The sequence below is a fragment of the Pseudomonas sp. MS15a(2019) genome, assembly GCF_013277805.1.
GTDB lineage: Bacteria > Pseudomonadota > Gammaproteobacteria > Pseudomonadales > Pseudomonadaceae > Chryseomonas > Chryseomonas benzopyrenica.
Genome location: NZ_VBTN01000017.1, coordinates 1 through 55,692, shown reverse-complemented (window position 1 = coordinate 55,692; position 55,692 = coordinate 1). Strand labels below are relative to the sequence as shown.

Here is a 55,692-nt window from a genome sequence, read left to right as displayed (position 1 = left end):
GTCGATGGTGATGCCCTGCTCGCGCTCGGCCTGCAGACCGTCCACCAGCAGCGCCAGATCGACCTCTTCGCCGGTGGTGCCGACCTTCTTGGAATCGCGGGTGATGGCTTCCAGGTGATCCTCGTAGATCATCTTGGAATCGTGCAGCAGGCGCCCGATCAGGGTGCTCTTGCCGTCGTCGACGTTGCCGCAGGTAAGGAAGCGCAGCAGCTCCTTGCGTTCGTGCTGTGCGAGGTAGGCCAGGATGTCCTGGCCGATCAGATCGGATTGGTGCGACATCTTAGAAATACCCCTGACGTTTCTTCTCTTCCATGGACCCGGCGCCATCGTGGTCGATGACCCGGCCCTGGCGTTCGGAGGTGCGGGTGAGCAGCATCTCCTGGATGATGTCCGTCAGCGTGGTCGCCTGGGACTCCACCGCGCCGGTCAGGGGGTAGCAGCCAAGGGTACGGAAGCGCACCTGGCGCTTGTGGATGCGGGCCTTCTCCTCGGACGAGAGGTGCTCGAGGATACGGTCGTCGTCGATCATGAGCAGGGTGCCGTTCTTCTCGATCACCTCGCGCTCGGCGGCGAAGTACAGCGGCACGATCGGGATGCCTTCGAGGTAGATGTACTGCCAGATGTCCAGCTCGGTCCAGTTCGACAGCGGGAAGACGCGAATCGACTCGCCCTTGTTGGTCTTGCCGTTGTAGATGTTCCACAACTCGGGACGCTGGTTCTTGGGATCCCAGCGGTGCTTGCTGTCCCGGAAGGAGTAGACGCGCTCCTTGGCGCGGGACTTCTCCTCGTCGCGGCGGGCACCGCCGAAGGCGGCGTCGAAGCCGTACTTGTCCAGCGCCTGCTTGAGGCCCTGGGTCTTCATGATGTCGGTGTGCTTGGCACTGCCATGGGTGAAGGGATTGATGCCCTGGGCGACCCCTTCCGGATTCTTGTGCACCAGCAGATCGAGGCCCATGTCGGCGACCATGCGATCGCGGAATTCGTACATGGCCTGGAATTTCCAGCCGGTGTCCACGTGGAGTACCGGGAACGGCAGCTTGCCGGGAAAGAAGGCCTTGCGGGCCAGGTGCAGCATCACGGCCGAATCCTTGCCGATGGAATACAGCATGACCGGATTGTCGAACTCGGCGGCCACTTCACGGATGATGTGGATGCTTTCCGCCTCAAGCTGTTTGAGGTGCGTCTGTTTGTCGAGCATGGCTACTCACGATTGCAGAAAGGTGGCCTAGGAGAGGTCCGTTGCGGCATCCAGTCGACTGGACACACCGGACAGAGCGGGCCGTGGACGAACCTCAACCTTACCATAGGCAACGGTTATGGCCCGCCAGGCCATCTAGATCCAGAAGTTATATGCTTATGACGCTCAGGCGGGATTGTCGCAGTCGATGAAGAGGTGCTGGATACCCAGCTGCGCGGCCAGATAATCACCCAGCGCCTGCACGCCATAGCGCTCGGTGGCATGGTGGCCGGCGGCGAAGAAACTCACGTCGTTCTCGCGAGCGCTGTGCACCGTCTGCTCGGATACCTCGCCGGTCAGGTAGGCATCCACTCCGGCGGCGATGGCCTGGTCGATGTAGCCTTGGGCGCCCCCGGTGCACCAGGCCAGGCGCCGGATCGAGCGCCCGCCGTCGACCACCAGCGGCTCGCGCTGCAGCACGTCCGCCACCTGCCGACCGAAGTCCGCGGCGGATTGCGCCTGCGGCAACTCGCCCTGCCAGATCAGTCCCTTGGTATCCCCGGGCAGCGGCCGGATATCCTGCAGCCCCAGGCGGCGTCCCAGCTGGACGTTGTTGCCCACCTCGGGATGGACATCCAGGGGCAGGTGGTAGGCCAGCAGGCTGATATCGTGGCTCAGCAGCGTCTTGATTCGGCGCTGCTTCATGCCGATGAGGCGGGCATTCTCGTTCTTCCAGAAGTAGCCATGGTGCACCAGGATGGCATCGGCGCCGGCGGCGACGGCGGCGTCCAGCAGCTGCTGGGAAGCGGTGACGCCACTGACCAGCAGGCGCACCTGCTCACGACCCTGGACCTGCAGGCCGTTGGGGCAATAATCCTGGATCCGGGCCGACTCCAGGTAACGGTCGGCGGTCTCCACCAGTTGCTCAAGGGACAGGGTCACGTGCGGCTTACCTCCTCGTTGGCGGCGCCAGCGTGTCTTCGGCTGGCGTCGCTCCTTATAATGCCCGCCAGCTTATCCGGCGCACCCCGGGTGGACAAATTCAAGGATGTGATCGATGTACAAGGCTTTGCGTTATCTCGGCTGGCCCGTGCTGTGCGGTCTGCTCGTTGCAGCCCTGATCATGCAGCGCTATCCCCAGTGGCTCGGCCTGCCCGCCCAGCCGCCGCTGTTCGAGGCCGCCCAGGCGCCCGCCAGTTCGCGCCAGGAGGGACCGGTTTCCTACGCCGACGCGGCCAGTCGCGCCGCACCGGCGGTGGTGTCGCTGCGTTCGACCAAGGCCGCCAAGCCGGGCAAGGCCGGAGATACGGCCAGCGATCGCAAAGGCGCGACCAAGCCGGTGGAAGAACTCAGCCTGGGTTCCGCCGTGCTGATGAGCCATGACGGCTATCTGCTGACCAACAACCACGTGACCCTGGACGCCGAGTCCATCGTGGTGGCGCTGGCCGACGGCCGCCAGACCCTGGCCAAGCTGATCGGCAGCGATCCCGCCACGGACCTCGCCGTACTGAAGATCGACCTGCCCAATCTGCCGGCCATCTCGGTGGGCGATTCGAGCGCCATCCGCATCGGTGACGTGGTGCTGGCCATCGGCAACCCCTTTGGCGTCGGCCAGACGGTGACCATGGGCATCATCAGCGCCACCGGTCGCAACCAGCTGGGTCTCAATACCTACGAGGACTTCATCCAGACCGATGCGGCGATCAACCTGGGCAATTCCGGCGGGGCGCTGGTGGACGCCAGCGGCAATCTGATCGGCATCAACACCGCCATCCTTTCCGGCGGCTCCCAGGGCATCGGCTTCGCCATCCCGATCAAGCTGGCCATGGAGGTCATGCGCTCGATCATCCAGCACGGCCAGGTCATCCGTGGCTGGCTGGGCGTGGCGGTGGAGGTGATCACCCCGGAGCTGGTCAAGACCTATGGCCTCAAGGTCGACCAGGGCATCGTGGTGACCGACATCGATCCCGATGGACCGGCGCACAAGGGCGGTCTGCGCGCAGGCGACGTGCTGGTCAAGCTGGCTGGCCAACCGATCAGGGACGGCCGGCTGGCGATGAACCAGATCGCCCGCAAGCAGCCCGGCGACAGCATCCCCATCGAGGTGCTGCGCCAGGACAAGACCGTGCAGGTCAAGGTGACCGTCGGGATGCGCCCTCTGATGGAGAAGGCGCGCTAGCCGCGAACGAGACTCAGAGGATGTCGAGGGCCGTGATCAGCGCCTGATTCTGCGCCGGCGTGCCGATGGTGATGCGCAGGAAGTCGGCGATGCGTTCGGGGCGGCTGAAGTGGCGCACGATGACGCCGTGCTCGCGCAAGCTCGCGGCCAGCGCCGCCCCACCCTTCTGCACATGCCGGGCGAAGATGAAGTTGGCGGCCGAGGGCAGGACCTCGAAGCCGCGCTCCAGCAACTCGCCCATCAGCGCTTCGCGACTCTCGATCACCTGCCGGCAGGTCTCGTCGAAATAGGCGCGATCCTCGAAGGCCGCGGTCGCGCCGGCCAGGGCCAGGCGATCCAGCGGATAGGAGTTGAAGCTGTTCTTGATCCGCTCCAGGGCTTCCATCAGCGGCGCCTGTCCCAGGGCCAGCCCTACCCGCAGACCGGCCAGCGAACGGGACTTGGACAGCGTCTGGGTCACCACCAGGTTGGGATGGCGCTCGATCAGGGCGACCGCGGACTCGGCCCCGAAGTCGACATAGGCCTCGTCCACCACCACCACCGAGGTCGGGTTGCCGGCGACGATGCGCTCGATGGCGTCCAGCGCCAGGGCGCTGCCGGTCGGCGCATTGGGGTTGGGGAAGATGATCCCGCCATTGGGGCGCAGATAGTCCTCGGGGACGATCTGGAAATCCTCGTCCAGCGCCGGCGTCTCGAAGGCGATGTCGTAGAGGCCGCAATAGACCGGATAGAAGCTGTAGCTGATGTCCGGAAACAGGATCGGGCGGCCATGGCCGAACAGACCCAGGAAGATGTGCGCCAGCACCTCGTCCGAGCCGTTGCCGACAAACACCTGGTCGCTCTGGAGGCCGTAGTAGCGGGCGACGGCATCCTTCAGCGCCTGACCGTTGGGGTCGGGATAGAGGCGCAGGTCGTCGGTGGCCGCGGCGCGAATGGCGTCCAGCGCCCGCGGTGACGGACCGTAGGGATTCTCGTTGGTGTTGAGCTTGACCAGGTTGGTCAGCTTGGGTTGCTCACCCGGCACATAGGGCACCAGGTTCTTGACGAAGGGACTCCAGAGCTCGCTCATGCCTGCTCCTCCTGAATACGGTATTCGGCGCTGCGGGCGTGGGCGGTCAGGGACTCGCCACGCGCCAGCACCGAGGCGACCCGGCCCAGCGCGGAAGCGCCCGTGGCCGAGCAGTGGATGATCGAGGAACGCTTCTGGAAGTCGTACACGCCCAGCGGCGAGGAGAACCGTGCGGTGCCCGAGGTCGGCAGCACATGGTTGGGACCGGCGCAGTAGTCGCCCAGGGCCTCGGCGGTGTAGCGACCCATGAAGATGGCACCGGCGTGGCGGATGCTGGGTAGCCACTGCTCGGGTTCGGCGACCGACAGCTCGAGGTGTTCGGGGGCGATGCGGTTGGCCACCTCGATGGCCTGGGCCATGTCGGCGACCTGGATCAGGGCGCCACGGCCTTCCAGGGAGGCGCGGATGATCTCGGCGCGCTCCATCTCCGGCAGCAGGCGGGCGATGCTTTCCGCCACGGCGTCGAGGAAGGCGGCGTCCGGACTGACCAGGATGGCCTGGGCGTCCTCGTCGTGCTCGGCCTGGGAGAACAGGTCCATGGCGATCCAGTCGGGATCGGTCTGGCCGTCGCAGACCACCAGGATCTCCGACGGGCCGGCGATCATGTCGATGCCTACCTTGCCGAACACGTGGCGCTTGGCGGTGGCGACATAGATGTTGCCGGGGCCGACGATCTTGTCCACCGGCGGCACGCTTTCGGTGCCATAGGCCAGGGCGGCCACGGCCTGGGCGCCGCCGATGGTGAAGACGCGATCGACACCGGCCAGGGCGGCGGCGGCCAGCACCAGTTCGTTGACCTCGCCGCGGGGCGTGGGCACCACCATGACCACTTCCTTTACGCCGGCGACCTTGGCGGGGATGGCGTTCATCAGCACCGAGGAGGGATAGGAGGCCTTGCCCCCCGGCACATAGAGCCCGGCACGATCCAGCGGGGTGACCTGCTGGCCGAGCACGGTGCCGTCGGCCTCCTGGTACTGCCAGGAATCCTGGCGCTGCTTTTCGTGATAACGACGAACGCGCTCGGCGGCGGCTTCCAGCGCGGTGCGCTGCTCCGGCGTGATGCGGGTCAGGGCTTCTTCCAGACGCGCGCGCGGCAGGATGAGATCGCTCATGGCGGTCGCCTCGACGGCATCGAAGCGCCGGGTGTATTCGAGCAGCGCGGCGTCGCCCTGGTGGCGCACGTCGGCGATGATCGCCAGGACCCGCTGGTTGATGTCGGCGTCGGACACCCCTTCCCAGCTCAGCAGATGATCCAGATGCTCGGCGAAATCCGGAGCGGCGGCGGCAAGTCGGCGGATGGCGAGCGGAGCGGTCATGGCGGATCCTCTTCAGGAGAGCGAAAGGGGCGCCCGAGAGTAACAGCCGGTTCCGTGTGGGCGCCCGACAATTTGGCTATGGCACGGATAGGCGAAGCTGGAGGGATGAAAGCAGCCTTGACCGGCATTCGGCATGCCGGCCAGGACGTAGAGCCTGTTCAAAGTCTCGCGAGCTAGAGACAAACAAGGCAAAAATGGCTGAGGAAGCGGAGTTTACGAGTGGTAAATGAGCATTCCGAAGCCATTTTTAACGCAGTTTGGCCGACGCGCAGCAGGCTTTGAACAGGTTCTCAGGCGCCGCGCGCCTCGACGGCGTGTCTCAGGGTCTCGATGAGGGCCTGGATACGGCCATGCTGCATCTTCATCGAGGCCTTGTTGACGATCAAGCGGGAGCTGATATGGGCGATCAGCTCCTGGGGTTCGAGTCCGTTGGCCTTGAGGGTATTGCCGGTGTCGACCACGTCGATGATCTTGTCGGCCAGCCCCACCAGCGGTGCCAGCTCCATGGAGCCGTACAGCTTGATGATGTCGACCTGACGACCCTGCTCGGCATAGTAGCGCTTGGCGACATTGACAAACTTGGTCGCCACCCGCAGCCGGCCACGCGGCGCCGGAGCGCCCACGGCGCCCGCGGTCATCAGTTTGCAGCGGGCGATGCGCAGGTCCAGCGGCTCATAGAGACCATCGCCGCCGTATTCCATCAGCACGTCCTTGCCGGCCACGCCCAGGTCCGCGGCGCCATGCTCCACATAGGTGGGCACGTCGGTGGCGCGGACGATGAGCAGGCGCACATCGTCCTGGGTGGTCGGGATGATGAGCTTGCGGCTCTTGTCCGGATTCTCGGTCGGGGCGATCCCCGCCGCCGCCAGCAGCGGCAGGGTATCGTCGAGGATACGGCCCTTGGACAGGGCGATGGTCAGCATCGGAGGTCCTTACTTGGGCGTGCGACGGATCTTGGCGCCGAGCAGCTGGAATTTCTCCTCGATGCATTCGTAGCCGCGGTCGATGTGGTAGATGCGATCGATCAGGGTATCGCCTTCGGCTACCAGGGCGGCGATGACCAGGCTCGCCGAGGCGCGCAGGTCGGTCGCCATGACCGGGGCGGCCTTGAGGCTGGGCACGCCGGTGACGATGGCGGCATTGCCTTCGATGGCGATGTTGGCGCCCATGCGTACCATCTCGTGAACGTGCATGAAGCGGTTCTCGAAGATGGTCTCGACCACGGTACCGGTGCCTTCGGCGACGGCGTTCATGGAGATGAACTGCGCCTGCATGTCGGTGGGGAACGCCGGATAGGGCGCCGTGCGGATGTTGACCGCGCGGGGGCGATTGCCCTTCATGTCCAGCTCGATCCAGTTGCTGCCGGTGGCGATGTGGGCACCGGCCTCTTCCAGCTTGGCCAGCACGGCCTCGAGGATGGTCGGATCGGTATCCTTGAGCTTGACGCGGCCGCGGGTGGCAGCGGCGGCAACCAGGTAGCTGCCAGTCTCGATGCGGTCCGGCAGCACCGAATAGGTGGCCCCACCGAGGCGCTCGACGCCTTCCACGGTGATGGTGTCGGTACCGGCGCCCTGGACGTTGGCACCCATGGCGATCAGGCAGTTGGCCAGATCGACGACTTCGGGTTCGCGAGCGGCGTTCTGGATCACGCTGCGGCCCTTGGCCAGGGTGGCGGCCATCAGCACGTTCTCGGTACCGGTCACGCTGACGGTATCGAAATAGTAGTGGGCACCGCGCAGGCCGCCGGCCGGCGCCTTGGCCTTGATGTAGCCGCCTTCGACGGTGATCTTGGCGCCCATGGCCTCCAGGCCACGCAGGTGCAGATCGACCGGACGCGAACCGATGGCGCAACCGCCGGGCAGTGCGACTTCCGCCTCGCCGAAGCGGGCGACCATCGGGCCCAGCACCAGGATCGAGGCGCGCATGGTCTTGACCAGCTCATAGGGCGCGACCAAGGTCTTGATGCTGGAGGCATCCACCTCGACGTTGAGCTTTTCACCGATCACCGGCTGGACGCCCATACGACCGAACAGCTCGATCATGGTGGTGATGTCGTGCAGGTGCGGCAGGTTGGCGATGGTCACCGGAGTGTCGGCGAGCAGGGTCGCGGCCAGGATCGGCAGGGCCGAATTCTTGGCCCCGGAAATGCGAATTTCACCGTTCAGGCAGTTGCCGCCGGTAATGATCAGTTTGTCCATAGCGAGTTCTCGGCGCTGCGAATCAGGCGCGTTCGGCCCAGGCAGCACGGGTGAAGAATTTCATGGTGACAGCATGGATGCTGCCATCGGCGATCTGCGGCTGGAGGTGGGAGTAGACCTGCTGCTGACGCTTGACCGGGCTGAGTGCCTGGAGCTCGTCGCTGATCAGGTAGAGCTGGAAGTTGCAGCCCTCGCCTTCCACTTCGACCTGGGTATCGGCCAGTTTTGCCTCCAGGAGGCTTTTGACTTCTTGGGCCTGCATGGCGGCACCTCGGCAATCTAGTACAGCCGGCGATCATACAAAAAAACCGGCTGTACGGCGACTGCGATGACCGTTAGCCGTGAGCGTCGTCCGCCAGGGGCAGCAACTCCAGGGCATCCGAGACCTCGGCGATCTGCCGCAACTCGGAGGGCAGACCGGCGATGGTCAGCGGGCGCCCCGCGACCTGGGCATCGCGCAGCCAGGCCAGCAACAGCGCCAATCCGGCGCTGTTGGAGCGTTCTATGCCAGCGCAGTCGAGCACCAGCGGCCCACTGCCCTGACCGATCAGTGCCCGGCCCTGCTCACGCAGGGCCGGCACATTGGCGTGATCGAGCACGCCCGACAGCTGCAGTCGAGCGCCCTCGCCGGTGATGGCGGCGCGACTCACGAACCGACCTTGGCCTTCTGGGCCTCGGGAGAGTCCTTGGCCTTGGCCACGGTGCCCGCCCAGTTGTTGATGGTCTTGTCCAGGTCGTTGCCGTTCTCCTGCATCGCCTGGGCGAACTGGTCACGGAACAACTTGCCGAGGTTCAGGCCGTTGATGATGACGTTACGGACCTTCCAGTCCTCGCCCTGCTTGACCATGCTGTACTGCACGGGATACACGGCGCCATTGTTGCCCTTGACCTCCATGCCCACGCTGGTGCGGTCGGGACCGTCGGACGGACCTTCAGGCAGCACGCGGATACCCTGGTTGTTGTACTCCAGCAGCGCATTGCCATAGAACTGCATCAGGCTGCGCTTGAAGTTTTCCTGGAAGCGCGCCATCTGCTCGGGCGAGGCACTGCGGCTATAGCGCACGGTCATGATGCTGCGCGAGATGCCTTCGGCATCCACCACCGGGCCGAGGATGTTGTTGAGCGACTCGTAGAAGGCTTCCGGGCTGCTGCGATACCGGTCGCGATTGGTCTCGAGGTCGCTGAGCAGCGTGCTGGTGGTCTGCTGGATGACGTCATGGGCCGAGGGCGCCGCCTGGGACACCAGCGGCAGCAGGGCCAGGATCGCGATCACTCCGTGACGAAGTAGCTTGAGCATGGAGAAGCCTCTCATCATTTATTGGCGGAAGAGTCTTTATTGACCGAGTTGAGCAGGAATTTGCCAATCAGGTCTTCGAGAACCAGCGAGGATTGTGTATCTCGAATGGTCGAACCCTCCTTGAGCACCTGCTCGTCACCGCCCACGCTGATGCCGATGTACTTCTCACCAAGCAGGCCGGCGGTCAGGATCGAGGCGATGGAGTCGGTCGGCAGGTTGTCCACCTGCTTGTCGATCTGCATGGTGACCCGACCGCGGTAGCTGTTGCGGTCGAGATCGATGGCGGTGACCTTGCCGATGGTCACGCCCGACATGGTCACCCGCGATCTCACGGTGAGACCGGCGATGTTGTCGAAGTAGGCGTAGACCTTGTAGGTATCGTGGTGGTCGCTCATCGTCAGACCGCTTACCCGCAGTGCCAGCAGCAGCAGTGCGAGCACGCCGGCCAGCAGGAAGAGTCCGACACCGATTTCCTGGGTGCGGGTTTGCATCAGAGATCTCCAAACATCAGGGCGGTAAGAATGAAGTCGAGGCCGAGCACGGCGAGCGACGCATAGACGACGGTACGGGTAGTGGCGCGACCGATGCCTTCGGAGGTCGGCTCGCAGTCATACCCCTGGAAGACGGCGACCCAGGTCACCACGAAGGCGAACACCAGGCTCTTGACCACGCCATTGAGCACGTCGCTGAGCATCACGCTGTTCTGCATGGTGGCCCAGAAGGAGCCGTCGTAGACACCGAGCCAGTCGATGGCGACCATGGCCGCGCCCCAGATGCCCACCACGTTGAACATGGCGGCCAGCAGGGGCATGGAAATGAAACCGGCCCAGAAACGCGGCGCGACGATGTACTTGAGCGGATCCACGCCGATCATTTCCAGGCTGGACAGCTGCTCGGTGGATTTCATGTTGCCGATCTCGGCGGTCAAGGCGGAACCCGCCCGGCCGGCGAACAGCAGCGCGGTCACCACCGGGCCAAGTTCGCGCAGCAGGGTCAGGGCCACCATCTGCCCCACGGCCTGCTCGGAACCGTACTTGACCAGGATGTTGTAGCCCTGCAGGGCGATCACCATACCGATGAAGAAGCCCGACACCACAATGATCGGCAGCGACATCACGCCCACCGAATAGAGTTGCTTGCCCAGCAGCTGCAGGCCGTTGCCCACGCCACCGCGACCGAACACCGCCAGCAGCAGGACGATCACCGAGCGGCCGATGGCCGCCACGACGTCCAGCCCGGCTCGGCCCAGCCGACGAATCCGCTCCACGGCGGAGACCTTACGCATCAGTGTTTCCCCAGCAAGGCATCGCGCAGATCCGGCGCGGCATAGTGGAAGGGTACCGGGCCATCGGGGATGCCCTGCATGAACTGGCGAACCCGCGGATCCGGCGATTCGCGCAATTCCTTCGGCGTGCCCTGCCCCAGCACCTTGGTGTCGCCCACCACATAGAGGTAGTCGGCGATGCTGGCGGTCTCGGCCAGGTCGTGGGAGACCACGATGCTGGTCAATCCAAGGGCTTGGTTGAGCAGGCGGATCAAGCGCACCAGCACGCCCATGGCGATGGGGTCCTGGCCGACGAAGGGCTCGTCGTACATGAGGATCTGCGGATCCAGGGCAATGGCCCGCGCCAGGGCGACCCGGCGCTTCATGCCACCCGACAACTCGTCCGGCATCAGTTCGACGGCGCCACGCAACCCCACCGCCTGCAACTTGAGCAGGACGATGTCGCGGATCATTTCCTCGGGCAGCTTGGTGTGCACGCGCAGCGGAAAGGCCACGTTCTCGAACACATCGAGGTCGGTGAACAACGCGCCACTCTGGAACAGCACGCCCATCTGCCGGCGCATCTCGAACAGTTCGCCGCGGGACAGCTGCGGCAGATTGGCGCCATTGACCCAGATCTCGCCGCTGCTCGGCCGCAACTGGGCGGCGATGAGACGCAATAGAGTGGTCTTGCCACTGCCGGACGGTCCCATGATCCCGGTGACCTTGCCCCGCGGGATGCGGATATCGACGCGGTCGTAGATGAGACGCGTGCCGCGCTTGAAGGAAACACCCTTCAACTCCACGGCGTACGGGCTATCGACGGTCATCAAGACTCCTAACGTTCAACTCTGTGCAGGGAGACGCCGCTCCGCCGCTTCAGGGCACGCGGCTCTTGCGTTCGGCGGCCCCGGCAAAAGGGCGGCACTATAGCATTCGTTGCCGATGAGACTTCCAAGCTGCAGGCGGCGTTGCTGAGTGTCGCGGCTTTGCGCATATAATTTCCGATTGTCCTGTCACCTGCCTTCTGACCCATGCCCGACTCAATAGATTTCATCGCCTCCGCCAAGCGCACCATAGATGTAGAGCGAGCGGCCGTGGCCGCCCTGGGCGAACGCATCGACGCAAGCTTTGCCGCCGCCTGTCGCCACCTGCTCGCCTGCCGTGGGCGCATCGTGGTCCTGGGCATGGGCAAATCCGGGCATGTCGGTAACAAGATCGCCGCGACCCTGGCCAGCACCGGCAGTCCGGCCTTCTTCGTGCATCCGGCCGAAGCCAGCCATGGCGACATGGGCATGATCACCCGCGATGACGTCATCATCGCCATCTCCCAGTCGGGCACCTCCAGTGAGATCCTGACCCTGCTGCCGCTGATCAAGCGCCTGGGCGTCCCTTTGATCAGCTTTGCCGGCAATCCCGCCTCGCCGCTGGCCAAGGCCGCGGACGTCAACCTGGACACCAGCGTCGCCACCGAGGCCTGCCCGCTCAATCTGGCACCCACCTCCTCCACCACCGTCGCCCTGGTGCTGGGCGATGCCTTGGCCATCGCCCTGCTCGAGGCCCGTGGCTTCACCGCCGAGGACTTCGCCTTTTCCCACCCGGGCGGCGCCCTGGGCCGGCGCCTGCTGCTCAAGGTGGAAAACGTCATGCATGCCGGCGCCGACCTGCCGCAGGTCGGCGAAGACACCCTGGTGTCCGATGCCTTGCTGGAGATGTCGCGTAAGGGGCTGGGCATGACCAGCGTGCTCGCCGCCGATGGCCGTCTTGCCGGCATCTTCACCGATGGCGATCTGCGCCGAGCCCTGGATCGCGGCATTGATGTGCGCACCACGCCGATCGCAACCGTGATGACGCGCGGCGGTCGAACCGCCAGGGCGCCGATGCTCGCCGCCGAGGCGTTGAAGATCATGGAGGAGCACAAGATCAACGCGCTGGTGGTGATCGATGACGAGCGGCGCCCGATCGGTGCCCTCAACATGGGTGACCTGCTACGCGCCGGGGTGCTGTAGGCCGGGTTATACTGCCCGACTAATACGCCGCACTCTCGTGTTCAACCCGCCGCCCTAGTGCGGCCCACCACAGGTACCCTCATGTTTCGCAGCTTGCGCCGCCCCGTGCTGTTGGTCCTGATCGCCGCCGCGCTCATCGCGATCGGCTACTGGAACATCCTGCCGCAGCGCTTCGTCGATGCTCCGGCCTCGTCGACCCCGCAAGACAGCGCCATCGACGGCTACGCCCTCAATACCCGGACGATCCAGTATCGTCTGGACGGCAAGATCCAGTACGAACTCAAGGCCGAGCGCAGCGAACACGTCAAGGCGACCGACGTCACCCTGGTGACCCGCCCCGACATGCTGGCCTTTCGCGGTACCGACTATCCCTGGCACATTCGCAGTGCCCGCGCCGAGGTCGCCCCCGGTGGCAGTCAGGCGGAGCTGATCGATGACGTACGCGTCGAGCGTACCGATGAGAAAGGCCGCCCAGTGGTGTTGACCACCACCCGCATGACCGTCTTTCCTGACAAACAATATGCGCAAACCGAGCAAGCCGTTAGAATCGAGGCCGCCAATGGGGTGACCACGGCCAATGGCATGAAAGCGTATCTAGAAGACGGCAGAATGCTCCTGCTGTCCAACGTAAGAGGCCAGCATGAGGTTCGTTAAAACCCTCCCCTTCCTGTTCACCCTCGGCGCCACCCTTGGCAGTGCCGCGGCTTGGGCCCTGCCGACCGATCGCACCCAGCCGATCCGCGTGCAGGCCGACAGCGCCGAGCTCGACGACAAGCAGGGCGTGGCCGTGTACCGCGGAGACGTGGTCATCACCCAGGGCAGCATGAAGATCACCGGCAATACGGTGACCCTGACCCAGGACAACCAGGGCAACATCAAGGTCGCCACCGCAGTGGGCAAGCCGGCCTACTACGAACAGAAGCCTTCGGCGGACAAGGACATCGTCAAGGCCTATGGTCTGACCATCCAGTATTTCGCCCAGGAAAATCGCATCATCCTGATCGACCAGGCCAAGGTGGTCCAACAGGGCAACACCTTCGAAGGCGAGAAGATCGTCTACGACACCCAGCGCCAAATCGTCAATGCCGGTCGCGCCAATGGCAGCAAGGTCACCACGCCGCGGCCGCGGATCGACATGGTCATCCAGCCCAAGGATCAGCAGCAGTCGGGGCAGGGACAATGACGGTTACGCTCAAAGCCCAGCATCTGGCCAAGAGCTACAAGGGTCGTCAGGTCGTTCGCGACGTCAGCGTCAGCATCGACAGCGGTCAGATCGTTGGCCTGCTCGGTCCGAACGGCGCCGGCAAGACCACCTGTTTCTACATGATCGTCGGCCTGGTCAAGGCCGATCAGGGTCGCGTGCTGATCGACGATCAGGACGTCACCGCCCTGCCCATGCACGGTCGTGCCCGCGCCGGGATCGGTTACCTGCCGCAGGAAGCCTCGATCTTTCGCAAGCTGACCGTGGCCGACAACATCCTCGGCATCCTGGAAACCCGCAAGGACCTGGACAAGGCCGGCCGTCTGCGCGAGCTGGAAAGCCTGTTGCAGGAATTCCACATCACCCATATCCGCGACAACCGCGGCATGAGCCTGTCGGGTGGCGAGCGTCGCCGTGTCGAGATCGCCCGTGCCTTGGCCACCGCGCCCAAGTTCATCCTGCTGGACGAACCCTTCGCCGGTGTGGACCCCATCTCGGTGGGTGACATCAAGCAGATCATCCGCCACCTCAAGGCCAAGGGTATCGGTGTGCTCATCACCGACCACAACGTGCGGGAAACCCTGACCATCTGCGAAACGGCCTACATCGTCAACGATGGCCAGCTCATCGCCGAGGGTACCGCCGAAGAAGTCCTCGCCAACGACCTGGTGAAGGAAGTCTATCTGGGCCACGAATTCCGCCTCTAGGCAAACCCGGGGAAACAAGGCATATAATTTGCTAACGCTCGCAGGGTTCGCGAGGTTCGGTGGCGCTGTTCGCGTCGGTAGACAAGGTGTATTTCCGCAGCCATGAAACCATCGCTAGTCCTCAAGATGGGCCAGCAGCTGACGATGACGCCGCAGCTGCAACAAGCCATACGTCTGCTCCAGCTCTCGACGCTCGACTTGCAGCAGGAGATCCAGGAAGCCCTGGAGTCCAATCCGATGCTGGAACGCCAGGAAGAAGGTGAAGACTTCGACCAGAGCGAAGCCTCGGGCGAAGGCGATGAGAGCTCAGGCTCCGGTACCATGGAAACCACCTTCAAGGAAACCTCGGTCGCCACCAACGAGATGGCCGACGAATCCGAGTGGAGCGAGCGCATCCCCAGCGACAGCGAGCTGCCGGTCGATACCGCCTGGGAAGACATCTACCAGACCAGCGCCAGCAGCCTGCCCAGCAACGACGACGACGAGTGGGACTTCACCACCCGTACCTCCGCCGGCGAGAGCCTGCAGACCCACCTGCTCTGGCAGTTGAACCTGGCGCCCATGTCGGATCTCGACCGCCTGATCGCCCTGGCGATCATCGACGGCATCGACACCGACGGCTATCTGCAGGAAAGCCTGGAAGACATCCATGCCTCCCTCGACCCCGAGCTGGAAGTCGATCTCGACGAGGTCGAGGTGGTGCTCAGACGCGTCCAGCAATTCGAGCCCGCCGGCGTCGCCGCGCGCAACCTGCGCGAATGCCTGCTGATCCAGCTGGCCCAGTTGCCCGCCACCCTGCCCCTGCTCGGCGAAGCCAAGCGCCTGGTTGGCGACTACCTGGATCTGCTCGGCAGCCGTGACTATGCGCAGTTGATGCGGCGCATGAAGATCAAGGAAGACGAGCTCAAGCCGATCATCGAGCTGATCCAGACCCTGCACCCGCGTCCCGGCTCGCAGATCGAATCCGGCGAAGCCGAATACGTGGTGCCGGACGTCATCGTGCGCAAGCACAACGAGCGCTGGCTGGTGGAGCTCAATCAGGAGGCCGTACCGCGCCTGCGGGTCAATCCCCAGTACGCCGGTTTCGTCAAGCGTGCCGACAGCAGCGCCGATAACACCTACATGCGCAACCAGCTCCAGGAAGCGCGCTGGTTCATCAAGAGTCTGCAGAGCCGCAACGAGACCCTGATGAAGGTGGCGACCCAGATCGTCGAGCATCAGCGGGGTTTTCTCGAATACGGCGAAGAGGCCATGAAGCCGTTGGTCCTGCACGACATCGCCGAGGCGGTGGGCATGCACGAGTCGACCATCTCCCGGGTGACCACCCAGAAATTCATGCACACCCCGCGTGGCATCTACGAACTCAAGTACTTCTTCTCCAGCCACGTCAGCACCGCCGAGGGCGGCGAATGCTCCTCCACCGCGATCCGCGCGATCATCAAGAAATTGGTGGCGGCGGAAAACGCGAAAAAGCCGTTGAGTGACAGCAAGATCGCTGGTTTACTGGAATCGCAAGGTATACAAGTCGCTCGTCGCACGGTGGCTAAGTATCGGGAATCCCTGGGTATCGCTCCGTCCAGCGAACGCAAGCGTCTCCTCTGACGCGTCCTGATGTGTGACCGTGCCTCGATCGACCCGTGTCATGTCGGCGAGCAGCTTCGCCGATCGCAGCCCGGCAATAAGGAGAAGCGGTATGCAAGTCAACATCAGTGGCCATCAGCTTGAAGTGACAGAAGCCCTGCGTGACTACATCGGCGAGAAACTCGCCCGCCTCGAACGGCACTTCGATCGCATCACCAACGTCCAGGTCATCCTGGAAGTGGACAAGCTCAAGCAAAAGGCCGAAGCCACCCTGCACGTCTCCGGCGCTGCGGTGGTCGCCAACGCCGAGCACGACGACATGTATGCCGCCATCGATCTCCTGGCCGACAAGCTCGACCGCCAACTGATTAAACACAAGGAAAAGTCGATCGAACGCCAGCAGGGCATTGGCGTCCGCTGAGGTTCGATCGCCGCTTTATGATCAAACTCGAAAACATCCTGACCCCCGGCCGTACCCAGACGGGTGCGCCGGGTGGCAGCAAAGCCGCCGTACTGGAACGCATCGCCGAGCTGGCCGCGCAGGAACTGCCCGGCCATGATGCGGCGCACATCCATGAATGCCTGATGGCGCGCGAACGCCTGGGCTCCACTGGGTTCGGCAATGGCATCGCCATTCCCCACTGCCGCCTGGCGGGTCTGCAGCAACCGCTGTGCGTACTCTTCCACCTGCAGCAGCCGGTGGACTTCGATTCCCTGGACGGCGCCCCGGTAGACCTGGTGTTCGTCCTGCTGGTCCCGGAAGCGGCCACCGAACAACACCTCACCCTGCTACGCCAGATCGCCGGCATCCTGGATCGCGCCGACATCCGCGACCGACTGCGCAAGGCCAAGGACAGCCAGGCGCTCTATCAGATCGTCGTCGAGGCCCAGAGCGGACACTGACATGCACCTCATCATCGTGAGCGGACGTTCCGGGTCGGGCAAGAGTACGGCGCTCAACGTGCTTGAGGACAATGGCTTCTATTGCATCGACAACCTGCCGGCCAGTCTGCTACCCGAGCTGGCCCAGCACGCCCTGACCGACATGGAGCGGCCCCAGCCCATGGTCGCCCTGTCCATCGATGCACGCAACCTGCCCAGCCAGTTGCAGCGCTTTCCCGAATTGCTCGAACAGGTACGCAGCCGCAACATCCGCTGTGACATCCTCTATCTGGATGCCGATGACCAGACGCTGCTCAAGCGCTTTTCCGAGACGCGCCGCCGGCATCCGCTATCCAACCAGGAAAGATCCCTGGCCGAGGCCATTCACGACGAACAGGTGCTGCTGTCGCCCATCGCCGATCTGTCCGACCTGAAGATCGATACCACCCACCTGAATCTCTATCAGCTGCGCGACATCCTCAAGTTGCGCCTGCTGAACGCGCCGGAGCCGGGTACCGCCTACCTGGTCGAGTCCTTTGGCTTCAAGCGCGGGCTGCCCGTGGATGCCGACATGGTCTTCGATGTGCGCTTCCTGCCTAATCCCTACTGGAAGCCGGACCTGCGCGACTTTTCCGGACTGGACGCCCCGGTGCGGGAGTATCTCGAGCAACAGCCCGAGGTAGAGACCCTGTACAATGACATCCGCGATTACCTGGTGAAGTGGCTGCCGCGTTTCGCCGCCAACAACAGGTCCTATGTGACCGTGGCCATCGGCTGTACCGGTGGTCATCACCGTTCGGTCTATCTGGCCGATCGCCTGGGTCGCGAACTCAAAGACCTGCTCAAGAACGTCCAGATTCGTCACCGCGATCTCTGACGCCCGTTTCGTTTCGACAAGGACAGACTCAATGCCTGCCCAACAGATCACCATCATCAACAAGCTGGGTCTGCACGCCCGTGCCGCCGCCAAGTTCGTCGGCGTGGCTGGCCGCTATCCCGCCAGCGTTCGCGTCGGCCGTAGTGGCGAGTCGCCGGTCGATGGCAAGAGCATCATGGCGGTCATGATGCTGGCCGCCGGCAAGGGCACGGTGCTGCAACTGGAAACCGAAGGTGAACAGAGCGACGAGGCCATGCGCGCCCTGATCGAGCTGATCAACAATTACTTCGACGAGGGTGAGTGATAAGCACCCTGCTCCAGCCGCATCCCATAAAAAAAGCCGCCCGAGGGCGGCTTTTTTTATGGGGTGTCAACTCAGGCGTTCAGCGCCGCTTCGTAGCGACGGGACACTTCCGGCCAGTTGATGACGTTGAAGAAGGCGCCGATGTAGTCGGGACGACGGTTCTGGTAGCGCAGGTAGTAGGCGTGCTCCCAGACGTCCAGGCCGAGGATCGGGGTATTGCCGGTCATCAGCGGGCTGTCCTGGTTGCCGGTGCTCTCGACCACCAGCTTCTTCTCGGGGGTGACGCTCAGCCAGGCCCAGCCGCTGCCGAAGCGAGTCAGGGCCGCCTTGGTGAAGGCTTCCTTGAAGGCATCGAAGCCGCCCAGCTGGGACTCGATGGCCTCGGCCAGGGCGCCTTCGGGCTTGCCGCCGGCGTTGGGGGCCATCACGGTCCAGAACAGGCTGTGGTTGGCATGGCCGCCACCGTTGTTCTGCACGGCGCCGCGCTTGTCCTGGGGCAGCTTGTCCAGTTGACGAACCACGTCTTCGGCCGACAGGTTGGCGAACTCGGTGCCTTCCAGCGCCGCGTTCAGGTTGTTGATGTAGGTCTGGTGGTGCTTGGTGTGGTGGATTTCCATGGTCTGGGCATCGACGTGCGGTTCCAGCGCGTCGTAGGCGTAGGGCAGCTGAGGCAGAGTATGCGGCATGCGGATTGTCTCCATGGTGGCTTTGGTATGGACCCAGCGCCCGAAGGCGCCGGGGAGTACGGCAGATGCGCGAGGGCGCATCCTGTGAAGTCTGGGCCGTCCGTTCAGCGGATTCGACCGCACGGCTATGTCCTAGTGCATTGCTAGGATACTAACGAGTAACGGGGTGGGCTGTCTCCCGTTCGACAGGATTTTCCTCATCGCGACAACTCCAACCGCCGTTCTAGCTGCCCGCCAGGGTCATGCCGTCGATCAGCACCGAGCCGGTGCGTAGACTGCCGCGGCGTTCCACGTCGCTGCCCACGGCCAGGATCTGGCGGAACATGTCGCCGAGGCGACCGGCGATGGTGACCTCCTGGACCGGAAACTGGATCTCGCCATTCTCGATCCAGAAGCCACCGGCACCCCGGGAGTAGTCGCCGGTGACCAGGTTGGTGCCCTGCCCCATCATTTCCGTGACCAGGAAGCCCGTGCCCATCTGCCGGATCAGCTCGGCCTGGTCGGCCGTGCCATGACTGACGTGGAGATTGTGCACGCCACCGGCGTTGGCGGTGCTCTGCATGCCCAGCTTGCGCGCGGAATAGCTGCCGAGCACATAGGACACCAGCTGGCCGTTCTCGACGAAGGGCTTGGCGTAGGTGGCCAGGCCTTCGCCATCGAAGGCGGCACTGCCCAGGGCGCGCGGCAGGTGCGGCCGCTCGTCCAGGGTCAGCCAGTCGGGAAACACCTGCTGACCCAGGGCGCCTTCGAGGAAGGACGACTTGCGATAGAGGTTGCCACCGGAAATGGCGGCGAAAAATGTGCCGAACAGGCCGGCGGCCATTTCCGGGGAAAACAGCACCGGGACCTTGGCGGTGGGCACCGGCCTGGCACCCAGGCGACTCACGGCACGCTCGGCGGCGCGGCGACCGATCTCCTCGGCGCTCATCAGCTCGCTGCCGATGCGGTTGACGTCGTAGTAGTAGTCGCGCTGCATGGCCTCGCCGCTGCCGGCGATCATCACGCAGCTCAGGCTGTGCCGGGTGCTGGCGTAGCCGCCGACGAAACCGTGGCTGTTGCCGTAGACCCGGCAGCTCTGGTGGGTATTGAGGGTGGTACCGTCGGCATTGCCGATGCGGCTGTCGGCGGCATAGGCGGCCGCCTCGCAGGCCAGAGCCTGCTCGATGGCCTGCTCGGGAGTGATGTCCCAGGGATGATAGAGGTCGAGATCAGGCAGCTCGCCGCGCGCCATCAATTCGGCATCCGCCAGGCCCGCGCAGGGATCCTCCGAGGTGTGCTTGGCGATGGCCAGCGCTGCGGCCACGGTTTCGCGGATCGCCTCGGGACCGGTGGCGGAGGTACTGGCCGAGCCCTTGCGCTGACCGGCATAGAGGGTGATGCCGAAGCCCTGGTCGCGATTGAACTCGACGGTTTCCACCTCGCCCTTGCGGACCGAGGTGGACAGGCCCTGGTCGACCGAGACGGCCACTTCACCGGCGCTGGCACCCTGGCGCCGGGCCTCGGCCAGGATGGCCTCGACCTGTTCGCGCAATTCGGGGAGCGCGGCGGGACCCACGGCAGCGTTGCGATTCATGACGTTCTCCTTACGGACGGCGCCGGCCAGGCCGGACAACCGTGCGGCAACTCGTTATGATGGCGCCCATTCTTAGCTGGACCCCATAGTTCATGGTTGATTCTTACGACGACGACGCGCCGCTGGGCGAAAAGAGCAAGACGCAGGTCAAGCGCGAACTGCACGCGCTGCAGGAGCTGGGCGAACGCCTGGCCGGGTTGCCGGCCGAGCAGCTGGACCGCCTGCCGCTGACCGATCCGCTGCGCAAGGCCTTGGCCGAGGCGCCCAAGCACAAGACCCACATTGCGCGCAAACGGCATGTCCAGTACCTGGGCAAGCTGATGCGCGACCAGGACCTGGAAGCCATCCTGGCGCTGGTCGACCAGATGGACACTTCGACGCGGCAGTACAACGAGCGCTTCCACGCCCTGGAGCGCTGGCGTGACCGCCTGATCGCCGAGGGCGACCAGGCGCTGGAAGCCTTCGTGGCGCTGTATCCGGAGACCGATCGCCAGCATCTGCGCGGCCTTGTACGCCATGCCCAGCACGAGGCGGCGCACAACAAGCCGCCCGCGGCGGCGCGCAAGGTCTTCAAGTACATCCGCACCCTCGACGAAACCCAGCGCGGTCTGCGCTAGGTTTCTGTCCGCTACGGCCACGGCCGGTGCCCGCATCAGGCGCCGGTGCCGCCCACGGTGATGGCGTCGATCTTCAGCGTCGGCTGACCCACGCCCACCGGCAGTGACTGGCCGTCCTTGCCACAGGTCCCTACCCCCGCATCCAGCGCCAGGTCGTTGCCGACCATGGACACGCGGTTCATGACCTCGGGTCCGTTGCCGATCAGGGTGGCGCCCTTCACCGGACGACCGAGCTTGCCGTTCTCGATCAGGTAGGCCTCGTTGGTGGTGAAGACGAACTTGCCACTGGTGATGTCCACCTGACCGCCACCCAGGCTGGCGCAATAGATGCCCTTCTCCACCGAGGCGATGATCTCGGCCGGATCGCTCTGGCCGGCGAGCATGTAGGTGTTGGTCATGCGCGGCATGGGCAGGTGGGCATAGGACTCGCGGCGACCATTGCCGGTGGGCGCCACGCCCATCAGCCGGGCGTTGAGCTTGTCCTGCATGTAGCCCTTGAGGATGCCATTCTCGATCAGCACGTTGTAGCCGCTGGGCGTGCCCTCGTCGTCGATGGACAGGGACCCACGGCGATCCGGCAGGGTGCCGTCGTCGACGATGGTGCACAGCGAAGAGGCTACCTGGCGCCCGAGCTGGCCGCTGTAGTTGGAGCTGCCCTTGCGGTTGAAATCGCCTTCCAGGCCATGGCCGACCGCTTCATGCAGCAGCACGCCGGACCAGCCGGCGCCCAGCACCACCGGCAGGGTACCGGCCGGGGCCGCCGTGGCCTCCAGATTGACCAGCGCCTGGCGGACCGCTTCGCGGGCATAGCCCAGGGCGCGGTCGTCACGCTGGAAGTAACGATAGTCGCAGCGACCACCACCACCGCTGTTGCCGCGCTCGCGGCGGCCGTTCTGCTCGACGATGACGCTGACGCCCAGGCGCACCAACGGGCGCACATCGGCAGCGAGGGTGCCGTCGACCGCGGCCACCAGAGTGCGCTCCCAGACCCCGGCCAGGCTGATGGTGACCTGCTGGATGCGCGGATCCAGGGCACGGGTGGCCTCGTCCAGCTGCTTCAGGAAGGTGACCTTGGTGGCGCGATCCAGCACATCGAGGGGATTGTCCTGGCCATAGAGGCGCTGCGCGGGTTCTACCGCACGAAATGCCTGGACCTGGCCCTCGACGCCGCTACGGGAGATGGAACGCGCGGCTTGGGCGGCCAGATCCAGGGCCTCGCCGGTAATGGCGTTGCTGTAGGCGAAGCCGGTCTTCTCGCCGGACAGCGCCCGCACCCCGACGCCCTGGTCGAGGTGGAAGCCGCCTTCCTTGACGATGCCGTCTTCCAGCAGCCAGGACTCGGAGACGATGCTCTGGAAATACAGGTCGGCGGCGTCGATGCCGGGCCCGGCCAGACGCTGCAGCACGGGTTGCAGATCGTCCACCGCGAGTCCGCCGGGGCCCAGCAGGGCCGAGCCGACGCTATTCAGGTAATCACTCATGGAAACTCCAGACGACGCCAACAGGGGCGCCGGAACGATGAAGGGGTCGCGAGCTGGCCTCTAGCCTACTCGCGGACGTCTCGGGTCCCTGATGCAAAAGACCAATGGCCGTCATTGCCGTTCGGCCAGGCGCGCCGGTGCGAAGCGGCGGTGCTGGGTAACGGGCATCCGCCGCCGCAACTCGGCCTGGCGCTCGGCATCGCGTTCGATGAGCAACACCGCCTCGCCGCTGGCCTGGACGGCCAGGATCTCGCCCCAGGGATCCACTGCCATGGCGTGGCCCCAGGTCGTGCGGCCATTGGCATGGATGCCGCCCTGGGCAGCACCCAGCAGATAGCTCTGGGTCTCCACCGCCCGGGCACGCAGCAGCAGCTCCCAATGGGCCTGGCCGGTGGGCACGGTAAAGGCCGAAGGCGCGCTGATCAGCTCCGCCCCGGCGGCACGCAGGGCGCCGTAGAGTTCGGGAAAGCGCAGGTCGTAGCAGACGGTCAGGCCCAGGCGGCCGACCGGGGTATCCACCACCGTGAGGGTCTCACCGGCGGCATAGTGATCGGATTCGCGATAGCTGCCCTGGCTGTCGCTGACGTCGGCATCGAAGAGGTGCAACTTGTCGTAGCGGGCGATGCGCTGCCCCCGGTCGTCATACAGCAGCGAGCAGGCACAGGGCTTGCCCTCAGTGGCACCGTCGGGCAACAGCGGCAGGGTGCCGGCGAGCAGCCAGAGGCCTCGTTCACGCGCCTGGCTGGACAGCCAGGGCAGGATCTCGCCCTCGCCGAGCGCCTCCGCTCGGGCCAGTTCGGCGGGAGCCGAATGGCCGATGGCGACGAAGTTTTCCGGCAGCACCGCCAGTTGCGCACCGGCGTTGGCGGCGCGTTCGAGCAGTCGCTCGGCAGCGCGCAGATTGGCCGCCACCGCGGGGCCGCTGACCATCTGCAGGATGGCTATGGACATGCAGGCACTCCAGAAGGGAGCGTCCATCCTAAGCAGCGGGGCGACCGCAGGGCAATGCTCAATCGCGCTTGCCCGTGGTCATGGTCGGATTCTGCCAGGGGCCTTCGATGTGATAGTTGATGCTGGCCATGCGGGTGATGCGGTCGCCAATCAGCCGATCGACGATGAACAGCGCGCCGCCGATGGCCGGCGCCCCGGCGATCAGCGCGGCCAGCGGCAGGGAGTTGCTGACCGGCAGCCCGACCTTGAGGTTGGCGTCGACCCGGTTGCTGGCCATGTCCAGCAGGCCCTGCAGACTCATCTCGGCACCCGGCCCGCTGAGGCTGATGGGCTTGCGGGTGCGGAAGGCGCCCTGCTGGGCGTCGAGCACGCCGGTGATGCTGTCGTAGCTCAGGCCCTTGCCGAACAGATCGGAGAAGTCCAGGCGCAGGCGGCGGCGGATGGACTCGAAGTTGAGCAGGCCGAAGATGCGTAGCGCCGAAGCCGTGCCTTCCACCTGGCGCAGCTGGCCATCGTTGAAGCGGGCATCGAGACTGCCATTGAGTCGGGCCAGGGCGACATGGGCCGGCGAGCCAGGCCAGTCGACCCGGGCATCCAGGCGGAAATCGCGACTGGTGACGCTGGAGGCGAAATTCCAGCCCAGCAGGATGTCGGCGATGTTGCCGCCGGACAGACGTCCCTGGTAGTAGCTGTGGGTCGCACCCGGTGCGCCTTCCCAACGCAGGGCGCCCATGACCTTGAGGCCGCGCAGGTCGAGATCCAGGGCATTGAAGTTGGCGCCGGATGGCGACGGCCTGAGCTGCAGGCGCTGGGCGCCGACCAGGCGCCCACCCAGTTCGAAACGGTCGATGACCAGATTCAGCGCTGGCAGGGTGCGCGGATCGACGTCAGCCAGCGGATCGGGACGGGGCGCGTCGCTTTCCACCGAGGGATCTGCCGGGGTCTGGGGAATGCGCAGGTGCTGCAGGTTGATGTCGATCGGCTGGCCGGTCTGGCGGGGAATGCGCACCTGGCCCGCGATGGTCTGGCTGGCCAGGCCGAGTTGCCAGGCAGTACCCAGGGGTTCGTAGGTGAGGCGCAGGTTGTCGATCTGCTGACCGAAGGCCAGGAAGCGCCCGAAGCTGAGATCACCCCGCCCGAGGCTGGAGATGTCCAGGGTATTGCCACCGCCCTGCCCTGCGCTACCACCGCCACCGGCACTGGCCTTGCCATAGCGCTGGTAGACGTCCTGCCAGGCGGCCAGATCGAATTCCGCCAGTTGCCCGCGCAGATTGTAGCCGAGGGCAGTGGGCAAATTGGCGGTGCCGCCCCCCAGCACGATCTCGCCGCGGCCCTTGGCGATGGCCTTGGGATCGAGCATCAGCACGGCATCGGCGAGGCCCTTGTAGGTCGCCTCCACCCGGCGCTCGCCATCGTTGAGCGCCAGGCTGAAGAAGCCTTCGCGCGTCTCCTCGGCGCTCTTGCCGAAGGGTGCCGGCAGATCGATGGTCACCCCGCGTAGATCCGAGGTGACGGCCAGTTCGCTGTGCTCGGCGAGGGTCAGGCCGAGGCGATAACCGAGCAGGCCACGCGCCGGAAGGGGTCGCCCTTCGCTACCCAGCCAACGCGCCAGCTGGTCGACGTCGACGCGGCCGTCCACCACCAGCCGGGTGCGGGGATCGTCGGGCTTGCCCTCGGCCAGCGCCTGCCCGCGGATGGGCTGGTCGAAGACCCGCGCCTGGATGTCGGGGGCGCTGAGGCCGCTGCGAGTGTCGTAGCGAAAGCTGCCGCGCAGGTCGGTGAGGGTCAGTTGGGGATCGGCCAGTTCCAGGCGCGCCTTGTCCGGCGTCAGCTCGACCACCACCACCGGTGGCTGCCCCTTGGCCAGGGGGATATCCAGATTCAGGCTGCTGTTGTTCAGCGCACCCTCGCCCTTCCAGCCGGCAAAGACCTTGGCGGTCGGCAGCGGCGTATCCTGGAGGATCTTCAGGCCATCGCGCACGCTGCTGTCGAGTCGGGCGGAGAGACGCAAATGCGGCGCGCTGCCATCGTGCAGCAGCGGGATGCGCGCCTCGACGTCTCTGACCCGGGTGTCGAGAATGCGTCCCTCGGGGACCTGGACCTTGACCCCGTCGCTTTCGATGAAGACATCGCCACGCGCCTCGCGCAGGGCGGGCCAGCCGGGCTGATAGGCCAGCTGGGCGTCGTGCACGCGGAAGAACAGACTCATGGTGCGCGAGTGCGGAGGCGAGCCATGGCGCAGGGAGCCCTGGTACTGGTAGATGGCCTCGTCGATGCGGCCGCCGACGATGGCGGTGGTCAGCCACTGAGCCAGTTCCGGACTGAAGTCGGTCGCCGGCAGCTTGGTGGGCAGATACTTGCGGGTGTAGCTGGCGTCGCCGTCCTTGAGGCCGACGCGCAGGTCCATGTAGCTGTCCACCTCGGGGTGCAGGCCGAGCTGGATGTGCATGTCGCCACTGGCCGCGCCCTCCGGCCCGGTGACCTGCATCAGGGCACTGCCCAGGGTGAAACGCTGGTCGTCGAGACTCCAGGTCAGCCGCGCCTTGGCGGTACGATAGCGCCAGGGCTCAGGGAAGAGATCGCTCAGGTGCAGCATGAAGTCGGAGCTGTCCAGGCGCAATTCGCCACCGCCCAGGCTGCCGCTCAGGCTGCCGGTGACGCCCTCGGCGGCCGGGGCGCCACGATAGGCGGCAAAGCCCACCCGCTCCAGGTTGGCCGCATAGGAAAGCCGCTCGCGCAGTGGCTTCTGCAGATACAAGTCGGCGTTGAGATTGCGCAGCTGGCCATGGGGCGCCAACGCCTGGAGCGCCTGGACCACCGGCGCCGGCAAGGGCGCCAGGTCCCGGGCCAGCCGGGCAGCCTGCTTGAGATCCAACTGGTCGCCACGGACCTGCAGGTGCTGGGCGGTGCTGTCATAGCCCAGACCATAGCGTGCCTCCAGCGGTTTGCCGTCGAGTTGGGTCTTGAGCGCCAGAGCCCCGTTGTACCGGTTGGCATCGCCGGCCTGCTGGTCGGCGTCCAGGGTCAGGGCCTGCAGGCGCACCGGGGTATGGTCGGCATAGGCGAGGGTCAGTTCATCCGCCTTCAGGCGCAGGTGGGAACGTTGCAACCGCCCTTCGGCCCAGGCGAACCAGAGCTCGCCTTCCGCCTGGGCACGGCGCAATTGCCATTGTCGGGTCAGGGTGCCCGGGACCCAGCGAGACCAGTCGCTGACGGGCAAACTGACATAGCCTTCCAGCCCACTGGCGCGCCAGTTCTCAGGACGTGGCATGGCGCTGAAGTGCGCCGCGACCGTGCCGCCATCGGGCAGGCGGAAACGCGTCGCCAATTCCAGGGCGCCGCTGAGCTGCCGGGACAGGCTGGCCTCGGCATACCTCAGGGTCACCGGGGAACCCTGCTGGGGGATCAGACTGAGCTGACTGTCCAGCAGACTGGCATGGCCCAGCCGCGCCAGGCCATCGAGCACGGGACCCGGATCGAAGGGCTTGGCATCCGGCGCTCGCGGCGGCAGGCCGCGCAGTTGCCAGTGCCCCTGGGCATCCTCCTCCAGCACCAGATGGACCCCGTCGATCTGCACGGACTTGAGCCGCAGCTGGCGATGCCAGAGGCTGCCAAGGACATCCGGCACCACCTTGAGATGATCCAGCTGCACCGTACCTTCGCCGCGTCCGAGACTCAGGTCGCGCAGGATCAGCACCGGATTCCAGCGGGCCCAGCGCCCCTCGAGTCGCCCCAGGCGCACCGGTTCGCCCAGGGCAGCAGCGGCGCGCGTCTCGACTTCGTTACGGTATTCGCCGACCCAGGGCATAAGCAGCCGCCCCAGGCCCATATAGAGGGTCACCAGGGCGAGCAGCAGCAGCGCCAGAGCCAGCGCGCCGCGCTTGAACAGGGCCATCAAGGCGCGGACCTAGAGCAGCACGACATCGTACTGCTCCTGGGAATACATGGTCTCCACCTGGAATTTGACGGTACGGCCGATGAAGGCTTCGAGATCGGCGACGTTGCCCGACTCCTCGTCCAGCAGCCGATCCACCACCTTCTGGTTGGCCAGCACCAGATAGGAATTGGCCTGGTAGGCCCGCGCCTCGCGCAGGATTTCACGAAAGATCTCGTAGCAGATGGTCTCGGCGGTACGCAGAATGCCGCGCCCCTGGCAGTTGGCGCAGGGCTCGCAGAGCACCTGGGAAAGGCTCTCGCGGGTGCGCTTGCGGGTCATCTGCAGGAGACCCAGCTCGGTGATGCCGATGATGTTGGTCTTGGCATGGTCGCGTTCGAGCTGCTTTTCCAGGGTGCGGATCACCTGGCGCTGGTGCTCTTCGTCTTCCATGTCGATGAAATCAATGATGATGATGCCACCGAGATTACGCAGCCGCAGTTGGCGAGCGATGGCGGTGGCCGCCTCCAGATTGGTCTTGAAGATGGTCTCTTCCAGATTGCGATGACCGACGAAGGCGCCGGTATTGACGTCGATGGTGGTCATCGCCTCGGTGGGATCGATCACCAGATAGCCACCGGACTTGAGCAGCACCTTGCGCTCCAGAGCCTTCTGGATCTCGTCTTCCACACCATAGAGGTCGAAGATCGGCCGTTCGCCCGGATAGTGCTCCAGCCGCGTCGCCACCTCGGGCATTAGCTCCTCGACGAACTGGCCGATGCGCTGGAAATTCTCGCGGCTGTCGACGCGGATCTTTTCCGTGCGCGGCCCGACCAGATCGCGCAGGGCGCGCAGGGCCAGGGTCAGGTCTTCGTAGATGGGCACCGGCGTCGGCCCCTGGAGGTTGCCGGAGATCTGCTGCCAGAGCCGACGCAGATAGCGGATATCGGCCAGGATGTCTTCTTCGCGCGCCGCCTCGGCGGCGGTGCGCAGGATGAAGCCGCCTTCGTGCTCGATGCCCTCGCTCTCCACGCAGCGCGCCATGATCGCCTTGAGCCGCTCGCGCTCGGCTTCGTCCTCGATCTTCAGCGAGATACCGACGTGGGAGGTGCGCGGCATATAGACGAGGTAGCGCGAGGGGATGGACAGATGGGTGGTGAGGCGCGCGCCCTTGGTACCGATGGGATCCTTGGTGACCTGGACCACCAGGGTCTGGCCCTCGCGCACCAGGGCATTGATGCTCTCCACCGCCGCGCCTTCGCGCTGGGAGATCTCGGCGGCATGGATGAAGGCCGCGCGGGCCAAGCCGATGTCGACGAAGGCCGCTTGCATGCCCGGCAGCACCCGCACCACCCGGCCGCGATAGATGTTGCCGACGATGCCGCGTCTCAGGGTGCGCTCGACGTGCACCTCCTGCAGCACACCGTTTTCCACGACGGCGACACGGGACTCCATGGGAGTGATGTTGATGAGGATCTCTTCGCTCATGGAGGACTCTTGGACGACGTGGAAGGGCAGAAAGGGGACCAAGGCGCCAGGCGCCTCAGGACTAGATGGTCGGCCGTCCGACAGACCGCCAACAAGGGATGGCGAAAGCGCTCAGCAGTTCCGCGATTTCGCACAGCGGCAGCCCTACGACGGCGCTGTAGCTACCCTGCAGGCCACGCACGAACACCGCGCCGGCGCCCTGGATGGCGTAGCTGCCAGCCTTGTCGGCCGGCTCGCCGGTGTCCCAGTAGCGTTCGGCCTCCCCGGGCGCCAGGGGGCGGAATTCCACCTCGGCGGATACCACGCGACTCAGGCAGCGCTCGCCATCGGCGACGGCGACGCCGGTCACCACCCGGTGTCGGCGCCCGCTGAGGGCGGCGAGCATGGCCAGGGCGTCGGCGCGATCCCGGGGCTTGCCGAGCAGCTGGTCATCGAGTACCACGCAGGTGTCGGCGCCCAGCACGCAGCCGGCGGAGGCACCGGCCAGCACCTGCCAGCCCATCGCCGCCTTGGCCCGCGCCAGGCGCTCGACATAGGCGTCCGCCGCCTCGCCGGGATGGGGGGTTTCGTCCACCGCCGCAGCGACCTTCTGAAAGGCGACGCCGATCTGTTCGAGCAGTTCGGCGCGACGAGGCGAAGCGGAGGCAAGGTAGAGCTGGGGCATCGACGACGACCAGACGACAGGAAGATGACGGGAGCATGCCAGTCCGGGACCCGCGAAACCAGTTCAGTTGACGCCGAATCTGAAGCGCAGCCCGCGGAGCAACAGATAGATCCACGGCCAGAGCAGCGCGCTGACCAGCGAGGGAGTGAGAAACACCAGGGTCGGAGGTCGGCTGCCGGCCAGGGCGTTGAGCCACAGTGCCAGCAGCTGGGCGATGCCGTAGATCACCAGCAGCACGAAGCTCTGTTGCCAGATGGGAAAGGCGCGCAATCGCTGCGCCAGGGAACGGACGAGGAACACCACCAGACTCAACACCAGGGCGGTCTGGCCCAGCAGGTTGCCATAGAGCACGTCTTCGGCGATGCCCATCACCCAGGCGGTGAACAGACCGACGCGATGCGGCAGGGTCAGGGTCCAGAAGGTCAGCAGCATGGCCAGCCACAGCGGGCGGCCGATCTCCATGAATTCCGGCATGGGCGCGACGGACAGCAGCAAGCCGACCAGCAGGGTGAGCCAGATTACCCACCCCTTGTGGCCGATGCGCAGCGCCATCAACGATCACCCTCGTCCGGCAGTTCCGGTGCGGGTTGCTGAGTGCGGCCTGGCGCCTGACCGCCTGCCGCCGGTTGCCCAGGGGTACCGGTCGCCCCGTGGACGGGTGGCTTGGTGGCGGTGGCCGGATGAGCGGTGCTGCCGTTGGCGTTCGCCGGAGGCTTGGTCGGCGTGGCGGGATGAGTCGCGCTACTGCCCTGGGCCGCTGCCGGCGGCTTGGTGGGGGTCGCGGTGCGATTGCCCGTGGTGGCCGCGGGCGCCGGCGTGGCGCTGGCTGCCGCCGGTTGCGCGGCAGAGGCCCCGGCCGGGGGCGGATTCGCCGGGGCGGCCGGACGCTGGGCCGCGTGGCGATCCGCGGCTTCCTGCGCCTCGGCAGCGTCATTGGCGCGCTGCTCGGGGGTGCGGGGATCGCTGAACACCAGCAGCATGTAGCGACTGCGATTGAGCTTGGCGGTGGGAATGGCGCGCACCACGGCGAAGGGTTGCCCCGAATCGTGGATCACCTTGGATACCGTGGCCACCGGATAGCCGGCCGGGAAGCGCTGCCCCAGGCCGGAGCTCACCAGCAGATCGCCTTCCTTGATGTCGGCGGTGTCGGCCACATAGCGCAGTTCCAGGCGCTCGGGGTTGCCGGTGCCGACGGCAATGGCGCGCAGGCCGTTGCGATTGACCTGCACCGGAATGCTGTGGGTCACGTCGGTGAGCAGCAGGACGCGCGCCGAATAGGGCATCACTTCCACCACCTGGCCCATCAGGCCGCTGGCGTCGAGCACCGGCTGGCCGACGAAGACGCCGTCCTTCGCGCCCTTGTCGATGATGATGCGATGGGTATAGGGATTGGGGTCGACGCCGATCAGTTCACCGACCAGCACCTTGTCATCCACCAGGGCGGCCGAATTGAGCAGTTCGCGCAGACGCACGTTCTGTTCGGTGAGGGCGGCGAGTTTCTGCAGGCGGCGTTGCAGCAGCAGCTGTTCGGCCTTGAGGCGCTCGTTTTCCGCCATCAGCTCGGTGCGGCTGGAAAACTGATCGCTGACGCCTTCCCAGGCGCGCAGGGGAAAGCCCGCCACCTCATAGAGGGGCGAGAGGACCAGCGCCAGTTCGCTGCGTACCGGTTTCAGGTAGTCGAAGCGCGCGTCGGTGACCATGACACCCACCGAAAGGGCGGCCAGGATCAGCAGACGAATGCCCAGCGCCGGGCTTTTGCTGAAAATCGGCTTGATGGTGAGTTCCTCGCAGAACGCGCCCAGCGCTCCGGCCGCCAGGGGCAGCCGGAGCGGGGCCTGTAGCCTGGAACTGCCTTATTCGGTGGACAGCAGGTCCATGGCGTGGCGATCCATCATGTCCAGCGCCTTGCCGCCGCCACGGGCCACGCAGGTTAGCGGGTCTTCGGCGACGATCACCGGCAGCCCGGTTTCCAGCGACAGCAGCTTGTCCAGGTCGCGCAGCAGGGCGCCACCACCGGTCAGCACCAGACCGCGCTCGGCGATGTCGGAGGCCAGTTCCGGCGGCGACTGCTCCAGGCAGCTCTTGACCGCCTGGACGATGGTCGCCAGGGATTCCTGCATGGCTTCGAGCACCTCGTTGGAATTGAGGGTGAAGCTGCGCGGTACGCCTTCGGCCAGGTTGCGGCCACGGACGTCGATCTCGCGGACCTCGCCGCCTGGATAGGCGGTGCCGATTTCCTGCTTGATGCGCTCGGCGGTGGATTCGCCGATCAGGCTGCCGTAGTTGCGACGCACGTAGGTGACGATGGCTTCGTCGAAGCGATCACCGCCGACGCGGACGGATTCGGCATAGACCACGCCGTTCAACGAGATCAGCGCGATCTCGGTGGTGCCGCCACCGATGTCGACGACCATGGAACCATGGGCTTCCTCGACCGGCAGACCGGCGCCGATGGCGGCGGCCATGGGCTCCTCGATCAGGAACACCTCGCGGGCACCGGCGCCCAGCGCAGATTCGCGAATGGCGCGACGCTCGACCTGGGTCGACTTGCAGGGCACACAGATCAGCACCCGCGGACTGGGCTGCAGGAAGCTGTTCTCGTGCACCTTGTTGATAAAGTATTGCAACATCTTTTCGCAGACGCTGAAGTCGGCGATGACACCGTCCTTCATCGGGCGAATGGCGGAAATGTTGCCCGGCGTCCGACCGAGCATGCGCTTGGCGTCGGTACCGACGGCGACGACGCTCTTCTGGTTGCCATGGGTACGAATGGCGACGACGGACGGCTCGTTGAGCACGATGCCACGCTCGCGGACATAAATCAGGGTGTTGGCGGTTCCCAGGTCGATCGACAGATCGCTGGAGAACATGCCACGCAATTTCTTGAACATGAGGTGACCCTAGGCGGTGACAAGCAGGCACGCGACAGGACAAACGTGCGGGTAAAAAAGTGCGGCAGACTCTAACAATCGCAGGGATTTAGGGCAAGGCGCCGATATGCTAGATTGAGAGCTTTTCCGGGCCGTTAAGCCCCTGTTCAACGCGGCGCCCGACCCGCCCAGCCCGTCTCCAGCATACGCGGCCGCCAACCGGGTCACGCCGCCTTCCTGCTTGGAGAAGCCGATGGCGCTCGAACGCACCGACGTCGAAAAGATCGCTCACCTGGCCCGTCTGGGTCTCGATGAAGCGGATCTCGCCGCTACCACCGCTACCCTCAACGACATCCTCGGCCTCGTCGACCAGATGCAGGCCGTGGACACCACGGGTATCGATCCCCTCGCCCACCCGCTGGAAGCCACCCAGCGGCTGCGCCCCGACCAGGCCACCGAAGGCGACCGGCGCGCGGCCTACCAGGCCATCGCCCCGGCGGTGGAAGCCGGCCTGTACCTGGTCCCCAAGGTGATCGAGTGAGACACGACATGCATCAGCTGACCCTGACCGAGATCGCCGCCGCCCTGGCCGCGAAGGATTTTTCCGCCGAGGAATTGACCCGCGGCCTGCTGCAGCGGATCGAGCAGCTCGATCCCCAGCTAAACAGCTTCATCACCGTGACCGCCGATGCGGCCCTGGCCCAGGCCCGCGCCGCCGACGCCCGCCGCGCCGCGGGCGAGACCGGCGCCCTGCTCGGTGCGCCCCTCGCCCACAAGGACCTGTTCTGCACCCAGGGGGTGCTCACCAGCTGCGGCTCGAAGATCCTCACCGGCTTCAAGGCGCCCTATGACGCCACCGTGGTGGAGCGGTTGGCCGCGGCCGGTACCGTTTCCCTCGGCAAGCTCAACATGGACGAATTCGCCATGGGTTCGGCCAACGAATCCAGCCACTACGGCCCGGTGAAGAATCCCTGGGACCTCACCCGCGTCCCGGGTGGCTCCTCCGGCGGTTCCGCCGCGGCCGTGGCCGCGCGCCTGCTGCCCGCTGCCACCGGCACCGACACCGGCGGCTCGATCCGCCAACCGGCGGCCCTGACCAACCTCACCGGCATCAAGCCCACCTACGGCCGCGTCTCGCGCTGGGGCATGATCGCCTACGCCTCCAGCCTCGACCAGGGCGGCCCCCTGGCCCGCACCGCCGAGGATTGCGCCCTGCTGCTGCAGGCCATGGCCGGCTTCGATCCCAAGGACTCCACCAGCGTCGACCAGCCGGTGGACGACTACCGCGCCGCCCTGCAGCAGCCGCTGACCGGCCTGCGCATCGGCCTGCCGCGGGAATACTTCGGCGCCGGGCTGGATGCCCGCATCGGTGACAAGGTGCTGGCCGTGGTCGAGGCGCTGAAAAAGCTCGGCGCCACCGTCAAGGACATCTCCCTGCCCACGCTGCAGCACGCGATTCCGGCTTACTACGTCATCGCCCCGGCCGAGGCCAGCTCCAACCTGTCGCGCTTCGACGGCGTGCGCTTCGGCTATCGCTGCGAGAATCCGGTCAACCTGGAGGATCTCTACAAGAGGTCCCGTGGTGAAGGCTTCGGCGCCGAGGTGAAGCGGCGCATCATGGTCGGCACCTATGCCCTGTCGGCCGGCTACTACGACGCCTACTACCTCAAGGCCCAGCGCATCCGCCGGCTGATCAAGAACGACTTCGTCGCGGCTTTCGCCGAGGTCGACGTCATCCTCGGCCCGACCACGCCGAACCTGGCCTGGAAACTCGGCGAGAAGAGCAACGATCCGGTCTCCGCCTACCTCGAAGACCTCTACACCATCGCCGCCAACCTCGCCGGCATCCCCGGCCTGTCGATGCCGGCCGGCTTCGTCGACGGCCTGCCGGTGGGCGTGCAGCTGCTCGGCAACTATTTCCAGGAAGGCCGGCTACTCAACGTCGCCCACCAGTACCAGCAGGTCAGCGACTGGCATCGCCAGGCGCCGAGCGGCTTCTGAGGAAGGATAGAGACATGCAATGGGAAACCGTGATCGGGCTTGAGATCCACGCTCAGCTCAGCACCCAATCGAAGATTTTCTCCGGCAGCGCCACCAGTTTCGGCGCCGAGCCCAACGCCCACGCCAGCCTGGTCGACCTCGGCATGCCCGGCACCCTGCCGGTGCTCAACGCCGAGGCCGTGCGCATGGCCTGCAAGTTCGGCCTGGCCATCGATGCCGAGATCGCCGAGCGCAACGTCTTCGCGCGCAAGAACTACTTCTACCCGGACCTGCCCAAGGGCTACCAGACCAGCCAGATGGATCATCCCATCGTTGGCAAGGGCCACCTGGACATCACCCTGGAAGATGGCACCGTCAAGCGCATCGGCATCACCCGAGCGCACTTGGAAGAAGACGCCGGCAAGAGCCTGCACGAAGACTTCCACGGCATGAGCGGCATCGACCTGAACCGCGCCGGTACGCCGCTCTTGGAGATCGTTTCCGAGCCGGACATCCGCAGCGCCAAGGAAGCCGTGGCCTATGTGAAAGCCATCCATGCCCTGGTGCGCTACCTGGGCATCTGCGACGGCAACATGGCCGAAGGCTCGCTGCGTTGCGACTGCAACGTCTCGGTGCGCCCCAAGGGTCAGGAAGCCTTCGGCACCCGTGCCGAGATCAAGAACGTCAACTCCTTCCGCTTCATCGAAAAGGCCATCAACCACGAGGTGCAGCGCCAGATCGAACTGATCGAGGACGGGGGCAAGGTGGTGCAGGAAACCCGCCTGTACGACCCCAACAAGGACGAAACCCGCTCCATGCGGAGCAAGGAAGAAGCCAACGACTACCGTTACTTCCCCTGCCCCGATCTCTTGCCGGTGGTGATCGAGCCGGCCTTCCTGGCCGAGGTGCGCAGCCAGCTGCCCGAGCTGCCGACCGAGAAGCGTGATCGCTTCCAAAACGAATACGGCCTGTCGGTCTATGACGCTAGCGTGCTGTCCGCCAGCCGTGAGTTGGCCGACTACTTCGAGGAGGTCCAGCGGGTGAGCGGCGATGCCAAGCTGGCCGCCAACTGGGTGATGGGCGACCTGTCCAGCCTGCTCAACAAGCAGGACCTGGAGATCGGCCAGGCACCGGTGAGCGCGGCCCAGCTGGGCGGCCTGATCCTGCGCATCAAGGACGACACCATCTCCGGCAAGATCGCCAAGATGGTGTTCGAAGCCCTGGCCGCCGGTGAAGGCGCCAGCGCCGATGCCATCATCGAAGCCAAGGGCCTCAAGCAGGTCACCGACAGCGGCGCCATCGAGGCCATGCTGGACGAGGTCCTGGCGGCCAACGCCGCCCAGGTCGAGCAATACCGCGCCAGCGACGAAGCCAAGCGCGGCAAGATGTTCGGCTTCTTCGTCGGCCAGGCGATGAAGGCTTCCAAGGGCAAGGCCAACCCCGGCCAGGTCAACCAGTTGCTCAAGCAGAAACTGGAAGGCTGACGGCAGTCGCACGGGGTTACGGACCTGGGCTGACAGTCTCGGTCCGACCCCTTAAGCTGCTGCCGGTCGTTTTGCCAGGAGGCATCGAGATGCATCGGATCCACCGTGCCGGACTGCTGTCGCTGGTCCTGCTGTTCGCTGGTTGCGCCAGTCATGAGAGCTTCCCGCCACCGCTATCCTCCAGCGCGGCCCATGACTATCAGGACACCGGCATGGCGTCCTTCTACTCCAAGTGGCACGCCGGTCGCCGCACCGCCAGCGGCGAGAAGTACGATCCCAACGCCTTGACCGCGGCCCACCGCACCCTGCCCTTCGGCACCCGGGTCCAGGTCACCAATCTGGCCAACGGTCGCAGCGTAGTGGTCCGCATCAATGATCGCGGCCCGACGGTGCGTCGCCGGGTGATCGACCTGTCACGCAGTGCGGCCGATCGCCTCGACATGGTGGCCGATGGCACCTCCAAGGTCAGCATCCGCAGCCTGGACTGACCATTGCGCTAGGCTCGACAGGCCGGGTAGTCCGGCCACCGCGCGCTGCACGTCGAAGCGCCTCTTGGCATGGCGGAATCCTCACGGCTGCGCCGACCTGATTGCCTTGGCCAGGGCGGCACGCACAGGCGGCGTGGCAAGTGCCAGACACAACAGGGCCGCGCTCATGGCGGGATTCTCTGGCTGCACCTTGCACGGATGGGCAGGTGCCGCCCTACCCTTTCCAGGATCGGGGCGTGGTGGGTAATCCAGCGTGGCACCCACACCCTAACGCCCTCAAACCCCGCCGCACTCAGGTAAAGCGGACAAAAAAAGCCCGCGACCAAGAGACTGGACGCGGGTTGTGCAACAGGAAGAGAGGCCGTGAGGCCGCTCTTAGATAACCGTGGTTACTGCGGACCGAGCTTGTCCATCAGTGCCGCCAGTTGCTCGTATTCGTCCTGCTTGAGATCGGTCAGCGGGGTACGCACGGGACCGGCATCGTAGCCAGCGATCTTGGCGCCCGCCTTGACGATGCTGACGGCATAGCCGGCGCAACGGTTGCGGATTTCCAGGTACGGCAGGAAGAAGTCGTCGATCAGCTTGCCGACCGCCTCATGATCGTCACGGGCGATGGCTTCGTAGAATTGCACGGCGGTCTTGGGAACGAAGTTGAACACGGCCGAGGAATAGACCGGAACACCCAGCGCCTTGTAGGCGGCGGCATAGACTTCCGCGGTGGGCAGGCCACCCAGGTAGCTGAAGCGATCACCCAGGCGGCGGCGGATGGCGACCATCAGCTCGATGTCGCCCAGGCCGTCCTTGTAGCCGATCAGGTTCGGGCAGCGCTCGGCCAGTTGCTCCAGATGGTGCGGCTGCAGGCGGCAGACGTTGCGGTTGTAGACCACCACACCGATCTTGACCGACTTGCAGACGGCTTCGACATGAGCGGCCACGCCGTCCTGGCTGGCTTCGGTCAGGTAGTGCGGCAGCAGCAGCAGACCCTTGGCGCCCAGACGCTCGGCTTCCTGTGCATAGGCGATGGCCTGACGGGTGGAGCCACCGACACCGGCGAGGATCGGTACGCTGCCCTGGCAGGTATCCACGGCGGTCTTGATGATGCCGCTGTATTCGCTGGCTTCCAGGGAAAAGAATTCACCGGTGCCACCGGCGGCGAACAGCGCGGTCGCGCCATAGGGGGCCAGCCACTCCAGGCGCTTGGCATAGGTGTCGGGACGGAAGTCGCCGTTGGCATCGAAGTCGGTCAGCGGGAAGGACAGCAGACCGGAAGAGAGGACGTGTTTGAGTTCTTGTGGAGTCATCTTGAGTGCCTCGGCATAGGTTGGACTAAGGTGCGGCAGGTCCGCCACCTGTTGTAAGTCATCGTACAACCTCTTTTATGGAAGGGGCAAGCCCCAACCAGAAAAATGCTCCTTAAGACGCTCCAGCCCTGTTTCAGACCTCTTCCGCCTGACGCTCCATTTCTTCGTGAGCGCGTCTCAGACGCTCTCGACTGTTGCTCAGGTGAAGCCGCATGGCGGCGCGAGCCGCTTCCAAGTTGCCGTCTTCGATGGCCTGGACGATGGCTTCGTGCTCCGCATCCAGACGACGCTGGTAGAGCTGCTGGTCATCGTGGGCGAGATAGGCGGAATTGAGGCGGGTCCGGGGAATCAGCACCGTGCCCAGGTAGCTCATGATGTCGCTGAAATAGCGATTGCCGGTCGAGCTGGCGATCAGCAGGTGCAGCTCCAGGTCGGCGCTCACCGCGCGATCAGGCTCTTCGACGCCGGTGCGCATGGCTTCCAGCAATGCCCACATGGCCTGCAGTTGCTCGGCCGAGCGGCGCTGGGCGGCCAGACCGGCGGCCTCGACTTCCAGGCTGATGCGCAATTCGAGCATCGCCAGCACGTCCTTGAGGGTGGTGATGGTGGCTGGATCGATCGGCAGCGGCGACTCGGGGCGCCGCTCCAGCACGAAGGTGCCGATGCCGTGGCGGGTCTCCACATAGCCACCGGCCTGCAGTCGGGAAATGGCCTCGCGCACCACGGTGCGGCTCACGCCCTGGGCCTGCATGATGGCCGACTCAGTGGGAAGCTTGTCGCCGGGCTGGAACTGGCCGTCGCCGATCTGCTGAATCAGCACCCCGACGACCTCTTCTGCCAGGCTACGGGGTCTTTTTCGGGGGCGGGATACGGTGGGTGCTGACATGGATTTTCGTACCAATTGAAGTAACTCCGGAATCATAGCACCCACCTTCCCCAAAACGCCCGATTTAGACCGCTTAGTCCATATCAAGGCACTTCGCCAACCGCTCTAGGACGCAGTTCTTGTCCCTCCAGCAGCAGGTGGCGGCGGTGGTAGGCGCGCAGACTCGGACGGTGGCCGACGCTGACCAGGGTAAGGCCGGGATTCTCGCTCAGCAGGCGTTCGTAAAGGGCGCGTTCGTCCGCTTCGCTCAATGCCGAGCTGGCTTCATCGAGGAACAGCCAGTCGGGGGCATAGAGCAGCGCCCGCGCCAGGGCCACGCGCTGCTGCTCGCCCGGCGACAGGGTGCGCTCCCAATGACGGGCTTCGTCCAGGTGCTCGCGCAGGTGATCGAGGCGGCATTGATGCAGCACCGCGGCCAGGCGCTCGTCGGAATAGGCATCCGCCGGCTGCGGATAGGCCAGGGCTTCACGCAGGGTGCCGATGGGCAGATAGGGTTGCTGCGGCAGGAACAGCTGACGCCCCGGCGGTACGGCGATACCGCCCTGCCCTTGCCGCCAGAGTCCGGCCAGGGCGCGCAGCAGGGTGCTCTTGCCGCTGCCCGAGGCGCCTTCGATCAGCAGGTGCTCACCACGGGCGATGCGCAGATCGGTGGGGTGTAGCAGCAGCCGGCCGGCGGCGCTCAGGGTGAGGCTCTCCAGCAGCAGGTCCTGATCGCCGGCACGCGGCACCAGCACTTCGGATTCCTGGCCCAGTTCGGCCATGGTCTCGCGGAAGGTGAGCAGGCGATCGGAGATGGCGCGCCAGGACGCCAGGCTGACGTAGGCGTCGACGAACCAGCTGAGGCTTTCCTGGACATTGCCGAAGGCCGAGTTGATCTGCATCAGATCGCCCAGCTGGATCTTGCCGGAAAAGTAACGCGGCGCCGCCAGGACGAAGCCGGCGATGATGGCGATCTGGCTGTAGCCGGCGGTGAAGAAGGTCAGTCGCTTGGTGTAGTTCATTACCAGGTGGTAGTTGCCCCAGACATAGCCGAAGCGCTCCAGCAGACGCTGGTGCTCGTTGGCTTCACCGCGAAACAACGCCACGCTCTCGGCCTTCTCGCGGACGCGGATCAGGCCGAAGCGCAGGTCGGCCTCATAGCGCTGCTGCTGGTTGTAGAGGCCGATCAGCCGACGGCCGATGAGGTGGGTCAGCCAGGTACCGATGGTGGCGTAGATCAGCGCGGCCCAGAACATATAGGCCGGGATGGTGATGCCGAACAGGGTGATGTCGCCGGAGATGCCGAACAGGATGATGCTGAAGGACACCAGGCTGACCACGGTACGGATGAAGCCCAGGCCCAGACTCAGGGTGGTGTCGGCGAAGTCGCGGATGTCTTCGGTGAGACGCTGGTCGGGGTTATCGGCACCACCCTCACGTTCCAGCTGATAGTAGTTGCGATCGGACAGCCAGAGGCCGAAGTGCTTTTCGGTCAGCCAGCGCCGCCAGTTGATGGTCAGCGCCTGGGTCAGGTACAGCCGGTACACCGCCAGCAGGATGGCGGTGGTCGCCAGGCCGCAGAAGTACAGCATCAGCCGGATGAAGGCGGCCAGATCGCGATTCTGCAGGGCATCGTAGAAGTAGCGATACCAGGTGTTCAGGGCCACCGACAGGCCGACCCCGGCCAGGGACAGGGCGATGACCACGGACAGCAGGAGCCAGGCCTTGCCCTTCTCTTCACTGCGCCAGTAGGGGGTGATCAGGGCCCAGACGCGGGCCAGGAAATGCCCACGGGAAGCCCCGTAGACGGAGGGCACGGGTACGGCGGATTCGGACATGCTCGGACTCTCAAGGACTGCTCAACGAGACGCCTGCACAGCCTATGCCGGAAAGCCTGAACGAATTCTGACTGAAACAATGTAACACTCATCGTCCATGGCCGGTGGACGATGAGGCTCGCTCAGCGGCGTACGGGGCGCTTCTGCAGCTTGCGCTGTAGGGTACGGCGGTGCATGCCCAAGGCGCGGGCGGTCGCCGAGATGTTGCCTTCGTGCTCGGACAGTACCCGCTGGATGTGCTCCCACTGCAGGCGATCCACCGACATGGGATTGTCTGGTACCAGGGTGTCGAGATCGGCGTGCTGGGCGAGCAGGGCAGCCAGGACGTCGTCGGCATCAGCCGGCTTGCACAGGTAGTTGGTGGCGCCGCGCTTGATGGCTTCCACGGCGGTGGCGATGCTGGAATAGCCGGTCAGCAAGACCACGCGCATGTCCGGATGCAATTCCAGCAGCTTGGGCAGCAGCACCAGGCCCGAGTCGCCTTCCATCTTCAGGTCGACCACGGCGTAGTCCGGCAGGTCGTCCTTGGCCAGCTGCAGGCCTTCTTCGGCGCTGTCGGCGATGGACACGCGCAGGCCGCGACGGTCCATGGCGCGGGCCATCACCCGGGTAAAGGTAGGGTCGTCGTCGACCAGCAGGATATGGGGCTGGTCGTCGAAACCGCTGTTGAGGTCGTCAGTCATAGAATTCTCCAGGCATTCACGCCAGGGCGTAGTGCCGCGGCAGGCGCAATTCGGTCAGGGTGCCGCCTTCTTCGTGATTGTAGAGCTTCACCGTGCCACCGGCGCGGGTGACGCTGGCCTGGCTGAGGAACAGGCCCAGGCCGAAGCCCTTGCCCTTGGTGGTGAAGAAGGGCTTGCCCAGCTGCTCGGCGATGGCCAGAGGCACGCCGGCGCCATGGTCGCGGATCGACAGGCATAGCTCGCGGGCATCCCAGTGCAGACGGATGGCCAGGTTTTCCGGGCAGGCGTCGGCGGCATTGTTGAGTAGATTCAGCAGCGCCTGGGTAAGTTCGACCGGCGGCGTCAGCCGCGGCGGCGTGCCCAGACTGACCACCTCGAAACTGTAGCTGGCTTCCGGGCGCATCAGGTGCCAGCGATCCATGGTCGCCTCTAGCCACTCCACGGCGGTCTGTTCCTGCACCGTCTGCCGGCGGTCGGCCTCGGCGGCGCGCACCAGTTGCTGCAGGGTCTGCTTGCACTGGCCGACCTGCGCCTGCAACAGCTTGAGGTCCTCGCTCAGGGTCGGCTGATTGGCATGCTCCTGCTGCAATTCCTTGAGCAGCACGCTCATGGTAGACAGCGGCGTGCCCAGTTCGTGGGCAGCGCCCGCGGCCTGGGTGGCCACCGCCAGCAGTTGCTGGTCGCGCATGGCTTGCTCGCGGCGCTGGGCCTGCAGATTTTCCTGCTCGCGCAGGGCAGTGGCCATCCTCGCGACGAACAGGGTGATGACGGCGGCGGACAGGGCGAAGCTCAGCCACATGCCGTAGCTGAGCACCGCACCGTCGTTGGCCACCAGCAGATGCAGCGGCTCGTAGGAGAGCAGCATCAGCGAGAAGACCACCAGGGTCAGGGCCGCCAGCACCAGGGTGTAGAGCCAGGGCAGCGTGGCCGCGGCGATGGTCAGGGGCACCAGGTAATAGGAGGCGAAGGGGTTGGTCGGACCTCCGGCGAAATACAACAGGGCGCTGTGGATGGCCAGGTCGCAGCCCAGGTGCGCGGCATATTCCTGCTCGGTGACCGGCCAGGGGCGGGTCAGCCGCAGGGCGGCGAACAGGCAGAGCACCGCCGAGACGCCCAGGGTGATGGCCAGGGCCGTCCAGGGCAGCTGGACGATGCCCGACAGCCGGGCGATGCCGACCGAGCCGGCCTGGGCGGCCAGCACCAGCACGCGGATAAGCACCAGGCGCCCGAGATTCTGGCGATTGGCGGACAACCATTGAACGGGCAAGGAGAACATGCGAGGTTCCAGGCGCAAGAAACGATCGAGACGGCAGCCCCTGGCGGGCCTGCCCGTCAGAGCAGACTCGCCATTATAGCGAGAGCCGTTCGCCCTCAGCCGCCGACGCGGCAAAGCGACGCACCAACCGGCGGGTCTGAGGTCACACCGCTGTCGTACCGCCAATCAGGAGAACACCATGACCCCTTCCCTACGCCCGCTCGCGCTGGGCGCCGCCCTGTTCAGTGCCCTGCTCGCCACCGGCGTCCAGGCCGACGAACCGCGCTACAACCAGATCAGCCTGAGGGCCGAGGTCAGTCGTGAAGTGCCGCGCGACCGCATGCAGGTCATGCTCTATACCGAAAGCCAGGGCCAGGATCCGGCGGCCCTGGCCAGCGACACCACCAAGACCCTCAACGCGGCTCTAGAACAGGCACGCAAGGTCAAAGGCGTGGATGTCTCCCTGGGCAATCGCAACACCTATCCGGTCTACGAAGATCAGGGTCGGGCGATCAACGCCTGGCGCGAGCGCGGTGAACTGCGCCTGGAAAGCGCCGACTTCGCCGCCCTGTCCAAGCTGACCGGCGAACTGCTGGGCAGCCTGAAGATGGGCAATCTGCAATTCACCATCGCCGACGGCACCCGCAAGCAGCAGGAGGACGCCCTGTTCAAGGACGCCGTGGCCGCCTTCAAGGCACGCGCCCAGTTGGCCACCGAGGCCCTGGGTGGCTCGGGCTATCGCATCGTCAATCTGGACCTGGGCACCAGCGGTGTTCCCCAGCCGCTGCCGATGCTGCGCATGTCGGCGATGAAGGCCGCCAGTGATGCCGTGACCCCTGACGTCGCCCCGGGCACGACCACTGTCGAAGTGACGGCAGGCGGTACCATCGAAGTACAGATGCCCTGATCTAGTGCAGAAAAGTAACAATGCTGTCTCGGTGCGCACTTTTGGTGCGCACCGATTTCTAGTTGCGACACCTCGTCTTACATCTTTGCGACATCTGTTTTGTGTTTGGGTCACCTTGGGTCAATAGCTCGCCTGAGCTATGGACATGGGCATAAGCTGTGCATGTGGGCTCATTTGTCCACAAGACACCGGCATTCTGTTTCGCAACGCCACATCGTGTTGCGCCGTCCCCGACATGAGGTCTCCATGCACAAGAACGTACTCGCTGCCCTCTTCGCTTCCGGTCTGCTGGCCGGCGCACCCCTGGCCCAGGCGGCCAACCTGGTGTTCTGCTCCGAAGGCAGCCCCGCCGGCTTCGATCCGGCGCAATACACCACTGGCACCGACTGGGACGCCTCGGCCGAGACCGTGTTCAACGAACTGGTGCAGTTCGAGCGCGGCGGCACCCAGGTCAAGCCTGGCCTGGCCGAAAGCTGGGACATCAGCCCGGACAGCAAGACCTACACCTTCCATCTGCGCCAGGGCGTGAAGTTCCATACCACCGACTACTTCAAGCCGACCCGCGACTTCAATGCCGATGACGTGGTCTTCACCTTCCAGCGCATGCTGGACAAGAACCAGCCGTTCCGTAAGGCCTATCCCACCGAGTTCCCCTACTTCACCGACATGGGCCTGGACAAGAATATCGCCAAGGTCGAGAAGGTCGATGAGCACAGCGTGCGCTTCACCCTGAACGACGTCGACGCGGCCTTCCTGCAGAACGTCGCCATGCCTTTCGCTTCGATCCTGTCCGCCGAGTACGCCGATCAGCTACTCAAGCAGGGCAAGGCCGCCGATATCAACCAGAAACCGGTCGGCACAGGGCCCTTCGTCTTCAGCCGCTACCAGAAGGATGCGGTGATCCGCTTCAAGGCCAACCCCAGCTACTGGGACAAGGAAGACGGCCCCAAGGTGGACAACCTGATCTTCTCCATCAACACCGATCCTTCCGTACGCATCCAGAAACTCAAGGCCGGCGAGTGCCAGATCACCGCCTACCCGCGCCCGGCCGACCTGGAAGGTCTGAAGAAGGACGCCAACCTGCAGATGCCGTCGCAGCCCGGCTTCAACGAAGGCTGGCTGGGCTTCAACGTCAAGCACGCGCCGCTGGACAAGATCGAGGTGCGCCAGGCGCTGGATATGGCTATCAACAAGAAGGCCATCATCGACACCGTCTACCAGGGCGCCGGTCAGGAGGCGGTCAATGCCATGCCGCCGACCCAGTGGTCCTATGACACCTCGATCAAGGCGGTGCCTTACGATCCTGCCAAAGCCAAGGCCATGCTGGAGAAGGCAGGCGTCAAGGAAGGCACCGAGATCACCCTCTGGGCCATGCCGGTGCAACGCCCCTACAACCCCAATGCTCGCCTGATGGCCGAGATGATCCAGCAGGATTGGTCCAAGGTCGGCGTCAAGGCCAGGATCGTCAGCTACGAATGGGGCGAGTACATCAAGCGTGCCCATAACGGCGAGCACGACAGCCTGTTGATCGGCTGGAGTGGCGACAACGGTGACCCGGACAACTGGTTGGGCACCAACTTCGGCTGCGACGCGGTCGGTGGCAACAACTTCTCCATGTGGTGCTACAAGCCCTACGAGGATCTGATCCAGGCTGCCAAGCGCACCACCGACCAAGCCAAGCGTACCGAGCTCTACCAGCAGGCTCAGAAGGTCATCATGGAGCAGCGCCCGCTGGCGCCCATCGCCCATTCGACCCTCTATATGCCCATGCGCAAAGAGGTCCAGGGCTTCAAGATCAGCCCCTTCGGACTGAACCAGTTCTACGGCGTCAGCGTCAGCAAGTGAAGCCGCTTGGCCAGGGTCGGGAGCTAGACTCCCGGCCTTGGCCGTTCATTTGACTGATGGAGTGAGACCCATGCGCCTTCCCTACGCCTACTCGTTGCTGGCGGCGAGCCTGCTCGCCTGCGCTCCCGTGGCCCAGGCCGCGAGCAATCTTGTCTATTGCTCGGAAGCCAGCCCGGCCGGTTTCGATCCGGCGCAATACACCTCGGGTACCGAATTCGATGCCTCGGCCGAAACGGTCTTCAACCGCCTGGTGCAGTTCCAGCGTGGCGGCACCACCCTGGAGCCGGGCCTGGCGACCCAATGGGACGTGAGCGCGGATGGCAAGACCTATACCTTCCACCTGCGCCAGGGCGTGAAATTCCACACCACCGACTACTTCAAGCCCACGCGCGACTTCAACGCCGACGACGTGGTCTTCACCTTCCAGCGCATGCTGGATAAAAACCAGCCGTTCCGTAAGGCCTATCCCACCGAATTCCCCTACTTCACCGACATGGGGCTGGACCAGAACATCGCCAAGGTGGCCAAGGTCGACGACCACACCGTGGTCTTCACCCTGAACAAGGTGGACGCCGCCTTCGCCGCCGACTTGGCGATGAGCTTCGCCTCCATTCAATCGGCCGAATACGCCGATCAGTTGCTCAAGGAAGGCAAGCCCGAGCTGCTCAACCAGCAGCCCATCGGCACCGGTCCCTTCGTCTTCAGTCGCTACCAGAAGGATGCGGTGATCCGCTTCAAGGGTAATCCGGACTACTGGAAGCCCGAGGACGTCAAGCTCGACAACCTGATCTTCGCCATTACCCCCGATGCCGCTACCCGCCTGCAGAAGCTCAAGGCCAACGAGTGCCAGGTCAGCGGCTATGCGCGCCCGGCGGATCTGGTGGAGATGAAGCAGGATCCTCATCTCAAGGTGCTGCAGCAGCCAGGTTTCAACGTCGGCTTCCTCGCCTACAACGTCCAGCATCCGCCGCTGGACAAGCCCGAGGTGCGCCGCGCCCTGGACATGGCCATCAACAAGCAGGCCATTGTCGACACCGTGTTCCAGGGCGCTGGCCAGGTGGCGCAGAACGTGATCCCGCCCAACCAGTGGTCCTACGGCAAGAGCATCAAGGGCGCGCCCTATGATCCGACCAAGGCCCGCGCCCTGCTCAAGCAGGCCGGGATCAAGGACGGCACCGAAATCGCCCTCTGGGCCATGACCGTGCAGCGCTCTTCCAACCCCAACGCCCGCCAGTCGGCGCAGATGATCCAGCAGGACTGGGCCAAGGTCGGCATCAAGGCCAAGATCGTCAGCTACGAATGGGGCGAATACATCAAGAGAGCCAAGGCCGGCGAACACGATGTCCTGACCTATGGCTGGACCGGTGACAACGGCGATCCGGACAACTGGCTGGGCGTGCTCTATGGCTGCAGCGCCATCGGCGGCAGCAACTATGCGCGCTGGTGCGACAAGGACTACGACGCCCTGATCCAGCAGGCCAAGACCAGCAACGATCGCACCGAGCGCACCCGTCTCTACGAGCAGGCGCAACAACTCATTCGCCAGCAGATGCCGGTGAGCCCCATGGCCCATTCGGTGGTGTCCCAGCCCATGCGCAAAGAAGTGCAGGGCTTCAAGATCAACCCCTTCGGCGTCACCGGTTTCTATGGCGTAAGCCTCGACCGCTGATCCTGTCCGGCCCGCCTGGCGGGCCTTCACGAGGAGCCTTCCGTGTCCAAACCGCTATTCTCGCTGTCTCTCGCCGCCCTCCTCTGCCTGACGGCCAATGCCGCCCTCGCCCGGCCCCTGGTGGTCTGCACCGAGGCCAATCCGGAAGGCTTCGATCCGGGTCGCTACACCTCCGGCTATACCTTCAATGCCTCGGCCACGCCGCTGTACAACCGCCTGGTGGAATTCAAGCAGGGCACCGCCGAGCTGGAGCCGGGCCTGGCCGAAAGCTGGGAGGTCTCCGCCGATGGCCTGCAATACACCTTCGCCCTGCGCCAGGGGGTGAAATTCCACACCACCGATTACTTCAAGCCCAGCCGCGACTTCAACGCCGACGACGTGGTGTTCAGCTTCGAGCGCATGCTCGACAAGAACAATCCCTGGTACAACCTCTCCCCCAGCGGCTATCCCTATGCCGCGGCCATGGAGATGGGCACCCTGATCAAGTCCATCGACAAGGTGGACGACAGCCATGTGCGCTTCACCCTCAACCAGCCCGAGGCGCCCTTCCTCGCCGACCTGGCCATGGCCTTCGGTTCGATCCTGTCCAAGGAATACGCCGACAGCCTGCTCGCCAGCAAGAAGACCGACGACATCAACCAGAAGCCCATCGGCACCGGCCCCTTCGTCTTCCAGCGCTATGCCAAGGATTCCAATACCCGCTACAAGGTCAATCCGGACTACTTCGGCAAGAAGCCGCAGATGGATGGCCTGGTGCTGGCGGTGACCCTGGATCCCAACGTGCGCATCCAGCGGGTGCGCAACAACGAGTGCCAGATCGGCCTGACGGTCAAACCGCAGGACGTGCCGATGCTCAAGCAGGACAAGAGCCTCAAGCTGGCCCAGGTGGAAAGCCAGACCACCTCCTTCCTGGCGATGAACACCCGGCACAAGGCGCTGAGCGACGTACGGGTCCGCCAGGCCATCGCCATGGCCTTCGATCAGCAGAACTACCTGAAGACGGTGTTCGGCGAAGGCGGTGCCAAGGCGGCGATCAATCCCTATCCCTCTTCGCTGCTGGGCTACGCCAAGGACATCAAGCCCTGGCCCCATGATGTGGAAAAAGCCAAGGCGCTGCTCAAGGAAGCCGGCTACACCGACGGCCTCACCCTCAAGTACTACATCAGCACCGGCAGCGGCCCGGGCGGCAGTCCGGCCCTGGTGGCCCAGCTGATCCAGGGTGACCTGGCCAAGATCGGCATCAAGGCCGAGATCACCCAGTTCGAGTGGGGCGAGTTCGTCAAGCGCACCAAGGCCGGCGAGCACGACCTGATGATGATGAGCTGGACCGGCGACAACGGCGATCCGGACAACTTCCTCACCACCAACCTGAGCTGCGCTGCGACTGAAAGTGGCGAGAACCGCGCCTTCTGGTGCGACAAGGCCTTCAACGACGCCATCGAAAAGGCCAAGCGCATCAACGACCCGGCCCAGCGCACGGCGCTGTATGAGCAGGCCCAGCAGATCTTCCACCAGCAGATGCCCTGGATTCCGCTGGCGCATCCGCTGTTCACCGACGTCCTGCAACCCAAGGTGCAGGGCTATGTGCAGAGTCCGTTGGGGGTCTACGACTTCTCCACGGTGACCCTCGACTGATCGGCACCTGATGCCGTAAGCGACCGGGCCCGGGCGGCCCGCCCCTCGACCTTTCCCGCCTCGCGCCGTGTTTCGGCGCGACGGGTTCGGTCGTGCCGGAAAACGCCCAGATAACAGAAAAAACGATAGCTTTGGAGCACCTTCTATGACCAACGTCCACCGTGGAGGCCTCGCCCTCTCCCTGCTCACCCTGGCCCTGACCGCCCACGCCCAGTCCCCGGCGCCGGAAGATCCCAGCTACGCCAACGAGGTCCAGACCCTGCCCAACGTGCAGAAGCCGGTGAAGGGCCAGGCAGGCGCCAAGGGCTTCTTCGCCGATGACAGCCTGACCCTGACCACGCGCAACTTCTTTGCCCGCGAGACCAGCTCCGATCCGGTCTTCAGCTACAGCAAGAACGGCACCCGGGTGCGCACCCACTCGCGCAATACCTGGGTCCAGGCCACGGCGCTCAAGTACAGCTCCGGCTACACCCAGGGTCCGGTGGGCTTCGGCATCGACGTGGCCGGCTACCAGGCCACCAACCTGGAGCGCGGCAAGGGCCAGATCGGTGGCGGCGGCAACCGCACCCTGGCCAACGCCGAGGGTGAGGGCCATGCCGAGTGGTCCAAGCTGGGCATCGCCGATGCACGCTTCCGCGTCTCCAACACCGAACTCAAGATCGGTCGTTTCATGCTCGACACCCCGGTGATCAGCTACAACGACAACCGCCCCTTCCCCTCCGGTTTCGACGGTTTCGCCCTGACCAGCGATGAATGGGACAACCTCTCGCTGCAGGGCGGCAGCTTCACCCGCGTCAGCCCGCGGACCGGCGCTGGCGATGAGAAGTGGACCACCGAGTACGGCACCCGCGAGGTCACCGCCGACCGCCTGAGCTTTCTCGGCGGCAACTACAAGCTGCCCCAGGGCTGGGAGGTCAGCGTCTATGGCGCCAACTTCGAAGACGTCTGGAACCAGTACTTCCTGAGCGTCACCCAGGCCGGCGGCAACCTCGACACCTTCGCCTGGAAGGCGGTGGCCAACGCCTATCGCACCGTCGACGCCGGCAGCGCCAAGGCCGGCGACATCGACAACACTGCCTGGAGCCTGGCGTTCACCGGCAGCCACCAAGCCCACAGCCTGACTCTGGCCTACCAGCAGATCGACGGCAACGAGTACTTCGACTACGCCCACGAGACCGCGGCCATCTACCTGGCCAACTCCCTGGTCTCGGACTACAACGGCCCCAACGAGAAGTCGCTGCAGATCCGCTACGAGACCGACTGGAGCTACTTCGGCGTGCCCGGTCTGAGCACCGGCGTCTGGTACGCCAAGGGCTGGGACATCGACGGCACCCACTACGACGCCGGCGCCGGCAAGTACGCCAACTATGCGGAAGTCCTGCAGCAGGATGGCGAGAAGCACCGCGAGATCGGCCTGGTCACCACCTACAAGGTGCAACAGGGCACGCTCAAGGACAGCCGCTTCCGCCTGCTGCTGACCGATCACCGCGCCAGCCAGAATCAGGTCGACGGCAACGTCAAGGAGCTGCGCCTGGTCTCCACCCTGCCGTTCAACCTGCTGTGACGGCCATGCCCGGCAGATTTCTCGCGGCGCCCGGCATCTGGCGGGGATCGCGTCGCGAACACCGGCGAAGCCCCGGCCATGTCGAGGATATCGACGCCCGTGGCAACGTGGTAGTCTGCCGGGTTTGGAGCGCTGGCCCAGAGCGCTCTTCGAACCTACTCGTAGGATCGAACGAGCCTGCTGCCCGCAGGTGGCGTTCGGTACGGACCAGGATGGTCCCTTCAGGGATGAATCCAGACCCACAAGGTCTGAGAGTCAGAGCAAAAGCTCTTTAGCTTTTGCGCGGGCTCTCACTTAAAAACGCGGCCGGGCATGTACTCGCGCCGTCTTGATCAGCCTCAAGAGGAGATACCCCCTCCGATGCTCGCCTTCATCGCCCGTCGCTTCGGGCTGCTGATACCGACGTTCTTTGGCGTCACCCTGCTGACCTTCGCCCTGATCCGCCTCATCCCCGGCGATCCGGTGGAAGTCATGATGGGCGAACGCCGCGTCGATCCGCAGATGCACGCCGAAGCCATGCACCGCCTGGGCCTCGACAAGCCCCTGTACCAGCAGTATTTCGACTACATCGGCAATCTCGCCCAGGGCAACCTCGGCGAATCCCTACGCAGTCGCGTCGGGGTCTGGGACGAATTCCTGACCCTGTTCCCGGCCACCCTGGAACTCTCGGTGGCGGCCATGCTGTTCGCCACGGTCTTCGGCGTGCTGGCCGGCATCATCGCCGCCCTCAGGCGCGGCTCCACGGTGGACCACGGGGTGATGGGCGTGGCCCTGACCGGCTATTCGATGCCGATCTTCTGGTGGGGCCTGCTGCTGATCATGCTGTTCTCGGTGCAACTCGGCTGGACCCCGGTCTCCGGTCGCCTGGACCTGCTCTACGACATTCCGCCGCGCACCGGCTTCATGCTCATCGACACCCTGCTCTCCGATGAGCCCGGCGCCTTCGTCGATGCCCTCAAGCACCTGATCCTGCCGGCCATCGTGGTGGGCACCATTCCCCTGGCGGTAATCGCCCGCATGACCCGCTCGGCCATGCTCGAGGTCCTGCGTGAGGACTATGTGCGCACCGCTCGCGCCAAGGGTCTGTCGCCAGGCCGAGTGGTCTTCGTCCACGCCCTGCGCAATGCCCTGATCCCGGTGTTGACGGTGCTCGGCCTGCAGGTCGGCAGCCTGCTCTCCGGCGCGGTGCTCACCGAGACCATCTTTTCCTGGCCCGGCATCGGCAAGTGGCTGATCGAGGCCATCGGCGCCCGGGACTACCCAGTGGTGCAGAACGGCATCCTGCTGATCGCCACCCTGGTCATCCTGGTCAATTTCGTCGTGGACATCCTCTACGGCCTGGTCAATCCGCGCATCCGCCACCAGCGTTGATGCGCCCATACGGACAGAGCCTATGACAACGGTAAACACCCCGGCCGCTCAAGACCCGAGCGCCCTCTATCCCTCTCCCTTCAAGGAGTTCTGGCACGCCTTCGCCCGCAACAAGGGCGCCCTCGGTGGGCTGGTCTTCATGGTCATCGTGGTGTTCTGCGCGCTCTTCGCGCCCTGGGTCGCACCCCATGCGCCCAGCGAGCAGTTCCGCGACTTCATGCTCACCCCGCCGCTGTGGCTGGACGGTGGCAACAGCCAGTTCCCGCTGGGCACCGACGAGCTGGGGCGTGACCTGCTCAGCCGACTGATCCACGGCGCCCGGCTGTCGCTGCTGATCGGCCTGGCCTCGGTGGTCTTCTCGCTGATCCCCGGCATCCTGCTTGGGCTGGTCGCCGGCTTCTCGCCCAACCGCGCCGGTCCGGTGATCATGCGCCTGATGGACATCATGCTGGCGCTGCCCTCGCTGCTGCTGGCCGTGGCCATCGTCGCCATCCTCGGCCCAGGCCTGATCAACACCGTGGTGGCCATCGCCATCGTCTCGCTGCCCTCCTATGTCCGCCTGACCCGCGCCGCGGTGATGGGCGAACTGCATCGCGACTACGTCACCGCCTCGCGACTGGCCGGCGCCGGCACCCTGCGCCTGATGTTCGTCAGCGTGCTGCCCAACTGCATGGCGCCGCTGATCGTCCAGGCCACCCTGAGCTTTTCCTCGGCGATCCTCGATGCCGCCGCCCTGGGCTTCCTCGGCCTCGGCGTGCAGCCGCCCACCCCCGAGTGGGGCACCATGTTGGCCTCGGCCCGCGACTACATCGAGCGCGCCTGGTGGGTGGTGACCCTGCCGGGTCTCGCCATCCTCTTCACCGTGCTGGCCATCAACCTGATGGGCGACGGCCTGCGCGATGCCCTCGATCCGCGTCTGAAGGTGCAGTCATGAGCCTCCTCGAAATCCAGAACCTCTCGGTGCGCTTCGGTGGCACCGACGCCCCGCCGGTGGTGGAAGGCCTCGATCTCACCGTGGATCAGGGCGAGATCGTCGCCATCGTCGGCGAATCCGGCTCCGGCAAGTCGGTGACCATGATGGCCGTGATGGGCCTGATCGATCACCCCGGCCGCATCACCGCCGACCGCCTGGCCTTCGACGGCCAGGACCTGCTCAGCCTCAAGGGCCGCCGCCGGCGGCACCTGATAGGCAAGGAGCTGTCGATGGTCTTCCAGGACCCGATGACGGCGCTCAACCCCAGCTACACCGTGGGCTTCCAGCTGGAAGAGGTGATCCGCCAGCACCTGGGCCTCAAGGGTCGCGCCGCTCGCCAGCGCGCCCTGGAATTGCTGGAAAAGGTCGAGATCCCGGCCGCGGCCAGTCGCCTCGGCGCCTATCCGCACCAGCTGTCCGGGGGCATGAGCCAGCGCGTCGCCATCGCCATGGCCATCGCCGCCGAGCCGCGCCTGCTCATCGCCGACGAACCCACCACCGCCTTGGACGTGACCATCCAGGCGCAGATCATGGAGCTGCTGGTCAATCTGCAGCGCGACGAGGGCATGGGCCTGATCCTCATCACCCACGACCTCGCCGTGGTGGCCGAGACCGCCCAGCGCGTGGTGGTGATGTATGCCGGTCAGGCGGTGGAGAAAGGCGTGGTGCCGACGCTGTTCGACGCCCCCGCCCATCCCTACACCGAAGCTCTGCTGGCGGCCATTCCCGAACACAGCCAGACCGACCGCCTGCACACCCTGCCCGGCATCGTCCCCGGTCGCTACGACCGGCCGGCCGGCTGCCTGCTCAGCCCGCGCTGCCCCTATGTGCAGCCGCGCTGCCAGGAGCGCCCGGCGCTGGAGCCCTACGATCGCGGGGCGGTGCGCTGCTTCTTCCCGCGCAACGTAGCGCCCGGCGAGGTGCCCGAGGTGCTGCCCGAACATCAACGTCCCAGCCAGTTGCCGGAGGATCGCCATGGCGCCGTCTGAAGCCACCGTCCTCGCCCGCTCCACCCCTGCGGAGCAGGCGCCCGAGCACCTCGTGCTCGAAGCCAAGGGCCTGACCCAGCACTATCAAATCTCCCGCGGGCTGTTCAAGGACAATGCCACGGTCAAGGCGCTCAACGGCGTCTCCTTCGACCTGCAGGCCGGGCGCACCCTGGCCGTGGTGGGTGAGTCCGGTTGCGGCAAGTCGACCCTGGCCCGTGCCCTGACCCTGATCGAGCAGCCCACCGCCGGCAGCCTGGTCATCGGCGGCCAGGACGTGGCCAACGCCGACGCCGCCCGCCGCAAGGAACTGCGCCGCGAGGTGCAGATGGTGTTCCAGAACCCCTACGCCTCGCTCAATCCGCGGCGCAAGATCGGCGACCAGCTGGCCGAACCGCTGCAGATCAACACTAGCCTGTCCCGCAGCGAAAGACGCGAGAAGGTGCAGGCGATGATGCAGCAGGTGGGCCTGCGTCCGGAGCACTACCAGCGCTATCCGCACATGTTCTCCGGTGGCCAGCGCCAGCGTATCGCCGTGGCCCGCGCCATGATGCTGCAGCCCAAGGTGCTGGTGGCGGACGAGCCGACCTCGGCGCTGGACGTTTCCATCCAGGCGCAGGTGCTCAATCTGTTCATGGATCTGCAGCAGCAGTACCGGACCGCCTATGTGTTCATCTCCCACAACCTCTCGGTGGTGCGCCATATCGCCGACGAGGTGATGGTGATGTACCTGGGCTGCATCGTCGAAAAGACCAGTCGCGACCTGCTGTTCGAGCGGCCCCTGCATCCCTATACCCAGATGCTGCTGTCGGCCACCCCGAGTCTGCACCCGGATCAGAGCAAGCCGCGCATCCGCATTCAGGGCGAACTGCCCAATCCGCTGGATCCGCCACCCGGTTGCGTCTTCCACCGTCGTTGCCCCTATGCGACGGAGAAGTGCAAGACCGAGGTCCCGGCGTTGCGCAACGTGGAAGCCCGCCAGGTGGCCTGCCACTATGCGGAGAACTTTCTCTAGCTGGAAAAGCTGATCGCGGCCATGGGCCGCTCCTACAGGGTGTACCGTAACCTGTAGGAGCGGTCGCTACGGCGCACCGCCATGGCCGCGATGGAGATCCCGCCCCATGCACATCCGCCCCTTCCAGTCCGCCGACACCGATGCCCTGGTCAGCCTCTGGCAGGCCTGTGATATGACTCGCCCCTGGAACGATCCCTACCGTGACATCCAGCGCAAGCTTGCCGAGCAACCCGAGTTGTTCCTGGTGGGCGAGGTGGACGGCACCCTCATGGCCAGCGTCATGGTCGGCACCGATGGCCATCGCGGCTGGCTCTACTACCTGGCGGTGGCACCGGAGCATCAGCGGCGTGGCCACGCCCGGCGGCTGGTGGCGACTGCCGAACAGCTGCTGAGCGAACGCGGCTGCCCCAAGCTGCAGCTGATGGTGCGGCGGGACAATGCGGCAATCATCGGCTTCTATACGGCCTTGGGTTATGTGGAAGCCGAGGTCATCACCCTGGGCAAGCGGCTGATCGCCGACGATTAGGGTGGAAGGCGGCGAAGCCCTGTCCGCTGGCGATACTCAACGCCCAGTGGAAAACGCCCAGCGGCTTTCCACGCTACGGACCGATAGCGTCCGTAGCGGAGGTAACGGCGCAGCCTTACCCCCGCGGAGTCGAACCTGCTGTGGAAATCCCTGGACGGTTTTCACCGCGTGTAGCCGGTGTAGAGTGGATGGACAGGGAAGACCCTGTGAGGAGACGGGCTTCCGCCTTCCCTGTTAGCGAGGCCGTCAGGTCCCTGTCACCTCGCTGTCAGGCTGCTGTCGGGTTGTCGTCGTGTCGGACAGAAGGCCCTGCGGCTAGGCTTTTGCTCGTCCACCACCGCTGGAGAAACCGAGATGCAACTGCCTAACAAGATCAAGGAACACCGCCTGGCCCGAGCGTGGTCGCAAGAGCAGCTGGCTGAACTCGCGGGCATCAGCACCCGTACGGTGCAACGCATCGAAAATGGCGAGCAGGCCAGTCTGGAGACCCTGAGCGCCCTGGCTGCCGTTCTGGAAATCAGCGTTGCCGACCTGACAGGGCAAGCCACTCAAGCAGTGGGATCCGCTGCAGACGAGCGAATCGCGAATGCCCGTGAACAGGTCGCCGCCGAGATCGGCTTCTATTGGCAGGTGCTGCGCGGCCTGGTCATCTGTGTCTTTCTCTATGTGCTCAATCGCGCGACCTCGCCTGAGAGCCACTGGTCCCTGTGGGTCGCCGCCATCTGGGGAATTCTGTTGCTGGGTCGTGGCATCCAGACCTTCTTCCTGCGCGACAGGATCGCCCTCTGGCAGCACGCCCGGCTGCAAAAGCTCTTGCGGAAGTAGGAAAGGCCACCGATCGGTACCAGCGTTAGGCGCAGCTGAACCGCCTAGCTGGTCATGGCGCTGCTACTGGGCAGCCAGACCTTCGGGGCAGGCGGCGCCGTTGGGCTTCGCTGCGCTCAGCGCCAACCTACGGGTGTGTCATCAAACCGCCGTAGATACCATCTCTCCCATCAATCACAACAGGTCCTCTAAAGGGCCTGTCGTGGTTGATAAGGTC

At 65.2% G+C, this 55,692-nt stretch carries 54 protein-coding genes (1 of these 54 only partly in view); 26 read left to right on the top strand and 28 right to left on the bottom strand.

All coding sequences use genetic code 11. From position 1 onward, the window contains the following. The 3 genes from cysN to FEZ61_RS22945 all read right to left on the bottom strand — a co-directional run. Positions 1 to 279, bottom strand: partial view of a sulfate adenylyltransferase subunit CysN gene (gene cysN, locus FEZ61_RS22955; RefSeq protein WP_068383729.1) — the 5' portion only. The gene continues 1,620 nt to the left of window position 1, outside the view; only the first 279 of its 1,899 coding nucleotides appear in the window; its start codon is at positions 277 to 279; the stop codon falls past the left edge of the window. Between the two features lies 1 nt (position 280). Next, positions 281 to 1,198, bottom strand: a complete 918-nt coding sequence (gene cysD, locus FEZ61_RS22950) for a sulfate adenylyltransferase subunit CysD (RefSeq protein ID WP_017639063.1) — start codon at positions 1,196 to 1,198, stop codon at positions 281 to 283. Between the two features lie 165 nt (positions 1,199 to 1,363). Beyond that, complete coding sequence (locus FEZ61_RS22945; protein WP_173150472.1) at positions 1,364 to 2,119, bottom strand: Nif3-like dinuclear metal center hexameric protein; 756 nt, start codon at positions 2,117 to 2,119, stop codon at positions 1,364 to 1,366. Positions 2,120 to 2,234: 115 nt separating this feature from the next. Between FEZ61_RS22945 and FEZ61_RS22940 the strand changes: the two genes are divergently transcribed. Continuing rightward, on the top strand, positions 2,235 to 3,356 hold the full coding sequence (locus FEZ61_RS22940; RefSeq protein ID WP_173150465.1) for a trypsin-like peptidase domain-containing protein: 1,122 nt from the start codon (positions 2,235 to 2,237) through the stop codon (positions 3,354 to 3,356). 13 nt (positions 3,357 to 3,369) lie between these two features. On the opposite strand, the gene hisC is transcribed toward FEZ61_RS22940, so the two are convergent. From hisC to FEZ61_RS22890, 10 genes are all read right to left on the bottom strand, one after another. Beyond that, complete coding sequence (hisC, locus tag FEZ61_RS22935) at positions 3,370 to 4,425, bottom strand: histidinol-phosphate transaminase (RefSeq protein WP_173150463.1); 1,056 nt, start codon at positions 4,423 to 4,425, stop codon at positions 3,370 to 3,372. Beyond that, on the bottom strand, positions 4,422 to 5,741 hold the full coding sequence (gene hisD / locus FEZ61_RS22930; RefSeq protein WP_007159505.1) for a histidinol dehydrogenase: 1,320 nt from the start codon (positions 5,739 to 5,741) through the stop codon (positions 4,422 to 4,424). The genes hisC and hisD overlap by 4 nt, the downstream gene beginning before the upstream one ends. Positions 5,742 to 6,031: 290 nt before the next feature. Continuing rightward, positions 6,032 to 6,664: an ATP phosphoribosyltransferase gene (gene hisG, locus FEZ61_RS22925; RefSeq protein WP_007159506.1), complete on the bottom strand. Its 633-nt coding sequence runs from the start codon at positions 6,662 to 6,664 to the stop codon at positions 6,032 to 6,034. A gap of 9 nt (positions 6,665 to 6,673) precedes the next feature. After that, positions 6,674 to 7,939: a UDP-N-acetylglucosamine 1-carboxyvinyltransferase gene (gene murA, locus FEZ61_RS22920; RefSeq protein WP_173150461.1), complete on the bottom strand. Its 1,266-nt coding sequence runs from the start codon at positions 7,937 to 7,939 to the stop codon at positions 6,674 to 6,676. A gap of 22 nt (positions 7,940 to 7,961) precedes the next feature. Beyond that, the gene (locus tag FEZ61_RS22915) at positions 7,962 to 8,201 is read right to left on the bottom strand and encodes a BolA family protein (protein ID WP_007159508.1); all 240 of its coding nucleotides are present in this window, start codon (positions 8,199 to 8,201) and stop codon (positions 7,962 to 7,964) included. A 73-nt stretch (positions 8,202 to 8,274) separates the two neighbouring features. Then, on the bottom strand, positions 8,275 to 8,589 hold the full coding sequence (locus FEZ61_RS22910; protein WP_064306770.1) for an STAS domain-containing protein: 315 nt from the start codon (positions 8,587 to 8,589) through the stop codon (positions 8,275 to 8,277). Then, a complete protein-coding gene (locus FEZ61_RS22905) occupies positions 8,586 to 9,236 on the bottom strand; it encodes an ABC transporter substrate-binding protein (protein ID WP_068383732.1) in 651 nt (216 codons plus the stop codon). The genes FEZ61_RS22910 and FEZ61_RS22905 overlap by 4 nt, the downstream gene beginning before the upstream one ends. Before the next feature lie 14 nt (positions 9,237 to 9,250). After that, positions 9,251 to 9,727, bottom strand: coding sequence for an outer membrane lipid asymmetry maintenance protein MlaD (gene mlaD / locus FEZ61_RS22900; protein WP_007159511.1), 477 nt, complete (start codon positions 9,725 to 9,727; stop codon positions 9,251 to 9,253). Further along, positions 9,727 to 10,521: a lipid asymmetry maintenance ABC transporter permease subunit MlaE gene (gene mlaE / locus FEZ61_RS22895; protein WP_017640058.1), complete on the bottom strand. Its 795-nt coding sequence runs from the start codon at positions 10,519 to 10,521 to the stop codon at positions 9,727 to 9,729. Before mlaE ends, mlaD begins: the two co-directional genes overlap by 1 nt. Next, positions 10,521 to 11,330: an ATP-binding cassette domain-containing protein gene (locus tag FEZ61_RS22890; RefSeq protein ID WP_017640057.1), complete on the bottom strand. Its 810-nt coding sequence runs from the start codon at positions 11,328 to 11,330 to the stop codon at positions 10,521 to 10,523. The genes mlaE and FEZ61_RS22890 overlap by 1 nt, the downstream gene beginning before the upstream one ends. A 204-nt stretch (positions 11,331 to 11,534) precedes the next feature. Here FEZ61_RS22890 and FEZ61_RS22885 point away from each other — a divergent pair, with 204 nt between their 5' ends. From FEZ61_RS22885 to FEZ61_RS22845, 9 genes are all read left to right on the top strand, one after another. Continuing rightward, positions 11,535 to 12,509 (top strand): KpsF/GutQ family sugar-phosphate isomerase, encoded by a 975-nt coding sequence (locus tag FEZ61_RS22885; protein WP_173150458.1) that lies wholly within the window; start codon positions 11,535 to 11,537, stop codon positions 12,507 to 12,509. Positions 12,510 to 12,590: 81 nt separating this feature from the next. Then, positions 12,591 to 13,163 (top strand): LPS export ABC transporter periplasmic protein LptC, encoded by a 573-nt coding sequence (gene lptC, locus FEZ61_RS22880; protein WP_007159515.1) that lies wholly within the window; start codon positions 12,591 to 12,593, stop codon positions 13,161 to 13,163. Then, positions 13,150 to 13,692, top strand: coding sequence for a lipopolysaccharide transport periplasmic protein LptA (gene lptA / locus FEZ61_RS22875; protein WP_017640055.1), 543 nt, complete (start codon positions 13,150 to 13,152; stop codon positions 13,690 to 13,692). Before lptC ends, lptA begins: the two co-directional genes overlap by 14 nt. Beyond that, complete coding sequence (gene lptB, locus FEZ61_RS22870) at positions 13,689 to 14,417, top strand: LPS export ABC transporter ATP-binding protein (protein WP_017640054.1); 729 nt, start codon at positions 13,689 to 13,691, stop codon at positions 14,415 to 14,417. The genes lptA and lptB overlap by 4 nt, the downstream gene beginning before the upstream one ends. Positions 14,418 to 14,519: 102 nt before the next feature. After that, a complete protein-coding gene (locus tag FEZ61_RS22865) occupies positions 14,520 to 16,019 on the top strand; it encodes an RNA polymerase factor sigma-54 (protein WP_026083728.1) in 1,500 nt (499 codons plus the stop codon). Positions 16,020 to 16,110: 91 nt separating this feature from the next. After that, complete coding sequence (gene raiA / locus FEZ61_RS22860) at positions 16,111 to 16,419, top strand: ribosome-associated translation inhibitor RaiA (protein ID WP_017640052.1); 309 nt, start codon at positions 16,111 to 16,113, stop codon at positions 16,417 to 16,419. A gap of 17 nt (positions 16,420 to 16,436) precedes the next feature. Then, on the top strand, positions 16,437 to 16,901 hold the full coding sequence (gene ptsN, locus FEZ61_RS22855; protein ID WP_017640051.1) for a PTS IIA-like nitrogen regulatory protein PtsN: 465 nt from the start codon (positions 16,437 to 16,439) through the stop codon (positions 16,899 to 16,901). Position 16,902: 1 nt separating this feature from the next. Next, a complete protein-coding gene (gene rapZ / locus FEZ61_RS22850) occupies positions 16,903 to 17,757 on the top strand; it encodes an RNase adapter RapZ (protein WP_173150456.1) in 855 nt (284 codons plus the stop codon). Positions 17,758 to 17,788: 31 nt separating this feature from the next. Beyond that, positions 17,789 to 18,061, top strand: coding sequence for an HPr family phosphocarrier protein (locus FEZ61_RS22845; protein WP_017640049.1), 273 nt, complete (start codon positions 17,789 to 17,791; stop codon positions 18,059 to 18,061). A 71-nt stretch (positions 18,062 to 18,132) separates the two neighbouring features. Here the strand turns inward: FEZ61_RS22845 and FEZ61_RS22840 are convergent, their stop codons facing one another. Both FEZ61_RS22840 and pmbA read right to left on the bottom strand, forming a co-directional pair. Then, entirely contained in the window at positions 18,133 to 18,747 is a 615-nt protein-coding gene (locus FEZ61_RS22840; protein ID WP_017642374.1) for a superoxide dismutase, read from the bottom strand. A gap of 223 nt (positions 18,748 to 18,970) precedes the next feature. After that, positions 18,971 to 20,320 carry a metalloprotease PmbA gene (gene pmbA, locus FEZ61_RS22835; protein ID WP_173150454.1) on the bottom strand — a complete coding sequence of 450 codons (1,350 nt, stop codon included), beginning with the start codon at positions 20,318 to 20,320 and terminating at the stop codon, positions 18,971 to 18,973. Between the two features lie 92 nt (positions 20,321 to 20,412). Between pmbA and yjgA the strand changes: the two genes are divergently transcribed. Then, the gene (gene yjgA, locus FEZ61_RS22830; protein WP_173150452.1) at positions 20,413 to 20,937 is read left to right on the top strand and encodes a ribosome biogenesis factor YjgA; all 525 of its coding nucleotides are present in this window, start codon (positions 20,413 to 20,415) and stop codon (positions 20,935 to 20,937) included. A gap of 35 nt (positions 20,938 to 20,972) precedes the next feature. Here yjgA and tldD read toward each other — a convergent pair whose 3' ends face one another. The 8 genes from tldD to mreB all read right to left on the bottom strand — a co-directional run bounded on the left by tldD (position 20,973) and on the right by mreB (position 32,286). Beyond that, complete coding sequence (tldD, locus tag FEZ61_RS22825; protein WP_017642377.1) at positions 20,973 to 22,418, bottom strand: metalloprotease TldD; 1,446 nt, start codon at positions 22,416 to 22,418, stop codon at positions 20,973 to 20,975. 111 nt (positions 22,419 to 22,529) lie between these two features. Then, the gene (locus FEZ61_RS22820; protein ID WP_173150450.1) at positions 22,530 to 23,369 is read right to left on the bottom strand and encodes a carbon-nitrogen hydrolase family protein; all 840 of its coding nucleotides are present in this window, start codon (positions 23,367 to 23,369) and stop codon (positions 22,530 to 22,532) included. A gap of 58 nt (positions 23,370 to 23,427) precedes the next feature. Continuing rightward, positions 23,428 to 27,264 carry a YhdP family protein gene (locus tag FEZ61_RS22815; protein WP_173150448.1) on the bottom strand — a complete coding sequence of 1,279 codons (3,837 nt, stop codon included), beginning with the start codon at positions 27,262 to 27,264 and terminating at the stop codon, positions 23,428 to 23,430. A gap of 12 nt (positions 27,265 to 27,276) precedes the next feature. Next, positions 27,277 to 28,731 carry a ribonuclease G gene (rng, locus tag FEZ61_RS22810; RefSeq protein WP_017642380.1) on the bottom strand — a complete coding sequence of 485 codons (1,455 nt, stop codon included), beginning with the start codon at positions 28,729 to 28,731 and terminating at the stop codon, positions 27,277 to 27,279. A gap of 61 nt (positions 28,732 to 28,792) precedes the next feature. Next, on the bottom strand, positions 28,793 to 29,395 hold the full coding sequence (locus FEZ61_RS22805; RefSeq protein ID WP_173150446.1) for a nucleoside triphosphate pyrophosphatase: 603 nt from the start codon (positions 29,393 to 29,395) through the stop codon (positions 28,793 to 28,795). Positions 29,396 to 29,458: 63 nt separating this feature from the next. Continuing rightward, positions 29,459 to 29,947 carry a rod shape-determining protein MreD gene (gene mreD / locus FEZ61_RS22800; RefSeq protein WP_173150444.1) on the bottom strand — a complete coding sequence of 163 codons (489 nt, stop codon included), beginning with the start codon at positions 29,945 to 29,947 and terminating at the stop codon, positions 29,459 to 29,461. Further along, a complete protein-coding gene (gene mreC, locus FEZ61_RS22795; RefSeq protein ID WP_173150563.1) occupies positions 29,947 to 31,161 on the bottom strand; it encodes a rod shape-determining protein MreC in 1,215 nt (404 codons plus the stop codon). Before mreC ends, mreD begins: the two co-directional genes overlap by 1 nt. Before the next feature lie 87 nt (positions 31,162 to 31,248). Continuing rightward, positions 31,249 to 32,286 carry a rod shape-determining protein MreB gene (gene mreB / locus FEZ61_RS22790; RefSeq protein ID WP_007159533.1) on the bottom strand — a complete coding sequence of 346 codons (1,038 nt, stop codon included), beginning with the start codon at positions 32,284 to 32,286 and terminating at the stop codon, positions 31,249 to 31,251. A gap of 232 nt (positions 32,287 to 32,518) precedes the next feature. Here mreB and gatC point away from each other — a divergent pair, with 232 nt between their 5' ends. The 4 genes from gatC to FEZ61_RS22770 all read left to right on the top strand — a co-directional run bounded on the left by gatC (position 32,519) and on the right by FEZ61_RS22770 (position 36,217). Beyond that, positions 32,519 to 32,806, top strand: a complete 288-nt coding sequence (gene gatC / locus FEZ61_RS22785) for an Asp-tRNA(Asn)/Glu-tRNA(Gln) amidotransferase subunit GatC (RefSeq protein WP_017642385.1) — start codon at positions 32,519 to 32,521, stop codon at positions 32,804 to 32,806. Between the two features lie 8 nt (positions 32,807 to 32,814). Beyond that, on the top strand, positions 32,815 to 34,266 hold the full coding sequence (gene gatA, locus FEZ61_RS22780; RefSeq protein WP_160923723.1) for an Asp-tRNA(Asn)/Glu-tRNA(Gln) amidotransferase subunit GatA: 1,452 nt from the start codon (positions 32,815 to 32,817) through the stop codon (positions 34,264 to 34,266). A 14-nt stretch (positions 34,267 to 34,280) separates the two neighbouring features. Continuing rightward, on the top strand, positions 34,281 to 35,729 hold the full coding sequence (gene gatB / locus FEZ61_RS22775; RefSeq protein WP_017642387.1) for an Asp-tRNA(Asn)/Glu-tRNA(Gln) amidotransferase subunit GatB: 1,449 nt from the start codon (positions 34,281 to 34,283) through the stop codon (positions 35,727 to 35,729). Positions 35,730 to 35,818: 89 nt separating this feature from the next. Beyond that, complete coding sequence (locus FEZ61_RS22770) at positions 35,819 to 36,217, top strand: septal ring lytic transglycosylase RlpA family protein (protein ID WP_017642388.1); 399 nt, start codon at positions 35,819 to 35,821, stop codon at positions 36,215 to 36,217. Positions 36,218 to 36,606: 389 nt separating this feature from the next. Here FEZ61_RS22770 and kdgD read toward each other — a convergent pair whose 3' ends face one another. From kdgD to FEZ61_RS22745, 5 genes are all read right to left on the bottom strand, one after another. Further along, positions 36,607 to 37,518 (bottom strand): 5-dehydro-4-deoxyglucarate dehydratase, encoded by a 912-nt coding sequence (gene kdgD / locus FEZ61_RS22765; RefSeq protein ID WP_017642389.1) that lies wholly within the window; start codon positions 37,516 to 37,518, stop codon positions 36,607 to 36,609. A gap of 133 nt (positions 37,519 to 37,651) precedes the next feature. Then, positions 37,652 to 38,404, bottom strand: coding sequence for a FadR/GntR family transcriptional regulator (locus tag FEZ61_RS22760; protein WP_026083998.1), 753 nt, complete (start codon positions 38,402 to 38,404; stop codon positions 37,652 to 37,654). A gap of 83 nt (positions 38,405 to 38,487) precedes the next feature. After that, a complete protein-coding gene (locus FEZ61_RS22755) occupies positions 38,488 to 40,221 on the bottom strand; it encodes an ABC transporter ATP-binding protein/permease (RefSeq protein WP_068383748.1) in 1,734 nt (577 codons plus the stop codon). A 122-nt stretch (positions 40,222 to 40,343) separates the two neighbouring features. After that, entirely contained in the window at positions 40,344 to 40,904 is a 561-nt protein-coding gene (locus tag FEZ61_RS22750) for a response regulator transcription factor (RefSeq protein WP_017642392.1), read from the bottom strand. A gap of 16 nt (positions 40,905 to 40,920) precedes the next feature. Continuing rightward, positions 40,921 to 42,180, bottom strand: coding sequence for an ATP-binding protein (locus FEZ61_RS22745; protein ID WP_017642393.1), 1,260 nt, complete (start codon positions 42,178 to 42,180; stop codon positions 40,921 to 40,923). A 178-nt stretch (positions 42,181 to 42,358) separates the two neighbouring features. Between FEZ61_RS22745 and FEZ61_RS22740 the strand changes: the two genes are divergently transcribed. The 11 genes from FEZ61_RS22740 (at position 42,359) to FEZ61_RS22690 (ending at position 55,475) form a co-directional block, all read left to right on the top strand. Then, complete coding sequence (locus tag FEZ61_RS22740; protein WP_017642394.1) at positions 42,359 to 43,066, top strand: SIMPL domain-containing protein; 708 nt, start codon at positions 42,359 to 42,361, stop codon at positions 43,064 to 43,066. Between the two features lie 246 nt (positions 43,067 to 43,312). Next, entirely contained in the window at positions 43,313 to 44,911 is a 1,599-nt protein-coding gene (locus FEZ61_RS22735; protein WP_173150442.1) for an ABC transporter substrate-binding protein, read from the top strand. 70 nt (positions 44,912 to 44,981) lie between these two features. Continuing rightward, positions 44,982 to 46,580 carry an ABC transporter substrate-binding protein gene (locus FEZ61_RS22730; protein WP_173150440.1) on the top strand — a complete coding sequence of 533 codons (1,599 nt, stop codon included), beginning with the start codon at positions 44,982 to 44,984 and terminating at the stop codon, positions 46,578 to 46,580. Between the two features lie 42 nt (positions 46,581 to 46,622). Beyond that, complete coding sequence (locus FEZ61_RS22725; protein ID WP_173150438.1) at positions 46,623 to 48,215, top strand: ABC transporter substrate-binding protein; 1,593 nt, start codon at positions 46,623 to 46,625, stop codon at positions 48,213 to 48,215. A gap of 145 nt (positions 48,216 to 48,360) precedes the next feature. After that, the gene (locus FEZ61_RS22720) at positions 48,361 to 49,779 is read left to right on the top strand and encodes an OprD family outer membrane porin (RefSeq protein ID WP_017642398.1); all 1,419 of its coding nucleotides are present in this window, start codon (positions 48,361 to 48,363) and stop codon (positions 49,777 to 49,779) included. A gap of 360 nt (positions 49,780 to 50,139) precedes the next feature. Then, entirely contained in the window at positions 50,140 to 51,150 is a 1,011-nt protein-coding gene (locus FEZ61_RS22715; RefSeq protein WP_017642399.1) for an ABC transporter permease subunit, read from the top strand. A gap of 22 nt (positions 51,151 to 51,172) precedes the next feature. Further along, entirely contained in the window at positions 51,173 to 52,084 is a 912-nt protein-coding gene (locus FEZ61_RS22710) for an ABC transporter permease subunit (RefSeq protein WP_017642400.1), read from the top strand. Next, on the top strand, positions 52,081 to 53,112 hold the full coding sequence (locus tag FEZ61_RS22705; protein WP_017642401.1) for an ABC transporter ATP-binding protein: 1,032 nt from the start codon (positions 52,081 to 52,083) through the stop codon (positions 53,110 to 53,112). The genes FEZ61_RS22710 and FEZ61_RS22705 overlap by 4 nt, the downstream gene beginning before the upstream one ends. Beyond that, positions 53,099 to 54,124, top strand: coding sequence for a peptide ABC transporter ATP-binding protein (locus FEZ61_RS22700; protein ID WP_173150436.1), 1,026 nt, complete (start codon positions 53,099 to 53,101; stop codon positions 54,122 to 54,124). The genes FEZ61_RS22705 and FEZ61_RS22700 overlap by 14 nt, the downstream gene beginning before the upstream one ends. 106 nt (positions 54,125 to 54,230) lie before the next feature. Continuing rightward, positions 54,231 to 54,650 carry a GNAT family acetyltransferase gene (locus FEZ61_RS22695; RefSeq protein WP_017642403.1) on the top strand — a complete coding sequence of 140 codons (420 nt, stop codon included), beginning with the start codon at positions 54,231 to 54,233 and terminating at the stop codon, positions 54,648 to 54,650. A 354-nt stretch (positions 54,651 to 55,004) separates the two neighbouring features. Beyond that, positions 55,005 to 55,475, top strand: a complete 471-nt coding sequence (locus tag FEZ61_RS22690) for a helix-turn-helix domain-containing protein (protein WP_017642404.1) — start codon at positions 55,005 to 55,007, stop codon at positions 55,473 to 55,475. Positions 55,476 to 55,692 lie beyond the last annotated feature (217 nt).

What these genes read in the sequence shown, in the direction of transcription:
- FEZ61_RS22805 (WP_173150446.1), bottom strand. Translation starts at nt 29,395, where the DNA reads ATGCCCCAGCTCTACCTTGCCTCCGCTTCGCCTCGTCGCGCCGAACTG.
- lptA (WP_017640055.1), top strand. Translation starts at nt 13,150, where the DNA reads ATGAGGTTCGTTAAAACCCTCCCCTTCCTGTTCACCCTCGGCGCCACC.
- gatA (WP_160923723.1), top strand. Translation starts at nt 32,815, where the DNA reads ATGCATCAGCTGACCCTGACCGAGATCGCCGCCGCCCTGGCCGCGAAG.
- kdgD (WP_017642389.1), bottom strand. Translation starts at nt 37,518, where the DNA reads ATGACTCCACAAGAACTCAAACACGTCCTCTCTTCCGGTCTGCTGTCC.
- FEZ61_RS22840 (WP_017642374.1), bottom strand. Translation starts at nt 18,747, where the DNA reads ATGCCGCATACTCTGCCTCAGCTGCCCTACGCCTACGACGCGCTGGAA.
- FEZ61_RS22720 (WP_017642398.1), top strand. Translation starts at nt 48,361, where the DNA reads ATGACCAACGTCCACCGTGGAGGCCTCGCCCTCTCCCTGCTCACCCTG.
- FEZ61_RS22770 (WP_017642388.1), top strand. Translation starts at nt 35,819, where the DNA reads ATGCATCGGATCCACCGTGCCGGACTGCTGTCGCTGGTCCTGCTGTTC.
- FEZ61_RS22915 (WP_007159508.1), bottom strand. Translation starts at nt 8,201, where the DNA reads ATGCAGGCCCAAGAAGTCAAAAGCCTCCTGGAGGCAAAACTGGCCGAT.
- FEZ61_RS22865 (WP_026083728.1), top strand. Translation starts at nt 14,520, where the DNA reads ATGAAACCATCGCTAGTCCTCAAGATGGGCCAGCAGCTGACGATGACG.
- FEZ61_RS22730 (WP_173150440.1), top strand. Translation starts at nt 44,982, where the DNA reads ATGCGCCTTCCCTACGCCTACTCGTTGCTGGCGGCGAGCCTGCTCGCC.
- gatB (WP_017642387.1), top strand. Translation starts at nt 34,281, where the DNA reads ATGCAATGGGAAACCGTGATCGGGCTTGAGATCCACGCTCAGCTCAGC.
- mlaD (WP_007159511.1), bottom strand. Translation starts at nt 9,727, where the DNA reads ATGCAAACCCGCACCCAGGAAATCGGTGTCGGACTCTTCCTGCTGGCC.
- gatC (WP_017642385.1), top strand. Translation starts at nt 32,519, where the DNA reads ATGGCGCTCGAACGCACCGACGTCGAAAAGATCGCTCACCTGGCCCGT.
- pmbA (WP_173150454.1), bottom strand. Translation starts at nt 20,320, where the DNA reads ATGAATCGCAACGCTGCCGTGGGTCCCGCCGCGCTCCCCGAATTGCGC.
- rapZ (WP_173150456.1), top strand. Translation starts at nt 16,903, where the DNA reads ATGCACCTCATCATCGTGAGCGGACGTTCCGGGTCGGGCAAGAGTACG.
- hisG (WP_007159506.1), bottom strand. Translation starts at nt 6,664, where the DNA reads ATGCTGACCATCGCCCTGTCCAAGGGCCGTATCCTCGACGATACCCTG.
- FEZ61_RS22745 (WP_017642393.1), bottom strand. Translation starts at nt 42,180, where the DNA reads ATGTTCTCCTTGCCCGTTCAATGGTTGTCCGCCAATCGCCAGAATCTC.
- FEZ61_RS22695 (WP_017642403.1), top strand. Translation starts at nt 54,231, where the DNA reads ATGCACATCCGCCCCTTCCAGTCCGCCGACACCGATGCCCTGGTCAGC.
- hisD (WP_007159505.1), bottom strand. Translation starts at nt 5,741, where the DNA reads ATGACCGCTCCGCTCGCCATCCGCCGACTTGCCGCCGCCGCTCCGGAT.
- FEZ61_RS22845 (WP_017640049.1), top strand. Translation starts at nt 17,789, where the DNA reads ATGCCTGCCCAACAGATCACCATCATCAACAAGCTGGGTCTGCACGCC.
- FEZ61_RS22885 (WP_173150458.1), top strand. Translation starts at nt 11,535, where the DNA reads ATGCCCGACTCAATAGATTTCATCGCCTCCGCCAAGCGCACCATAGAT.
- FEZ61_RS22905 (WP_068383732.1), bottom strand. Translation starts at nt 9,236, where the DNA reads ATGCTCAAGCTACTTCGTCACGGAGTGATCGCGATCCTGGCCCTGCTG.
- FEZ61_RS22755 (WP_068383748.1), bottom strand. Translation starts at nt 40,221, where the DNA reads ATGTCCGAATCCGCCGTACCCGTGCCCTCCGTCTACGGGGCTTCCCGT.
- FEZ61_RS22740 (WP_017642394.1), top strand. Translation starts at nt 42,359, where the DNA reads ATGACCCCTTCCCTACGCCCGCTCGCGCTGGGCGCCGCCCTGTTCAGT.
- cysD (WP_017639063.1), bottom strand. Translation starts at nt 1,198, where the DNA reads ATGCTCGACAAACAGACGCACCTCAAACAGCTTGAGGCGGAAAGCATC.
- raiA (WP_017640052.1), top strand. Translation starts at nt 16,111, where the DNA reads ATGCAAGTCAACATCAGTGGCCATCAGCTTGAAGTGACAGAAGCCCTG.
- mlaE (WP_017640058.1), bottom strand. Translation starts at nt 10,521, where the DNA reads ATGCGTAAGGTCTCCGCCGTGGAGCGGATTCGTCGGCTGGGCCGAGCC.
- yjgA (WP_173150452.1), top strand. Translation starts at nt 20,413, where the DNA reads ATGGTTGATTCTTACGACGACGACGCGCCGCTGGGCGAAAAGAGCAAG.
- FEZ61_RS22750 (WP_017642392.1), bottom strand. Translation starts at nt 40,904, where the DNA reads ATGACTGACGACCTCAACAGCGGTTTCGACGACCAGCCCCATATCCTG.
- FEZ61_RS22735 (WP_173150442.1), top strand. Translation starts at nt 43,313, where the DNA reads ATGCACAAGAACGTACTCGCTGCCCTCTTCGCTTCCGGTCTGCTGGCC.
- FEZ61_RS22890 (WP_017640057.1), bottom strand. Translation starts at nt 11,330, where the DNA reads ATGACCGTCGATAGCCCGTACGCCGTGGAGTTGAAGGGTGTTTCCTTC.
- FEZ61_RS22700 (WP_173150436.1), top strand. Translation starts at nt 53,099, where the DNA reads ATGGCGCCGTCTGAAGCCACCGTCCTCGCCCGCTCCACCCCTGCGGAG.
- mreD (WP_173150444.1), bottom strand. Translation starts at nt 29,947, where the DNA reads ATGGCGCTGCGCATCGGCCACAAGGGGTGGGTAATCTGGCTCACCCTG.
- murA (WP_173150461.1), bottom strand. Translation starts at nt 7,939, where the DNA reads ATGGACAAACTGATCATTACCGGCGGCAACTGCCTGAACGGTGAAATT.
- FEZ61_RS22760 (WP_026083998.1), bottom strand. Translation starts at nt 38,404, where the DNA reads ATGTCAGCACCCACCGTATCCCGCCCCCGAAAAAGACCCCGTAGCCTG.
- FEZ61_RS22690 (WP_017642404.1), top strand. Translation starts at nt 55,005, where the DNA reads ATGCAACTGCCTAACAAGATCAAGGAACACCGCCTGGCCCGAGCGTGG.
- lptB (WP_017640054.1), top strand. Translation starts at nt 13,689, where the DNA reads ATGACGGTTACGCTCAAAGCCCAGCATCTGGCCAAGAGCTACAAGGGT.
- ptsN (WP_017640051.1), top strand. Translation starts at nt 16,437, where the DNA reads ATGATCAAACTCGAAAACATCCTGACCCCCGGCCGTACCCAGACGGGT.
- FEZ61_RS22705 (WP_017642401.1), top strand. Translation starts at nt 52,081, where the DNA reads ATGAGCCTCCTCGAAATCCAGAACCTCTCGGTGCGCTTCGGTGGCACC.
- FEZ61_RS22715 (WP_017642399.1), top strand. Translation starts at nt 50,140, where the DNA reads ATGCTCGCCTTCATCGCCCGTCGCTTCGGGCTGCTGATACCGACGTTC.
- tldD (WP_017642377.1), bottom strand. Translation starts at nt 22,418, where the DNA reads ATGAGTGATTACCTGAATAGCGTCGGCTCGGCCCTGCTGGGCCCCGGC.
- FEZ61_RS22815 (WP_173150448.1), bottom strand. Translation starts at nt 27,264, where the DNA reads ATGGCCCTGTTCAAGCGCGGCGCGCTGGCTCTGGCGCTGCTGCTGCTC.
- FEZ61_RS22710 (WP_017642400.1), top strand. Translation starts at nt 51,173, where the DNA reads ATGACAACGGTAAACACCCCGGCCGCTCAAGACCCGAGCGCCCTCTAT.
- lptC (WP_007159515.1), top strand. Translation starts at nt 12,591, where the DNA reads ATGTTTCGCAGCTTGCGCCGCCCCGTGCTGTTGGTCCTGATCGCCGCC.
- FEZ61_RS22940 (WP_173150465.1), top strand. Translation starts at nt 2,235, where the DNA reads ATGTACAAGGCTTTGCGTTATCTCGGCTGGCCCGTGCTGTGCGGTCTG.
- hisC (WP_173150463.1), bottom strand. Translation starts at nt 4,425, where the DNA reads ATGAGCGAGCTCTGGAGTCCCTTCGTCAAGAACCTGGTGCCCTATGTG.
- mreB (WP_007159533.1), bottom strand. Translation starts at nt 32,286, where the DNA reads ATGTTCAAGAAATTGCGTGGCATGTTCTCCAGCGATCTGTCGATCGAC.
- rng (WP_017642380.1), bottom strand. Translation starts at nt 28,731, where the DNA reads ATGAGCGAAGAGATCCTCATCAACATCACTCCCATGGAGTCCCGTGTC.
- FEZ61_RS22820 (WP_173150450.1), bottom strand. Translation starts at nt 23,369, where the DNA reads ATGTCCATAGCCATCCTGCAGATGGTCAGCGGCCCCGCGGTGGCGGCC.